The sequence below is a fragment of the Caballeronia telluris genome, from assembly GCF_001544495.1.
Taxonomy (GTDB): Bacteria; Pseudomonadota; Gammaproteobacteria; order Burkholderiales; family Burkholderiaceae; genus Caballeronia; species Caballeronia telluris.
In genome coordinates this window covers 1-57046 of record NZ_FCNZ02000017.1, presented here as the reverse complement: position 1 = coordinate 57046, position 57046 = coordinate 1, and the positions used below count along the sequence as shown (strand labels likewise).

Annotated in this window: 52 protein-coding genes and 2 tRNA genes (1 of these 54 cut by a window edge); 17 read left to right on the top strand and 37 right to left on the bottom strand. The window is 63.8% G+C overall.

Annotation, left to right across the window (positions count from 1 at the left end):
• A protein-coding gene (gene typA / locus AWB66_RS21365; protein WP_087632177.1) for a translational GTPase TypA crosses the window boundary here: on the bottom strand, positions 1 to 1460 show its 5' portion. The gene continues 367 nt to the left of window position 1, outside the view; only the first 1460 of its 1827 coding nucleotides appear in the window; it begins with the start codon at positions 1458 to 1460; the stop codon falls past the left edge of the window.
• A 371-nt stretch (positions 1461 to 1831) separates the two neighbouring features.
• Between typA and AWB66_RS21360 the strand changes: the two genes are divergently transcribed.
• From AWB66_RS21360 to AWB66_RS21345, 4 genes are all read left to right on the top strand, one after another.
• Positions 1832 to 2356 (top strand): MarR family winged helix-turn-helix transcriptional regulator, encoded by a 525-nt coding sequence (locus AWB66_RS21360; protein WP_087632176.1) that lies wholly within the window; start codon positions 1832 to 1834, stop codon positions 2354 to 2356.
• Positions 2357 to 2431: 75 nt separating this feature from the next.
• The gene (locus AWB66_RS21355; protein ID WP_087632175.1) at positions 2432 to 3928 is read left to right on the top strand and encodes an efflux transporter outer membrane subunit; all 1497 of its coding nucleotides are present in this window, start codon (positions 2432 to 2434) and stop codon (positions 3926 to 3928) included.
• Positions 3929 to 3985: 57 nt separating this feature from the next.
• The gene (locus tag AWB66_RS21350; protein ID WP_087632174.1) at positions 3986 to 5227 is read left to right on the top strand and encodes an HlyD/EmrA/EmrK family protein; all 1242 of its coding nucleotides are present in this window, start codon (positions 3986 to 3988) and stop codon (positions 5225 to 5227) included.
• A gap of 24 nt (positions 5228 to 5251) precedes the next feature.
• A complete protein-coding gene (locus tag AWB66_RS21345) occupies positions 5252 to 6814 on the top strand; it encodes a DHA2 family efflux MFS transporter permease subunit (protein WP_087632173.1) in 1563 nt (520 codons plus the stop codon).
• Positions 6815 to 6875: 61 nt separating this feature from the next.
• On the opposite strand, the gene truB is transcribed toward AWB66_RS21345, so the two are convergent.
• The 8 genes from truB to AWB66_RS21305 form a co-directional block, all read right to left on the bottom strand.
• The gene (gene truB / locus AWB66_RS21340; protein ID WP_087632172.1) at positions 6876 to 7820 is read right to left on the bottom strand and encodes a tRNA pseudouridine(55) synthase TruB; all 945 of its coding nucleotides are present in this window, start codon (positions 7818 to 7820) and stop codon (positions 6876 to 6878) included.
• A 3-nt stretch (positions 7821 to 7823) separates the two neighbouring features.
• Positions 7824 to 8201, bottom strand: a complete 378-nt coding sequence (rbfA, locus tag AWB66_RS21335) for a 30S ribosome-binding factor RbfA (protein ID WP_087632171.1) — start codon at positions 8199 to 8201, stop codon at positions 7824 to 7826.
• Positions 8202 to 8302: 101 nt separating this feature from the next.
• Complete coding sequence (gene infB / locus AWB66_RS21330) at positions 8303 to 11299, bottom strand: translation initiation factor IF-2 (protein WP_087632170.1); 2997 nt, start codon at positions 11297 to 11299, stop codon at positions 8303 to 8305.
• 94 nt (positions 11300 to 11393) lie between these two features.
• Entirely contained in the window at positions 11394 to 12869 is a 1476-nt protein-coding gene (gene nusA / locus AWB66_RS21325; protein ID WP_087632169.1) for a transcription termination factor NusA, read from the bottom strand.
• Positions 12866 to 13324, bottom strand: coding sequence for a ribosome maturation factor RimP (gene rimP, locus AWB66_RS21320; protein WP_087632168.1), 459 nt, complete (start codon positions 13322 to 13324; stop codon positions 12866 to 12868). The genes nusA and rimP overlap by 4 nt, the downstream gene beginning before the upstream one ends.
• A 455-nt stretch (positions 13325 to 13779) precedes the next feature.
• Positions 13780 to 15648, bottom strand: a complete 1869-nt coding sequence (gene rluB, locus AWB66_RS21315) for a 23S rRNA pseudouridine(2605) synthase RluB (protein WP_087632167.1) — start codon at positions 15646 to 15648, stop codon at positions 13780 to 13782.
• Between the two features lie 123 nt (positions 15649 to 15771).
• A complete protein-coding gene (gene scpB / locus AWB66_RS21310; protein ID WP_087632166.1) occupies positions 15772 to 16797 on the bottom strand; it encodes an SMC-Scp complex subunit ScpB in 1026 nt (341 codons plus the stop codon).
• A 396-nt stretch (positions 16798 to 17193) separates the two neighbouring features.
• Positions 17194 to 18441 (bottom strand): pyridoxal phosphate-dependent aminotransferase, encoded by a 1248-nt coding sequence (locus AWB66_RS21305; RefSeq protein ID WP_087632165.1) that lies wholly within the window; start codon positions 18439 to 18441, stop codon positions 17194 to 17196.
• Between the two features lie 526 nt (positions 18442 to 18967).
• Here AWB66_RS21305 and AWB66_RS21300 point away from each other — a divergent pair.
• Positions 18968 to 19369 (top strand): transposase, encoded by a 402-nt coding sequence (locus tag AWB66_RS21300; protein WP_062637477.1) that lies wholly within the window; start codon positions 18968 to 18970, stop codon positions 19367 to 19369.
• A gap of 298 nt (positions 19370 to 19667) precedes the next feature.
• Here the strand turns inward: AWB66_RS21300 and AWB66_RS34975 are convergent, their stop codons facing one another.
• On the bottom strand, positions 19668 to 19883 hold the full coding sequence (locus AWB66_RS34975; RefSeq protein ID WP_159462927.1) for a hypothetical protein: 216 nt from the start codon (positions 19881 to 19883) through the stop codon (positions 19668 to 19670).
• A gap of 309 nt (positions 19884 to 20192) precedes the next feature.
• Positions 20193 to 20504 (bottom strand): hypothetical protein, encoded by a 312-nt coding sequence (locus AWB66_RS21290; protein ID WP_087632163.1) that lies wholly within the window; start codon positions 20502 to 20504, stop codon positions 20193 to 20195.
• A 280-nt stretch (positions 20505 to 20784) separates the two neighbouring features.
• Between AWB66_RS21290 and AWB66_RS21285 the strand changes: the two genes are divergently transcribed.
• From AWB66_RS21285 to AWB66_RS21275, 3 genes are all read left to right on the top strand, one after another.
• Positions 20785 to 21504, top strand: a complete 720-nt coding sequence (locus AWB66_RS21285) for a YdcF family protein (RefSeq protein ID WP_200819036.1) — start codon at positions 20785 to 20787, stop codon at positions 21502 to 21504.
• 321 nt (positions 21505 to 21825) lie between these two features.
• Positions 21826 to 22071, top strand: coding sequence for a hypothetical protein (locus AWB66_RS21280; protein ID WP_087632161.1), 246 nt, complete (start codon positions 21826 to 21828; stop codon positions 22069 to 22071).
• 209 nt (positions 22072 to 22280) lie between these two features.
• On the top strand, positions 22281 to 22541 hold the full coding sequence (locus tag AWB66_RS21275; RefSeq protein WP_087632160.1) for a DNA-binding protein: 261 nt from the start codon (positions 22281 to 22283) through the stop codon (positions 22539 to 22541).
• Between the two features lie 30 nt (positions 22542 to 22571).
• On the opposite strand, the gene AWB66_RS21270 is transcribed toward AWB66_RS21275, so the two are convergent.
• Both AWB66_RS21270 and bamC read right to left on the bottom strand, forming a co-directional pair.
• The gene (locus AWB66_RS21270; RefSeq protein WP_087632159.1) at positions 22572 to 22859 is read right to left on the bottom strand and encodes a putative quinol monooxygenase; all 288 of its coding nucleotides are present in this window, start codon (positions 22857 to 22859) and stop codon (positions 22572 to 22574) included.
• A gap of 476 nt (positions 22860 to 23335) precedes the next feature.
• Positions 23336 to 24541 (bottom strand): outer membrane protein assembly factor BamC, encoded by a 1206-nt coding sequence (bamC, locus tag AWB66_RS21265; protein ID WP_087632158.1) that lies wholly within the window; start codon positions 24539 to 24541, stop codon positions 23336 to 23338.
• Between the two features lie 505 nt (positions 24542 to 25046).
• Between bamC and AWB66_RS21255 the strand changes: the two genes are divergently transcribed.
• Both AWB66_RS21255 and AWB66_RS21250 read left to right on the top strand, forming a co-directional pair.
• The gene (locus AWB66_RS21255) at positions 25047 to 25457 is read left to right on the top strand and encodes a DUF2844 domain-containing protein (protein ID WP_087632237.1); all 411 of its coding nucleotides are present in this window, start codon (positions 25047 to 25049) and stop codon (positions 25455 to 25457) included.
• An 11-nt stretch (positions 25458 to 25468) separates the two neighbouring features.
• A complete protein-coding gene (locus AWB66_RS21250) occupies positions 25469 to 26758 on the top strand; it encodes a DUF3443 family protein (RefSeq protein WP_087632156.1) in 1290 nt (429 codons plus the stop codon).
• Positions 26759 to 26855: 97 nt separating this feature from the next.
• Here the strand turns inward: AWB66_RS21250 and AWB66_RS21245 are convergent, their stop codons facing one another.
• The 8 genes from AWB66_RS21245 to AWB66_RS21210 form a co-directional block, all read right to left on the bottom strand.
• On the bottom strand, positions 26856 to 27923 hold the full coding sequence (locus AWB66_RS21245; protein ID WP_159462926.1) for an OmpA family protein: 1068 nt from the start codon (positions 27921 to 27923) through the stop codon (positions 26856 to 26858).
• Positions 27924 to 28005: 82 nt separating this feature from the next.
• Positions 28006 to 31101: a YadA-like family protein gene (locus AWB66_RS21240; RefSeq protein ID WP_159462925.1), complete on the bottom strand. Its 3096-nt coding sequence runs from the start codon at positions 31099 to 31101 to the stop codon at positions 28006 to 28008.
• A gap of 541 nt (positions 31102 to 31642) precedes the next feature.
• A complete protein-coding gene (gene pcaC, locus AWB66_RS21235) occupies positions 31643 to 32038 on the bottom strand; it encodes a 4-carboxymuconolactone decarboxylase (RefSeq protein WP_087632153.1) in 396 nt (131 codons plus the stop codon).
• Positions 32035 to 32829, bottom strand: a complete 795-nt coding sequence (gene pcaD / locus AWB66_RS21230) for a 3-oxoadipate enol-lactonase (protein WP_087632152.1) — start codon at positions 32827 to 32829, stop codon at positions 32035 to 32037. The genes pcaC and pcaD overlap by 4 nt, the downstream gene beginning before the upstream one ends.
• 22 nt (positions 32830 to 32851) lie before the next feature.
• A complete protein-coding gene (locus tag AWB66_RS21225; RefSeq protein ID WP_087632151.1) occupies positions 32852 to 34210 on the bottom strand; it encodes a 3-carboxy-cis,cis-muconate cycloisomerase in 1359 nt (452 codons plus the stop codon).
• A gap of 4 nt (positions 34211 to 34214) precedes the next feature.
• Positions 34215 to 35417, bottom strand: coding sequence for a 3-oxoadipyl-CoA thiolase (gene pcaF / locus AWB66_RS21220; RefSeq protein WP_087632150.1), 1203 nt, complete (start codon positions 35415 to 35417; stop codon positions 34215 to 34217).
• 23 nt (positions 35418 to 35440) lie between these two features.
• Positions 35441 to 36097, bottom strand: coding sequence for a 3-oxoacid CoA-transferase subunit B (locus AWB66_RS21215; RefSeq protein WP_087632149.1), 657 nt, complete (start codon positions 36095 to 36097; stop codon positions 35441 to 35443).
• A 16-nt stretch (positions 36098 to 36113) separates the two neighbouring features.
• Positions 36114 to 36806: a 3-oxoacid CoA-transferase subunit A gene (locus tag AWB66_RS21210; protein ID WP_087632148.1), complete on the bottom strand. Its 693-nt coding sequence runs from the start codon at positions 36804 to 36806 to the stop codon at positions 36114 to 36116.
• A 217-nt stretch (positions 36807 to 37023) separates the two neighbouring features.
• On the opposite strand from AWB66_RS21210, the gene AWB66_RS21205 reads away from it, so the two are divergent.
• The 6 genes from AWB66_RS21205 (at position 37024) to AWB66_RS21180 (ending at position 41103) form a co-directional block, all read left to right on the top strand.
• Positions 37024 to 37839, top strand: a complete 816-nt coding sequence (locus AWB66_RS21205; protein ID WP_087632147.1) for an IclR family transcriptional regulator — start codon at positions 37024 to 37026, stop codon at positions 37837 to 37839.
• An 84-nt stretch (positions 37840 to 37923) separates the two neighbouring features.
• The gene (locus tag AWB66_RS21200) at positions 37924 to 38847 is read left to right on the top strand and encodes a LysR family transcriptional regulator (RefSeq protein ID WP_087632146.1); all 924 of its coding nucleotides are present in this window, start codon (positions 37924 to 37926) and stop codon (positions 38845 to 38847) included.
• Between the two features lie 59 nt (positions 38848 to 38906).
• A complete protein-coding gene (locus AWB66_RS21195; RefSeq protein ID WP_087632145.1) occupies positions 38907 to 39785 on the top strand; it encodes a LysR family transcriptional regulator in 879 nt (292 codons plus the stop codon).
• A 170-nt stretch (positions 39786 to 39955) separates the two neighbouring features.
• Entirely contained in the window at positions 39956 to 40333 is a 378-nt protein-coding gene (locus tag AWB66_RS21190; protein ID WP_087632144.1) for a hypothetical protein, read from the top strand.
• Positions 40334 to 40444: 111 nt separating this feature from the next.
• A tRNA-Pro gene (locus AWB66_RS21185) sits at positions 40445 to 40521 on the top strand.
• A gap of 192 nt (positions 40522 to 40713) precedes the next feature.
• On the top strand, positions 40714 to 41103 hold the full coding sequence (locus AWB66_RS21180) for a hypothetical protein (protein WP_087632143.1): 390 nt from the start codon (positions 40714 to 40716) through the stop codon (positions 41101 to 41103).
• A 101-nt stretch (positions 41104 to 41204) separates the two neighbouring features.
• Here the strand turns inward: AWB66_RS21180 and AWB66_RS21175 are convergent, their stop codons facing one another.
• The 14 genes from AWB66_RS21175 to AWB66_RS21110 all read right to left on the bottom strand — a co-directional run bounded on the left by AWB66_RS21175 (position 41205) and on the right by AWB66_RS21110 (position 54703).
• Positions 41205 to 41585: a MerR family transcriptional regulator gene (locus tag AWB66_RS21175; protein ID WP_087632142.1), complete on the bottom strand. Its 381-nt coding sequence runs from the start codon at positions 41583 to 41585 to the stop codon at positions 41205 to 41207.
• Between the two features lie 70 nt (positions 41586 to 41655).
• A complete protein-coding gene (locus tag AWB66_RS21170) occupies positions 41656 to 42066 on the bottom strand; it encodes an integration host factor subunit alpha (RefSeq protein WP_087632141.1) in 411 nt (136 codons plus the stop codon).
• 46 nt (positions 42067 to 42112) lie between these two features.
• Complete coding sequence (gene pheT / locus AWB66_RS21165; RefSeq protein ID WP_087632140.1) at positions 42113 to 44545, bottom strand: phenylalanine--tRNA ligase subunit beta; 2433 nt, start codon at positions 44543 to 44545, stop codon at positions 42113 to 42115.
• A gap of 82 nt (positions 44546 to 44627) precedes the next feature.
• Positions 44628 to 45641, bottom strand: a complete 1014-nt coding sequence (gene pheS, locus AWB66_RS21160; RefSeq protein WP_200819035.1) for a phenylalanine--tRNA ligase subunit alpha — start codon at positions 45639 to 45641, stop codon at positions 44628 to 44630.
• Between the two features lie 169 nt (positions 45642 to 45810).
• Positions 45811 to 46170, bottom strand: coding sequence for a 50S ribosomal protein L20 (gene rplT, locus AWB66_RS21155; protein WP_062637433.1), 360 nt, complete (start codon positions 46168 to 46170; stop codon positions 45811 to 45813).
• A 29-nt stretch (positions 46171 to 46199) separates the two neighbouring features.
• Positions 46200 to 46397, bottom strand: a complete 198-nt coding sequence (rpmI, locus tag AWB66_RS21150; RefSeq protein WP_087632139.1) for a 50S ribosomal protein L35 — start codon at positions 46395 to 46397, stop codon at positions 46200 to 46202.
• Positions 46398 to 46590: 193 nt separating this feature from the next.
• Positions 46591 to 47115 (bottom strand): translation initiation factor IF-3, encoded by a 525-nt coding sequence (gene infC, locus AWB66_RS21145; RefSeq protein ID WP_087632138.1) that lies wholly within the window; start codon positions 47113 to 47115, stop codon positions 46591 to 46593.
• A 47-nt stretch (positions 47116 to 47162) separates the two neighbouring features.
• Positions 47163 to 49070, bottom strand: coding sequence for a threonine--tRNA ligase (thrS, locus tag AWB66_RS21140; RefSeq protein ID WP_087632137.1), 1908 nt, complete (start codon positions 49068 to 49070; stop codon positions 47163 to 47165).
• Positions 49071 to 49357: 287 nt separating this feature from the next.
• A tRNA-Val gene (locus AWB66_RS21135) sits at positions 49358 to 49434 on the bottom strand.
• 130 nt (positions 49435 to 49564) lie between these two features.
• Positions 49565 to 51808 carry a RelA/SpoT family protein gene (locus AWB66_RS21130; RefSeq protein ID WP_087632136.1) on the bottom strand — a complete coding sequence of 748 codons (2244 nt, stop codon included), beginning with the start codon at positions 51806 to 51808 and terminating at the stop codon, positions 49565 to 49567.
• A 24-nt stretch (positions 51809 to 51832) separates the two neighbouring features.
• Positions 51833 to 52186 (bottom strand): RidA family protein, encoded by a 354-nt coding sequence (locus AWB66_RS21125; protein ID WP_062637424.1) that lies wholly within the window; start codon positions 52184 to 52186, stop codon positions 51833 to 51835.
• Between the two features lie 54 nt (positions 52187 to 52240).
• The gene (locus tag AWB66_RS21120; protein WP_407642304.1) at positions 52241 to 53158 is read right to left on the bottom strand and encodes an alpha/beta fold hydrolase; all 918 of its coding nucleotides are present in this window, start codon (positions 53156 to 53158) and stop codon (positions 52241 to 52243) included.
• A 196-nt stretch (positions 53159 to 53354) separates the two neighbouring features.
• A complete protein-coding gene (locus AWB66_RS21115; RefSeq protein ID WP_087632134.1) occupies positions 53355 to 53996 on the bottom strand; it encodes a CoA transferase subunit B in 642 nt (213 codons plus the stop codon).
• A 2-nt stretch (positions 53997 to 53998) separates the two neighbouring features.
• A complete protein-coding gene (locus AWB66_RS21110; RefSeq protein WP_087632133.1) occupies positions 53999 to 54703 on the bottom strand; it encodes a CoA transferase subunit A in 705 nt (234 codons plus the stop codon).
• A 206-nt stretch (positions 54704 to 54909) separates the two neighbouring features.
• Here AWB66_RS21110 and AWB66_RS21105 point away from each other — a divergent pair, with 206 nt between their 5' ends.
• Positions 54910 to 55455: a PAS and helix-turn-helix domain-containing protein gene (locus AWB66_RS21105; protein WP_087632132.1), complete on the top strand. Its 546-nt coding sequence runs from the start codon at positions 54910 to 54912 to the stop codon at positions 55453 to 55455.
• Between the two features lie 7 nt (positions 55456 to 55462).
• Here AWB66_RS21105 and AWB66_RS21100 read toward each other — a convergent pair whose 3' ends face one another.
• Positions 55463 to 55903: an acyl-CoA thioesterase gene (locus tag AWB66_RS21100; RefSeq protein WP_087632131.1), complete on the bottom strand. Its 441-nt coding sequence runs from the start codon at positions 55901 to 55903 to the stop codon at positions 55463 to 55465.
• 28 nt (positions 55904 to 55931) lie between these two features.
• A complete protein-coding gene (locus tag AWB66_RS21095) occupies positions 55932 to 56705 on the bottom strand; it encodes an SDR family oxidoreductase (protein WP_087632130.1) in 774 nt (257 codons plus the stop codon).
• Positions 56706 to 57046 lie beyond the last annotated feature (341 nt).

The window sequence follows — 57046 nt, the reverse complement described above, 5'->3', positions numbered from 1 at the left end:
CCGTTGCGGCGCTCGCCGACCGCGCCGTCCTTGACGGGCGCGTACGAATCGAACGTGTGGCTCATCAGGCCCGTGCCGCGCGTGAGCGTCAGGAATTCGCTCTGGAAACCGATCAGCCCGCGCGCCGAAATCTTGTACTCGAGACGCGTGCGGCCACGGCCGTCCGACGCCATGTCGAGCATTTCGCCCTTGCGGCGGCCGAGTTCTTCCATCACGCCGCCCTGGTGGCCGTCTTCCATGTCGACGGTCAGGTTTTCGTACGGCTCGTGCTTCACGCCGTCGATTTCCTGCATCACCACGCGCGGACGCGACACCGCGAGTTCATAGCCTTCGCGGCGCATGTTCTCGACGAGAATCGTCAGGTGCAACTCGCCCCGGCCCGCCACTTCAAACGTGGTTTCGTCGCCGGTTTCCTTCACGCGCAGCGCGACGTTGTGATTCAGTTCCTTCATCAGACGGTCGCGGATCTGGCGGCTCGTCACGAACTTGCCTTCGCGGCCCGCGAGCGGCGATGAGTTCACGAGGAAGTTCATCGTGAGCGTCGGTTCGTCGACGGTGATCATCGGCAGCGCTTCGGGCGCTTCCGGTGCGCAAATGGTGACGCCGATGCCAATCTCATCGATACCGTTGATCAGCACGATGTCGCCCGCCTGCGCTTCTTCCACCTGCACGCGCTCCAGGCCGCGGAACGACAGCACCTGGTTGATCTTGCGGTTGATGATCGCGCCATCCGGACCCGAGCGCACGGCGACCGCCATGCCGGGCTTGATGCGCCCGCGCGCGACGCGGCCCACGCCGATCCGGCCGACGTAGGTCGAATAGTCAAGCGAGGTGATTTGAAGCTGCAGCGGCGCGTCCGGGTCGGCGGGACGGACCGGCACGTGTTCCAGGATGGCTTCGAAGAGCGGGCGCATGTTGCCGTCGCGCACTTCGGGATCGAGGCCGGCATAGCCGTTCAGGCCCGACGCGTACACGATCGGGAAATCGAGCTGTTCTTCGGTGGCGCCGAGCTTGTCGAAGAGATCGAAGGTCTGGTTGATCACCCAGTCGATACGCGCGCCCGGACGGTCCACCTTGTTGATCACGACGATCGGCTTGAGGCCGAGCGCGAGCGCCTTCTTCGTGACGAAGCGCGTTTGCGGCATCGGGCCTTCGACGGCGTCGACAAGCAGGAGCACCGAGTCGACCATCGACAGCACGCGCTCCACTTCACCGCCGAAGTCGGCGTGTCCGGGCGTGTCGACGATGTTGATGTGCGTGCCTTCGTATTCGACCGCGCAGTTCTTCGCAAGAATCGTGATGCCACGTTCCTTTTCGATGTCGTTCGAGTCCATGACGCGCTCGGCGATTTTCTCGTTGTCTCGGAACGTGCCCGACTGGCGAAGCAGTTGGTCGACGAGCGTAGTCTTGCCGTGGTCGACGTGGGCAATGATGGCGATGTTGCGAAGGGCGCGAGTCATAGGATATCTGCAGTTGGGCGCCGTGGTGCGAGCCTGCTCAGCCCGGGCAATCCCTTTGACAGGGATCGGCTGAATGGCCCGGATCGGCAGCTCGAGGTCTGAATCGCTCGTCGTCTGAATCGATCATTGGCGCAATGGGAACCCAAAATTATAGCACGCAGATATGTCTGCCTCCGAACGCTTTTGACAATAGGACTTAACCCCGAATCTTAGCCGCAGCAGGCGGGCCGCTGCTGATGACGAAAAAGCTTACGAAAAGCTTGTCGCGCGGGCCGCTGCGCACTTTTAAGCGTTCTCATAAACTGCTTGCCGCGTCAAAGGACCACACCTATAATCCTGCCTAGTCAACTATTGCAACCGCACGAGAATTCATGAGCGACGCGCCCACTCCCCCGTCACCCATCGGTGAGTACCAGCTTGGCGAAAGCGTCGGCTATCTGGTTAGCCGGGTTCGCTCGACGATGTGGAACATGGTCAACCAGCACACGTCCGCCGAACTCGGCATCACCAGCACGCAGGCAAGCATGGTGTTCATGCTCGCCGCCGGAAAAAGCCTGACGGCGGCCGATCTCGCCCGCGAATACGGCATCGACGCGAGCGCGGTCACGCGGCTCATCGACCGGCTGGAAAAGCGCGGCCTGCTCTCACGCGTGCGCAGCGACGAGGACCGCCGGGTCGTCCGGCTCGCGCTCACGCCCGAAGGCTTCGCGCTCGCCGAGAAGATTCCGGCGATCTTTTCGCGCGTGCTCGACAAACTTCTGATGGGCTTTTCGCCCGAGGAAGTCGGCTTCCTGAAGAGCCTGCTGCGACGCATTCTCGCCAATTCCTGCGATCCGAGCTGCGTGGCGCTCGCAAGCGCCGCGGCCGACAAACCTGCCGCCTCACCATTGCGCTGACAACTAACTTTCGTCATGAATCTGAAAGAAATTGATTGCAATGTCCACCATCCGTCGAACCGTATGAATCGAGCGATGAAACATGTCTCCGCCCCCCGCGCCTCGCGCGGCGCGCTCGCCGTGGCGGTCGCGGCGCTCGCGCTCGCGGGCTGCGCGAACTACGCCGGCATCAGCAGCGACAAGCAGATCACCGCGCCCGAAACGCTCGAAAGCACGCAGAGCCTGCCCGCGCAAGGCGGCCAGTGGCCGTCGCTCGACTGGGCGACGCAGTTCGGCGATCCGCAACTGCCGCAACTGATCGACGAGGCGCTCGCCGGCAGCCCGTCGATCGCCCAGGCGCAGGCGCGGATCGGGAAGGCGTCGTCGTATATCGAGAGTTCGCGCTCGAGCCTCTATCCGAAGGTGACGGGCCAGTATTCGTGGACCCGCGAACTCTATTCGGGCAACGCCCTCTTCCCGCCGCCCTACGGCGGCACGTGGTTCAGCGAGAACAATGCGCTCGTCAGCGCGACGTGGGACCTCGACCTGTGGGGCAAGAACCGCGCGCGCCTGAACATGGCGGTGTCGCAGGAAAAAGCCGCCGAGGCCGACATGCAGCAGGCGCGCGTGACGCTCGCCGCGTCGGTGGCGCGCACCTATAACCAGCTCGCGCTGCTCTACGCGCTGCGCGACGTCGCCCAGCGCGAGATCGCCAACCGCGACAACGTCGGACGGATCACGAACGGGCGCGTCACTGCGGGCCTCGACACGAACGTCGAGCGCCGCACGGCCGAAGGCAATATCGCGACGAGCCAGTCGAACCTGACCGAGCTCGACGGCCAGATCACGACCGTGCGCTATCAACTCGGCGCGCTGCTCGGCAAGGGGCCGGATCGGGGGCTGCAAATTGCGAAACCGGTCGTAAACCCGCAGGCCGCCGTCTCGCTGCCGGACAACGTGCCCGCCGACCTCGTGTCGCGCCGTCCGGACATCGTCGCCGCGCGCTGGCAGGTCGAAGCCGCCACGCAGAACGTGAAGGAAGCGAAGGCCGAGTTCTTCCCGGACATCAATCTCGCGGCCGCGTTCGGCTTCGATGCGTTCGGCTGGAGCAAATTCCTGACCGCTGGCAGCCGCCAGATCCAGGCGGGCCCGGCCATCCACCTGCCGATCTTCGACGCCGGCTATCTGCGCTCGCAACTGAAGGGCCGCTACGCCGATTTCGACCTCGACATCGCGAACTACAATCAGACGCTCATCAACGCGCTGAACGACGTCGCGACGCAAGTGGCATCGATCCGCTCGCTCGATCGCCAGATGGGCGACGCCGAACGCGCACTCGATGCCGCGACGCACGCCTACGACCTCGCCGTGATTCGCTACAAGGCGGGTCTCTCGCCGCAGTTGCAGGTGCTCTCCGCCGACGAAAACCGGCTCGCGAACGAGCAGACCGTCACGAATCTGAAGATGCGGCGCCGCGATCTGCAGATCGGCCTCATCAAGTCGCTCGGCGGCGGGTTCGACGCGACGAGCACGAATCTCGCTATCGACGGCAGCGGCCAGAAGCAGGCGGCGAAAGCCGCGCCGGCCAAGTAAACCAGCGGCAGACCAAAGAACATTGCATCACCGAACAGATAAAGAACGGAGCCATCCATGAGCGACCCTCAACAAACCGCCGCAGCACCGGCGCCGAAGACGAACAACACGAAGCGCCGCACGCTGATGACGCTGATCGTGCTCGTCATCATCATCGCGGCCGTCGCGTACGGGCTGTACTACTTCCTCGTCGCGCGCTTCCATGAAGCGACCGACGACGCCTACGTGAACGGCAATGTCGTGCAGATCACGCCGCAAGTCGTCGGCACGGTCGTCTCGGTCAACGCCGACGACACGCAGACCGTCAAGGTCGGCGATCCGCTCGTCTCGCTCGATCCGGCCGATTCCAAGGTCGCGCTCGATCAGGCCGAAGCGAATCTCGCGCAGACCGTGCGCCAGGTTCGTACGCTCTTCGTCAACGACAACCAGTACGAAGCGCAAGTCGCGCTGCGCAAGTCCGATCTGTCGCGCGCGCAGGACGATCTGCGCCGCCGCATGACCGTCGCGCAGACGGGCGCCGTGTCGCAGGAAGAAATCGCGCACGCTCGCGACGCCGTGCGCGGCGCGCAGGCCGCGCTCGACGCCGCCCAGCAGGAACTCGCGTCGAACCGCTCGCTCACGTCGAACACGACGATCGCGAGCCACCCGAACGTGCTCGCCGCCGCCTCGAAGGTCCGCGATTCGTACATCAACTACGCGCGCAACACGCTGCCGGCGCCCGTCACGGGTTATGTCGCGAAGCGCTCGGTGCAGGTCGGCCAGCGCGTGTCGCCGGGCAATCCGCTGATGGCGATCGTGCCGCTCAACGCCGTCTGGGTCGATGCCAACTTCAAGGAAGTGCAGCTGAAGCACATGCGCATCGGCCAGCCGGTGGAACTGACCGCCGATCTGTACGGTTCGAGCGTCGTCTATCACGGCAAGGTGATCGGCTTCTCGGCCGGCACCGGCTCCGCGTTCTCGCTCTTGCCCGCGCAAAACGCGACCGGCAACTGGATCAAGGTCGTGCAGCGCCTGCCGGTGCGCATCGCGCTCGATCCGAAGGAACTGGAACAGCATCCGCTGCGCATCGGCCTCTCGATGACCGCCGACGTGACCATCAAGAGCGAGGAAGGCGGCCAGCTCGGCACCGCGCCGAACACCGTCTACCAGACGAACGTCTTCGACAAGTACGGCGATCAGGCCGATGCGGAAATCGCCCGCATCATCCAGGAAAACGCGGGTTCGGGACACGGCGCGCAAGGCTCGGCCGCTTCGGCTGTTCGCCCGCCGAAGTCGGCTCAGGCTTCGAAGCTGATGTAAGCAACCCGCACAAGGCTCCGTCACATGTCTCAGCAAAACGTCGTTCATCCGCCGCTCGAAGGCGCGAAACTCGTGATCGGCACGATCGCGGTGTCGCTCGCGGTGTTCATGAACGTCCTCGACACGTCGATCGCGAACGTCTCGATTCCGTCGATTTCGGGCGACCTCGGCGTGGCTTCCGACCAGGGAACGTGGGTCATCACGTCCTTCGCGGTCGCCAACGCCATTTCGGTGCCACTCACCGGCTGGCTCACGCAGCGCTTCGGACAAGTCCGGCTCTTTCTTTCGTCGATCGTGCTGTTCGTGATCGCGTCGTGGCTCTGCGGGCTCGCGCCGACGCTGCCGATCCTGCTCGCCGCGCGCGTGTTCCAGGGCGCCGTCGCGGGTCCGATGATCCCGCTTTCGCAAACGCTCCTGCTCGCGAGCTATCCGCGCTCGAAGGCGCCGATTGCGTTGTCGATGTGGTCGATGACCACGCTGATCGCGCCTGTCGCCGGCCCGATTCTCGGCGGCTGGATCTCGGACAACATCTCGTGGCCGTGGATCTTCTATGTGAACATTCCGGTCGGCATCGCGGCCGCGCTCGCGACGTTCGCGATCTTCCGCGACCGCGATTCGGTGATCCGCAAGGCGCCGATCGACACGGTGGGTCTCGCGCTGCTCGTGATCTGGGTCGGCTCGCTGCAGGTGATGCTCGACAAGGGCAAGGACCTCGACTGGTTCAATTCCACGACGATCGTCGTGCTGACGCTGATCGCGGTGATCGCGCTGGCGTTCTTCATCGTGTGGGAGCTGACGGCGGAGCATCCGGTCGTCGACCTGTCGCTCTTCAAGCTGCGCAATTTCACCGGCGGGACGATCGCGCTGTCGATCGGCTATGGCCTCTACTTCGGCAATCTCGTGCTGTTGCCACTTTGGCTGCAAACCGACATCGGCTATACGGCGACCGACGCCGGGCTTGTCATGGCGCCGGTCGGCGTGTTCGCAATTCTGCTCTCGCCGGTGACGGGCAAATTCCTGCCGCGTACCGATCCGCGCAAGATCGCGACGGCTGCGTTCCTCGTATTCGCGCTGTGTTTCTGGATGCGCTCGCGCTACACGACGGGCGTCGACACCTACTCGCTGATGATGCCGACGCTGATTCAGGGCATCGGCATGGCCGGCTTCTTTATCCCGCTCGTGTCGATTACGCTGTCGGGGCTGCCGGGGCACCGGATTCCGGCGGCGTCGGGTCTGTCGAACTTCGTGCGGATCATGTGCGGCGGCATCGGCACGTCGATTTTTTCGACGGCGTGGGAGCATCGGTCGATCGTGCATCACGCGCAACTGGTCGAGCAAGCGAACGCCTATAACCCGACGTTCGCCAGTTCGGTCGGGCAGATGATGGGCGCGGCCGGGCTGAATCAGTCGCAAGCTTATGGGCTCTACAACAGCATGGCGACGCAGCAGGCCGCGCAACTGGGCGTCAACGATCTGTTCTATCTGTCGGCGGGGATTTTCGTCGCGCTGATCGCGTTGATCTGGATTACCAAACCCGAGCGGGCCGGCGGCGGGGATTCGGCGGCGGCGGCTTCGGCGGCGCATTGAAGCCGCTTCGCGTCGCGCGGATGTGAAAAAGCCCGGACGTGCTCCGGGCTTTTTTATGCGCTCAGCTCGACGCCGAACTGACCACCAGCCGCTCGGGCGCCAGCACGCCCTCGCCCGCCTTCGCGACGCCGAGGAGCGTTGCGCCCTCGTCCGCGTAGACGCGCACGCGGCCGTCTTCGACTAGTCCCGCCGATACTTCCGACAGCTTCAACCGCTGGCCGTGCTGGAAGCGGCGCGCCGCATCGGCATCGAGATGGACCGAAGGAAACGTCGAGAGCAGCGCATCGACCGGCTGCAGCCAGCGATCGCGCTCGGCCTCTTCCGCATCCGACAACGCGTCGAGCGTCACTGCGTGTTCGAGCGTCAGCGCGCCGACGCCGGTGCGCCGCAGCGCCACGAGATGCGCGCCGCAACCGAGCGTCTCGCCGATATCCTCCGCCAGCGTGCGCACGTACGTGCCCTTGCTGCACGTGACGCGAAACGTCACCATCGGCAGCGCACAGGCCAGCAGCTCGAGCGCGTGAATCGTCACCTGACGGCCCGCGCGTTCCACCGTCTGCCCGGCACGCGCGTATTCGTAGAGCGGCTTGCCGTCGCGTTTGAGCGCCGAATACATCGGCGGAATCTGCGTGATCTCGCCGCGAAACTGCGCCATCGAAGCCAAGACCGCCGCTTCGTCGCAGGTCACCTCGCGCGTGTCGAGCGCTTCGCCTTCCGCGTCGCCCGTCGTCGTGCGGATGCCGAGGCGCATCGTCGCCTCGTAAGTCTTGTCGGCTTCGAGCAGATCCTGCGAAAACTTCGTCGCCTCGCCGAAGCAGAGCGGCAGCAAACCCGTCGCGAGCGGATCGAGCGTGCCCGTGTGCCCCGCCTTCTTCGCCAGATAGAGACGCTTCGCGCGGATCAGCGCATCGTTGCTCGACAGCCCGAGCGGCTTGTCGAGCAGCAACACGCCATCGAGCGCGCGGCGCGGGATCTTCGGACGCGCCGGACCATTCGAACCCTTCATCGGTCAGGCACCTTCCTCATCGTCCTTCGCGCGCGTGGCGTTGGCTTCGTCGATCAGCTTCGACATTTCGACAGCCTTCTCGATCGTCTGGTCGTAGTGGAAATGCAGCGTCGGAACCGTGTGGATGTGCAGGCGCTTGAACAAAAGGTTATGCAGGTGCCCGGCCGCGTGATTCAGGCCGTCCTGCGTCTGCTGCGGATCGCCCGTCAGCGTCGTGAAATAGACCTTCGCGTGCGCGTAGTCCGGCGTCAGTTCGACGCTCTGGATCGTCACCATTCCGACGCGCGGGTCCTTCACCTCGCGCATCAGCTCGGACAAATCCCGCTGGATCTGGTCCGCGATCTGCACGTTGCGATTCGGTGAGGTACGTTTCTTGGCCATGATGGTTTCCCTTATTGTCGTGCCGTGTTGCCGTGCCGCGCCCATAAAAAAAGCGGAGCGGACCTAGAGGCCCGCTCCGCCTTGATTTACGGCGGGCTATCTTACAGCGTACGAGCCACTTCGGTGACTTCGAACACTTCGAACTGGTCGCCTTCGACGATGTCGTTGAAGTTCTTGATCGACATGCCGCATTCGAAGCCCTGACGCACTTCCTTCACGTCGTCCTTGAAGCGCTTGAGCGAGTCGAGTTCGCCGGTATGGATCACCACGTTGTTGCGGATCACGCGCACCGACGAGCTGCGCTTGACGACGCCGTCCGTGACCATACAACCCGCGATCAGGCCGATCTTCGGCACGCGGATCACCTGGCGCACTTCGACCGTGCCGGTCACGACTTCGCGCTTCTCCGGCGACAGCATGCCGGACATCGCCGCCTTCACTTCATCCACAGCGTCATAGATGATGTTGTAGTAGCGGATGTCGATGCCGTTGTTCTCGGCCACCTTGCGCGCCTGCGCATCCGCACGCGTGTTGAAGCCGATGATGACCGCCTTCGACGCCGTCGCGAGGTTGACGTCCGATTCGCTGATCGCGCCGACCGCGCTGTGCACGATCTGCACGCGCACTTCGTTGGTCGAGAGCTTTTGCAGCGACTGCACCAGCGCTTCCTGCGAGCCCTGCACGTCGGCCTTGACGATGAGCGGCAGGTTCTGTACTTCGCCTTCGCCCATCTGCTCGAGCATGTTTTCGAGCTTCGCGGCCTGCTGCTTCGCGAGCTTCACGTCGCGGAACTTGCCTTGACGGAACAGCGCGATTTCGCGCGCCTTGCGCTCGTCCGGCAGCACGATGACTTCCTCGCCCGCGCCCGGCACTTCCGACAGACCCTGGATCTCGACCGGAATCGACGGACCCGCCGACTTCGTCGGCTTGCCCGTTTCGTCGAGCATGGCGCGCACGCGACCGTAGGCGCTGCCTGCCAGCACGACGTCGCCGCGGTTCAACGTACCCGACTGAACCAGGATCGTTGCAACCGGACCCTTGCCCTTGTCGAGCTTCGCTTCGATCACGAGACCCTTGGCCGGCGCTTCGATCGGCGCCGTCAGTTCCAGCACTTCGGCCTGGAGCGAGACGTTTTCCAGCAGTTCGTCGATGCCCTGACCCGTCTTCGCCGACACTTCGACGAACGGCGAATCGCCACCGTACTCTTCCGGCACGACGCCTTCCGCGACGAGTTCCTGCTTCACGCGCTCGGAATGCGCATCCGGCTTGTCGATCTTGTTGATCGCGACGACGATCGGCACGCCGCCCGCCTTCGCGTGGGCGATCGCTTCCTTCGTCTGCGGCATCACGCCGTCATCGGCTGCGACCACGAGAATCACGATGTCGGTTGCCTTCGCACCGCGCGCACGCATGGCCGTGAAGGCCTCGTGACCCGGCGTATCGAGGAACGTGATGACACCGCGCGGCGTTTCGACGTGATAGGCGCCGATATGCTGCGTGATCCCGCCCGCTTCGCCCGCCGCCACTTTCGCGCGCCTGATGTAGTCGAGCAGCGACGTCTTGCCGTGGTCGACGTGACCCATGACCGTGACGACCGGCGGACGCGGCAGGCGTTCGCCCGCTTCTTCCGTCGTTTCGCCTTCGGTGAGCAGCGCTTCCGGATCGTCCAGCTTCGCCGCGACCGCACGGTGACCGAGCTCCTCGACGACGATCATCGCCGTTTCCTGGTCGAGCACCTGATTGATCGTGACCATCTGGCCGAGCTTCATCATCACCTTGATGACTTCCGAAGCCTTCACCGCCATCTTGTGCGCCAGATCGGCGACCGAAATGGTTTCCGGCACGTGCACTTCGCGTACGATCGGTTCGGTCGGCGCCTGGAACGTCGTCTGATCCTGATGCTTGCCGCGTCCCTTCGGACCGCCGCGCCAGCCGCGATCGACGCCGCCGCTCGTGTCGCCGCGGGTCTTGATGCCGCGACGCTTGGCTGCGTCGTCCTGCCAGCCGCCCTTGCCGCCGGCCTTCTTCTTGTCCGGCGACGACGGTGCGGTCGTGGCCGGCGCGCCGGCCGCCGGCTTCTTCGCCGCGGCCGGACGTGCGGACACCGCACCTTCCGGCTTCGCCGGCTTGTGCAGCGTGCCCTTCGCCTCGACGGCCTTCGCCGCTTCCGCCGGCTTGACGGCAGGCGCCGGCTCGGCTGGCTTCGCCTGCTGCGCCTTGCGCGGCGTGTTCATCATTTCGCGGATCGCGCGCGCTTCGGCTTCCGCCGCGGCACGGCGCTTCGCAATCTGTTCCTGCTCGGCGCGCGCCTTTTCAGTCGCGGCGCGCGCGGCTTCCTCGGCCTTCTTGGCGGCTTCGCGCTGAGCGGCGCGCTCGGCGGCGGCCTTCTCTTCGTTCTGCTGCGCGGCGGCATCCGGCTTCGGCGCTTCCTCGGCCTGCTTTTCCGCTTGTTTTTCGCCTTGTTTCTCAGCCTGCTTGTCGGCCTTGGCTTCCGTGCGCTGTTCCTGACGCGCGGCGGCCGCCGCCTTCGAGACTTCGGCCGCTTCCTTCATGGAGGCAGCGCGCTTCGCCGCTTCTTCCTCGGCACGGCGACGCTCGGCTTCGGCCGCGTCCTCGCGCGCACGGCGCTCCGCCTCTTCGCGCTCGAGGCGCTCCTGGCGTTCCTTCAGCTCCTGCGCTTCCTTTTCGAGCAGCTCCGCCGCATGCCGCGCTTCTTCCTCGCGACGCTGCAATTCGGCTTCGTCGACTTCGTCCTCGACGTGATTCTGCGCCTCGACCACTTGCTCGGCGCCTTGTTCGTCGCGTTTCACGAAGACACGCTTCTTGCGCACCTCGACCTGAATGGTGCGAGCTTTACCCGTAGAGTCGGATTGCTTGATCTCCGACGTATGCCGGCGGGTCAGAGTGATCTTGCGCTTGTCGGCGTCGGCGGAACCGTGCGACTTGCGCAAATGATCGAGCAGGCGCGCCTTGTCCGTTTCGGACAGGTTGTCGTCAGCGCTCGCTTTCTGGACGCCAGCCGCCTGCAGTTGCTCCAGCAACACGCCTGCAGGCATTTTGAGTTCCGCGGCAAATTGGGCTACGTTGTTACTCGCCATTCATTCCTCTTGATGCAAGGACAGATTCCTTGCTGTTAGATCGGGGTCATGCGGCCGAACTGGCCGCGATATGTCAGTGCGCCATGGTCATTTCTCACTGGAACCAGTGTTCACGTGCTTTCATGATCAACGCCTTAGCGGCATCCTCTTCCATGCCGGTCATGTCGACCAGCTCATCCACAGCCAGTTCAGCGAGTTCGTCGCGCGTCTGGATCTGGTGTTCTGCAAGCTTCGAGAGCAGTTCGTTGTCCATGCCATCGAGGCTCTTCAAATCGAGTGCGGCACCTTCGACTTTCTCTTCGTTGGCGATCGCCATCGTGAGCAGCGCGTCACGCGAGCGGTTGCGCAGTTCGTGCACCGTGTCTTCGTCGAAGGCTTCGATTTCGAGCATTTCGTTGAGCGGCACATACGCGATCTCTTCGAGGCTCGTGAAGCCCTCGTCGATCAGGATATCGGCGACTTCCTCGTCGACGTCGAGACGCGCCATGAACAGGCCGCGCAGCGTGCCGCGTTCCTCGTTCTGCTTCAGGGCGGATTCATCCGGGGTCATGATGTTGATCTGCCAGCCGGTGAGTTCGCTGGCGAGCCGGACGTTCTGGCCACTGCGGCCGATCGCGACCGCGAGTTCGTTCTCGTCGACGACGACGTCCATCGAATGCTTTTCTTCATCGACGACGATCGATTGTACGGCTGCCGGCGCGAGGGCGCCGATCACGAACTGGGCGGGATCTTCCGACCATAGCACGATGTCGACGTTCTCGCCACCGAGCTCGTTTCGCACCGCCTGCACGCGCGAACCGCGAATACCGACACAGGTGCCGATCGGGTCGATTCGCTTGTCGTACGCGATCACACCGATTTTCGCACGCACGCCAGGATCGCGCGCGGCCGCCTTGATTTCGAGCAGACCCTGCTCGATTTCCGGCACTTCCATTTCGAACAGTTTCATCAGGAACTCGGGCGCCGTGCGCGAGAGTTCGATCTGCGGGCCGCGCGCGGTGCGGTCGACCTTCGCGATATAGGCGCGCACGCGGTCGCCGACGCGCAGATTTTCCTTCGGAATCAGCTGGTCGCGGCGCAAAAGTGCTTCGACGCGACCCGATTCGACGATGAAATTACCCTTGTCCAGACGCTTGACCGAGCCGGTCATGATCTTCTCGCCGCGCTCGAGGAAGTCGTTCAGGATCTGCTCGCGCTCAGCGTCGCGAACCTTCTGAAGAATGACCTGCTTCGCCGCCTGCGCACCGATACGGCCGAATTCGATCGACGGGATCGGCTGCTCGATGAAGTCATCGACTTCGGCGTCCGGCTTCTCTTCCTTCGCTTCGAACAGCAGGATTTCCTGGTCCGGCTCCTGCAGGCCTGCCTCGTCCGGCACGACGCGCCAGCGGCGGAAGGTTTCATGCTCGCCGCTCTCGCGATCGATCGCGACGCGGATGTCGACATCTTCCTCGAACAGCTTTTTCGTTGCCGAAGCCAGCGCGGCTTCCAGCGCTGCGTACACCACGTCCTTGTTGACGTTTTTCTCGCGCGCCAGCGCATCCGCCAGCATCAAAACTTCGCGACTCATTGTTTGCGGCTCCTAAAGTCAACCTTGGGGACGAGACGTGCTTTATCGAGGTCCGCGAGCGTGAAATCGAGCATCGCGGCGCCGTCCTTCCCTTCAAATTCCAAACCAATCGTTTCGCCGTCCGGCGCATGCACGATGCCCCGGTACGACTTGCGCCCGTCCAGCGGCTTTTTCAATGTGATGACCACTTCGCTGCCCGCGAAGCGTTCGAAGTCCGCCAGTTTCTTGAGAGGCCGATCGAGACCCGGCGAAGAGACTTCGAGCCGGTCGTAATCGATGTTTTCGACTTCGAGCAGATACTGAAGCTGACGCGTGACTTTCTCGCAGTCTTCGATGGCGATTCCGGCGGGCTGGTCGATGTACACGCGCAACATGCCGCCTCCCGAACGCTCGAGATCGACAAGCTCGTAGCCCAGGCCCGAGACCGTGGTTTCAATCAATTCCGTCAGTTGCACAATGACTCCAGGGTGTTCACGCGCGCTCCACGCTGAGAACACCTGCGGGCCGCGCCTTTAAGCCGGCGCGCACCTTCGTTGCCCCAAGATGCCGAACCGAATAGCCAAAAAAAAATGGGCGCAACGCCCAATTTCTTTTAAACCGAGGTCGCATCCGGGCGGCTATGACTAGCTCCACGAAACTGCATGCCCAGCGACTTTGTGATTTTAGCCATTTTTCGTGATAAAGGCAACCGAACCCGACGCGTTTGCCGCACATTCGCGGCCGATCCAGCGTCGATTCCCCGCGATTTCGCTGGGAAACACGCGCAACGTTTGCCGATGTCTTGCGAAGCGGGTGGCCAATGCGAAGGGGCACGCTGGCGTGCCCCTTCGTGATCGAACCCATCGCGCCCGGCCGGTGCGTTCGAGATGCGGCCGGACCGTTGCGTTTCAAGCTCGACCGCGCACCTCGTTCAGCGACCGCGCGTGCGGTTGCGCGGCGTGGCCGGGCGCGGACCGCGTCCCGCGCCGCCCGCATTGCCAGGCTTGCCCTGACCGCCGCCTTGCGGACCCTGACGCCCGCCAGCACGCGGACCCGCCGCGCCGGTGCGCTTCCCGCCGCCGGCTGCCGGCCCTTGGGGACCGCCCTGCGCACGAGTGCCACGCGGACCGGCGCCGCCACGGCCGCCCGGCGCGCGATTGCCGTTCGGCTCGCCGCCAGCGCGATTGCCGTCCGCTTCGCGCCCGCCCCGGCCACCACCGACGCCGCTGGCTCCGCCGAAACCGCCGGTGCCGCCGAAGCCGCCCGTCGAATTGCCGAAACCGCCCGCCGCGCCGCGCCGACCGCCGCCCGCGCCGCCGCCGCCGCGCGTGGGCGTCTGCGCCATACGCGAGTGCGAGCTGAGTACGGGCTCACGCGTGATGAACCCCATCGACGTCTGCATCGGGTCCGGCTGCACGCGCGGTGCCGAATTGCGTCCGCCCTTTTCCTCCACCGGCGCCTTGAGTCCGACCGATTCCATCAGGCTGCGCACCTGGTTGTCCTCGAGTTCTTCCCAACGGCCGCGCTTCAGTCCCTTCGGCAACGCGATCGGACCGTGACGCGTGCGAATCAGCCGGCTCACCATCAGGCCGGCCGCTTCGAACATCCGGCGCACTTCGCGGTTGCGGCCTTCGGCCAGCGCCACGTGATACCAGTGGTTCGTGCCTTCGCCGCCGCCGTCGCGGATACGCAGGAAGTTGGCAGGACCGTCGTCGAGCTCGACGCCCTTCAGGAGCTTCTGGCGCATCCCTTCCGACAGCTCGCCGACCACCCGCACTGCGTACTCGCGCTCGACGCTGTAACGCGGATGCATGAAGCGGTTCGCCAGATCGCCCGAGGTCGTGAGGAGCAGCAGGCCTTCGGTATTGAAGTCGAGCCGGCCGACGGCGAGCCACTTGGCCGTTTTCATCGGCGGCAGCTTGTCGAACACCGACGGGCGGCCTTCCGGATCGGCATGACTCACGATTTCACCGGTCGGCTTGTGATACAGCAGGATGCGCGGCGGCTTGCTCGTGAGCTTGCGCTTCACCGGCTTGCCGTTGATCCGGACCTGGTCGGTCGGCATGATGCGCTGGCCGATGTGCGCCGGCTCGCCGTTCACCGACACGCGGCCCGCGATGATCAGCTCTTCCATGTCCCGACGCGATCCCATGCCCGCTTCGGCGAGCACCTTGTGGAGCTTCGGCGCGTCATCATCGGGTTCCAGCACGCGCTTTTGCAGTGCATCACGGCCGCGGCGCAGCATCGGCGCGCGCACGCTGCCCGCGCTGTTGTCTGCGTCGAACGCAGGTGACGTGACGTAGGCGAACACATCGTCGACGGCTGCCGCAGCCGGGCTCTGCACCGGTGCGTCCGCGTCGTCGCGCTTGCCGCGCTTCTTTTGCGCGCCCGGCTGACGGCGGCCGCCTTCGCGCGATCCGTCCTTCGGCTCCTTGCCCGCCGCGTCCCGACTGGCGCCGCCCTCGCGCTTGGCCGCGTCCTTGCGGGGCGCGCGCGCGCCCGCATCCTTGCGCGGCATGCGAACCTGCGCGACGACGACGCCATCCGGCGGCGCTTCCGCCACCGCGCCGGTCGCCGGGACGCCTTCCTCGGCACCCTTCGTCTTCGCGACGGCACGGCGCCGGGCGATCAGGCTGCGCGGTCCGCGACGCAAGCCGCGACGCGGGCGATCATCGCTCTCGGCGGAATCGTCGGCGCGCGCGCGGTCGTCGCGGTCGTCGTTCGAGGACGGGCCTTGTGCGTCCGTGGCACGAACGGGGCGCTCGGATTCGGGCGAATCGCTGTCGTGGGAGTGTGTCAAAACAACCTCAAATGTGTCGAGTCGCGCGCCCGTCGCGGGCGCGTCAAAAAAATCCGCTGATCGTTCGGCTGATCGTGTGAACTGATCGTTATGGACAGCCGGATCAGGGTCCGTGCAATTGCATCAGGCGCGGCGTGCTTCCCGTTCGTCGGTATCGTCGTCGGTGAGCGGGTTGTCGTCCGGCGTGGCGGCGTCGCGTTCTTCGGGTTCGCTATGGCTCGCCTGCACCGGTTCCGGTCCGGTCGCGCTCACGTGAGTGTCGTGCTGCGCCCGGTCGGTCGGGGGTACTGCGTGTTGCTGTTCGTCTGCTTGCGCAGGTGCGTCGGGCACTATGGCGGCGGAGCCGGCCGGCGCTGACGCCTCGTGGTTCGTCGTCGACGCCGATTCGCGCGGCGCTTCGACATCGAAGGCCGTGGCAGCAGCCGGCGTGCCCGCTTCGGCGTGCGTTTCGTCGGCGGGCAAGCCTTCCTGCGCTGCCCCTTCCTCGTGGACTGCCGGCTGCACGCCGTGTTCCCCGGCCGCGTCGAAATCGGCCGCATCCTGCGGCAAAGGTGGCTCGCCGGCACCGGAAGCGGGCGCATCGCCCTCGACAAACTCGATCGAATGCTGCGCCATCAGTGCCGCTTCGAACTGCGCGGACGGATTATCCAGCGCGGGCAATTCGTCGAGCGCGGTGAGGCCGAGATCGTCGAGAAACTGCTTGGTCGTCGCGTAAAGCGCCGGGCGCCCCGGCACGTCGCGATGACCGATCACCTCGATCCAGCTGCGGTCCTCGAGCTGCTTCACGACCTGCGTGTTCACGGTGACGCCGCGAATTTCCTCGATGTCGCCCCGCGTCACCGGCTGCCGATAGGCGATGATCGCGAGCGTTTCGAGAACGGCGCGCGAGTACTTGGGCGGCTTTTCCGGGTGCAGCCGATCGAGATAACCCCGCATTGCGGGCTTGCTTTGAAAGCGCCATCCGGACGCGAGCGCCACCAGTTCCACGCCGCGGCCGGACCAGTCTTCCTTCAGGCCTTCGAGCAGCGTGCGGACGGTGTCAGCCGAAATATCGTCGGCGAAGAGCTTGCGCAACTCTCCGAGTTTCAGCGGTTCCTGCGCGCAAATCAAAGCAGTCTCGAGGACGATCTTCGCCTCTTGGGTATTCATGCAGCTAGGTCAGACCCTGTATGGTCAATGAACCGGATCAATCGGATTCGAGCGGGCCAGTGCGTCCGGGCAATGCTGCGGACGATGAAACTGGAACACGGAATTTCTAGACGCGCTCGCCCGATTTTGGTCGGTCATATTGATTGGGAGCACGCACCGGGGGGAGCCGAACCGGGCGACCGGCCAGTGCGAATCAGACTATTCGCGGTACTTCTGGCGGGTCACCGAGCCATCCCAGTCGGACGGAGTAGCGCATTGACTGGCGCCAAGCGCGTGACTGAGCGCCATATTACGCAAAAAGAACCGGTGCGTAAAGGTGAAACATTTCGCCTCGCGAACGCTCACGTCGCAACGCCAAAGGGCGCACAAAAAGCGTGTTTCGCACCGTGGCATGGGTCAGGAACGCGCGTTCGACGCAAGAAATTCGCGCAGCCGCTCGACACCCCGATCGAGCCTCGCAGGGTCGCACGCGTAGCACCAGCGCACGAAGCCCTCGCCCTCCGCGCCGAACGCGCTGCCGGGCGCGAGCCCGAGATGCGCCTCGCGCACGAGCGCCTTGCATAGGTCGAGACTGCGTCCGGCGCCGGGCAGCGAGAAAAAGAGATACATCGCGCCGAGCGGCGCGCGCACGTCCACGCCCGGGATCGCCCGCAGCGCGGCGACGAGATGATCGCGGCTCGCACGCAAGTCGTCGACGAGCGACGCCGTGAACCGCTCGCCTTCCTGCACCGCGACGACGCCCGCCTGCTGAACGAACGACGGCGCGCACGACGTGTTGTATTCGACGAGCTTGCCGAGGTCGTCCATGAGCGCCGCCGGGGCGACGAGCCAGCCGAGGCGCCAGCCCGTCATCAGCCATGCCTTCGAAAACGAGTTCACCGCGATCACGCGTTCGTCGCGCGTCGCGAGATCGAGGAACGACGGCGCCACGCGCCCCTCTGCACCGTAATAGAGCCGCTCGTAGACTTCGTCCGCGACGATCCAGATACCGTGACGCCGGCAATGCTCGAGCACCGCGCGCTGCTCGTCGCGGGTCATCGTCCAGCCGGTCGGATTGTTCGGCGAGTTGATCATGAGCATCCGCGTGCCGGGCGTCAGCGCGGCGAGGAGGCGTTCGAGATCGAGCGTCCAGCCGTCGGCGCCGTAGGTGAGCGAGACGGTCTCGACATGCGCGCCCAGGATCTTCGGGATCTCGACGAGGTTCGGCCACAGCGGCGTGACCGCGACGACCCGGTCGCCCGCGCCCGCCACGAGCTGCGCGGCGAGCATCAGCGCATTGACGCCCGCGCTCGTGACCGCGATGTGCCCGGGCTCCGTCGTGCCGTGCAGCGCGCTCACGTAGCCGGCGAGCGCCTCGCGCAGCGGCGCGATGCCGAGATTGTGCGTGTAGAAGGTGGCGCCGTCGGCGAGCGCGCGGCTCGCGGCGTCGCGGATGAACTGCGGCGTCACGCGATCCGATTCGCCGAACCAGAACGGCAGCACGTCCGGCACGCCGAAACCGGCGTTCGCGACCTCGCGGATCTGCGACGGACGCAAATCACGCACGGCATCGCGTGCGTTCGGCGCGTGGCCGCCGTGCTCGCCGCCACTTGTGCCACTCAACACGCCCAACTCCGCCGATACCGCTCCCGCCGATTCGCTCATCGCTCCGCCCCGTCGATAGAAAATGGAAGTCTACCGCGCTGGCGCCGGGCGGCTGAAGCTGCGCAAGCGCGCCACGCGATGAATACGCGCAACTGCCGGCAGCGTCACATTGCGCGTCGCGTTCGTTCCCGTCCGTCATCAATCACACCGATCAGTGCGCGTTTTGGCGGGAACGATCGTTCGAAACGAGGTTCGCTGCGGTGCAACAAAATGCCCGCAACGCACGCAGTGAGGGCTTGCTGCACTGGATTGGTGATTGTCCCGATTTCGCAAATACCCTGTTTCGGGTCTGATAGCGGCCATGCTGGCATCGCGCCAGCCTACTGCCATGTGGGTTTCCCGGCATTTGCTGCTCACATGGCACGGTTCTCGCATTTCATTGCGCACAGGGTCGGCGCCGTCAGCGGTCATAAGCAAATCGTCCGCCGCAGACGGTATCCGATCTGCCTGGTATTCGTTCTTCGAATTCCGACCAGAGTGCGCGGCGCGGGGCGGCGCACCGGGGTTAGCTTCGCTGAGGTGAAACATGACGCTGTTCGACGATTTGAGAGATAACGAGTGGGCGCTGGTCGAGGCGCTGTTCTGTTCGGAACCTGCACGCAGTGAGCGGCGCGGCCGTCCGCGCGTCGAAGCGCGCGCAGTGGTCAACGCGGTGCTGTGGGTGCTTTCGACCGGTGAAGGCTGGTCGAAGCTGCCCGGCCGCTATCCGTCGCCGCCGACCTGCCGTCGCCGGTTCGACGAATGGCAGGCCGATGGCACCCTCGCCGAAATCGTGAAGCGACTCGGCAACAACGGCCGGGAAGTGTCGCTGCGCGGCCGCATCGGTTCGACTGCTGCCAAACCGCCTGCACCGCCGAGCCGCGATCGTCTGCGCGGCGCGTTCTGGACCAATCCGGAATCGTGGCGCGCGCCAGCCAAAATGGCCTGAGCGATCGACTGACTGCATCTTGGCATGAACAAAAAGCGTCAAAATCTTTTTGCGCTTTTCCTTCGCGAGGTTTCGCCTGCTGCCAGGCGAAACCTCGATCGATTCCCTTCCGCATGAAAGTGCGTTCTGACGCGCTTGTCGTTCGGCTTTTCCAGCATCGAAACAACTCTTTACCATTATTTACAGCGCCGACAGGCGTGCTGGCATAAGTTGGTGACCTATCGAACGGGCTTTCGTATTGGCCTGAAGGGAGCTCACCATGAGACCAATGTCACGGCTTGCGTGCGGCATTGTCGTTTCAATTTTGTGTGGAGCGGCGAACGCGCAGGCGCAGTTGCAACCCGAAGATCTCAGCGTCCAGGCAAGCGCTCAAGCGACTGCGCCCGCTCAACAGGATGTCGCTCGTGCCAGGGACTTCAGTCCGCCCGCGCCGCGAGGCGATCTGCGCGGCGATATTGCGAGCAACGTGCGGGTGCGCCCGGACGACGAGCAAGAAGAACGTCCACGTCGACATTGACGCAACGCGTGGGCAGAACCACATACCAGGGTGATTCCAAGAGCGATCTGAATTCGCCCGATGCTCAGCGGGAACCACTGACGGCTCCACGAGTCCCATCCAATGCCATGAGCACAGCGTGGCAGCAGTAAGATCCGGTATGCCCGTATCCTTGTGATACGGGCTTTTTTTCGGCCGGCCGTTCTGACCGGCGTCGGGCCAAGGCGGTCACTGCCGCGCCGACACCGCACCCCGGCGCTTTTCCGCCCTTATCTCATTCCCTTGGAACGTGGCGAGTGTCGCGTCCCGGGTTCGAGCCGTGCTGTCCTAGACCCGGGCCTCGAGAACCGGTTCGTGCGTGGCGAGGGTGTAGCGCTCGGCGCGATGCAGATCCCAGTCCATCGAACGTTCGTCGCGTGCGAGGCGGTTGAATTCGAGCCGGCCCCGCTCGGTGACGACAGCGATATCGACCGGCGCGTGAAACCCGGGCGCCGGCGCCACCGTGCGCTGACGGACGAGTTCGAGCAAACCGAGCGCACGCAATTGATCGAACACGGGAGGGCGTTTCGCCCACGGGACCTGACGATACTGGGCTCGCCGGAGCGCTTCGAGTACGGCTTCGTTAGAATACGTGGTCATTTCGTTCTTTCTTCCTGTGCAGCCATGACGGCACCGCGTGCGAGCAGTCAGACGACCCCCGCGGCACCGACTAAAGGCGGCATGCCCTATCCGCTCCGTACGCCGCTTCGCGGCCCAGGACCGGAATCGCAGCCGCCGCTTGCGCTAGGTGCTGCTTGTTATTTCAAGCCCCCGTTCCAGGCGTGCTGATCGCACGCTTCACCCGCCATTCGTCGGCGTATTCCAGAGAATGCGACGGCGCAGCGGATTGTCTCGAAAACCATACGTTACCCCAATCAAATTGGTTCTATTCACTTTATTGCTGCTTTTTTTTGCGCTATTTGCGCTTTGGCGACGAAAGCGCGCCGTAATTGCAATCCTCTGCTGCATCGTCTTCTGGGCCTTCGGGGCGGGCTGGCTCTCGCGCCCCGCGCTCGACTTCGTTCAGCGCGGTTATGAACAGGTGCTCGCGCCCGAATTCGCGCCGCGCACGACAATTGTTCTGCTAGGCGGCGGAACTGACCGGCACGGCGATTCCCGGCTCGTCCCCAAGCGCGATTCGATCCTGCGTATCCGCGTGACGGCCGAGTTGTATCGCGCATGCAGGGACAGCGGCGCGGTGTGCCGGGTCATCGTGAGCGGCGGCGATCCGCAACATCACGGCGAGGCCGAAGCCGACAACTACGCGCCCTACCTGCTCGCTCGCGGCGTGAACGGCGCGGACCTCGCGCGCGAGAACCAGAGCCTCAACACTTATCAGAACGCGCGCAACGTCGCCGCCATTTTGCGGCCCGAACATGACGATACGCTGATCGTCGTCACTTCTTCATATCACATGCAGCGCGCCATGCTCGCTTTCGAGGCTTTTGGCCTGACGCCGCAGCCCGTCGTGTCGAACGTGCGGTTCGCGCGCGCGACCTTTTTCCCGACCATCGAAGGCTTCGTCACGGCGGAGATCGCGTGGCACGAACTCGTGGGAATCGCGCGCTTTCATGTATATCGCCGGCTGCATCTCTACTGATCTCATCGATCCGTTTCGTCGCAACGCCATTGTCTTATTCGACGTGCGCGATCGTCTCGAATTAATAAGGACTAGAAAACGACCGAGGCCGGCGGTATCATCGCCGCTCAGTCTTCGACTGGCTGGAGCCGGGCATCCGATACCGATACCGCGGGCCGTTCCTTGTGGCCCGTGAGCTTTCAATCCTGGCGGGCAATTGAACGCAACATTGGCGTGCATTGTTGCGCGAGCGGCCGCAGGAGCGGTTTTTGCTCAGACATATGGCGATGTCCAAGCATCGGACAGGCGATTCCCGGGTTCAACTACTACTAGGAGGTAACAATGAAGAAAGTGTCCCTGGCTGTTCTGTTGTCCCTGAGCGCAGTCGCATCGGTTGCGTATGCGCAGGGCGATCAAGGCGTGACGATGAGCACCGATCCCGCCAAGATTTCCGATATCGAAATGCGCGCGCAGAACTTGCAATCGCGTCAGGATAGTATGCAAAACATGCCCGCGCAGGCGCCGGCCCACAAGGGTCACCACAAGAAATCCGGTTCGAAGAAAATGGCGCCCGAAGCCGGCCAGTAGACCGCCAGCTTCCTCGTAAAACATAAAGCCGGAGACCGCGCGCGAAGCGCGGTTTCCGGCTTTATTCATTGGGCGTGCGTCAGCGCGCGAGATCGATTTCTGGCGGGACGCACGGCTCAGTCGCGCGGGCGGTATGCTACATTGCGCATCGACATTTTTCGCCCCTTTTCCCGTTGAACCCGCTAACGCACGCAGGTGCGGAGGACAGCATGAGCAATATCCAGCTCGACATCGAATGGACCGAAGCCGCGTCTCGCAAGATCGAAAAACTGATGCCGCGCAGCGCCAACAAGGACGCCTATCTCGCCCTTCCGCCCGTGGAATGCCTGCCGATGGAAGGCGATGTCCTGTTTCTGGGCCCGGAAGGCAAGCAGCAGCCGTTCATCGTCGCCGAGCGTCAATATCATCACGAAGGCGACGCCGACTGGACCATCATCCTCATCCTCGACGTCCCGCACGAAACGCATTGAACGCGCGACCTGGCGCGCTCGCGGCAAGCGTCAGAGTTTCGCCACGACGTGAATCTCGCCTTGCTCGACGAGCGCCGGCGCATTGAGCCGATGCGCCTGGATATGCGGCGAGCGGCCGTGTTCCTCGAGCGCCGCTTCACTTGTCCAGCGCTCGAAGAAGACGAAGCGCCGCGGCTCCTTCAGATCGCGATGCAAGTCGTATTGCAAGGCGCCGCGCTCCTTGAGCGTCGGCTCGACGAGCCCCTGCAACGCTTCCTTCAACTTCTCTTCCTGCCCGGGTTTCGCAACGAACGTGGCAACAACGGCAATTTCCGACATGGGCGTTTTCCTCGAATGAAAGAAGGACAAGGATAACTGCGCCGCGGATTGTTCGCCCGCCCGGCGGTGCCGGCAATCGACATCCGGATGAAAAAAGAAAAACCCGCGTCTCATCGAAACGCGGGTAAAAACCGTCGCCCTACGAGGATAGGCGACGGGGCCACCGGCGGCCGCGCGCACGCGCGAGGCCTGTATTCGGACGACGGAAGCAACGCGGAGCCCATGCTCGCGCGCTTTGTCGGGCCCGCGCCGCAGACGCGCAACATCCGCGCTTGGATCGCATGCCGTGTGAGCACTCTACCCGGCATGCGATTGATTCTTATAAGCTTTCCCGCACATAACCTTACCGAAACACTGCGCGCTGCCCTCAACGCGAAACGTCGCTGATGCAACGCGCGTCCGGCCCGCGCACGCATAAAAAAACCGCCTCGAAATCGAGGCGGTTTTGCGTTCGGCGAAACGCACTGGATACCGGATCAGCTGATCTGATCGGCGAGCAATGCCATGATCTGACGAGCCTGCGGCGAGGAATCCACCTGGCCCTTGTCGTCGACGATCGACACGCGGGTTTGCTGCTCCGTGATCGCCCGCACATTGACTTCGTATTGCTTCGCGACCTTCTCCTTCCGGCCGTGGAACACCTGGCTCCAGAAGCCCTGCTCCGCCGACGTCATGTCCTTCGGATCGACATAGCGAACGAAATAGACGCCCTTCGCGCGGTCGCGGTCGTCGACCGTGAAGTTGCTGCGGTCGAGCGCGATGCCGACGCGCAACCACGCGCGGTCATAAGGCTCGGGCAGCGTCAGTTCCGCGGACGACGCCTCGGGTACCGTGTCGTTGCTCACCGCCGTCTGGCTGGAAAGCTGGACGTTCTGCACGGCGGTTGCCTTCGCCGCCGCATTGCCGCCCTTTGCGGCGGTTCCGGCCGTCGCCGAGGTGCCGAGCGTCGACGCGTCCGAACCGCCGCCGGCCGTGCGCGAGTCCGACATCGCGAGCGTCGCCATCAAGCGCTTCAGATACTCGTTTTCGAGCGCCGGATCGTTCGGACGAGCCTGCCACTGGCTCGAATCGTTGTTGACGCCCGTCAGTGCCTCGCGCATGCCCTTCTGGCTCACGAACACGTAGGTGCCGCCGTTCGGCGCCACTTCGAGACGCGTGCGGTATTTGTTGCGTTCGGCGGTGACATACGAATTGCCGGTCGCCTTCGACAGCGTATTGCGAATCAGACCGTCGGAAATTTGCGGATGGGTTTCGTTCCAGTCGGTTTCCATCACGCCCTTGTCGCGGGCGTCGACGACGAGCAAAAAGCCCTGTTCCTGCCAGAAACGTCGAACTTGCGGCCAGACCTGGTCCGGCGACTTGCTGTCGATGACGAGCCAGCGCTCCGTGCCATCACGCTGGATATGCATGCCCGATACGGGCGGAACCACGGTCGGAGCAGTCGGGGCGGCCTTCTGAACCTGCTGCAGGTCGGACAGCGTCGCCTGCCCGCCCTGAGGCGGCAACGAGCGCTGGTCGGACGCTTCATCGAGCAAATTCGGCGGAACTGCGAGCGACGCCTGCTTCGAGCGTTGATCGCTCTTGTAGTTGATCGCGGTGGGGGACGACGTGCCGCATCCGGCCACGAACCCTGCCGCCATCAAGAGTGCTGCCAACCGCTTGGTCACACGAAAATCTGTCATGTTTGGGAAGTCCTTCCGCTACGCCACGGGGTTTTCCGTGGATCAACCTAGTATTTTACCGGTGCCGCGCGTCGCCGTGCAAAAACAGCATGGCGCGGCGCGGTTTTCGTCGTGCGCTGACCCATACGTCGGCCACCGAATCCCGAACGCGGTCACTGTGATTTTGATGCGCAGTGGCGTAGCGCATGTCCCGCTGCATCGCCAGTTGCACGCACTCTTTTGGCGGGGATTCATCCGCGGCATGTCGGCTTGACAAACTTTGACAATTCTCCTTTCAAACCGACCGCCATCGTGCGTCGCAACGGCTTGATAAATAAGCCTTATTCAGACATTTCGCTCTTATCTCAATAACCCTTCATAGGACTGCGCCATCGCGTCATTTGGGTATCGCGCCATCTTAAAATTTCATCTCAAAAATAAGAACCTCACTGGATCGATACCCCAAATGGCGACCTCACGCATAAGACCTCCTTACTATTTCATGGCGGCCACGATCGCGTGTCTGATGATGACGGGCGAACCCGCTGTTGCACGACTCGGATCGACGATCGTCACCACGCTCGATTCATCACCCGTCCCGGTCATTCGGCACGCGAAGAACGGCGAACTGTCCTTCGACGAAACCACTGATTCCAACGGCATCACGCTGCGCCAGTACATCGACTCCGCAGGCGTCGTCTATGCCGTCAGTTGGCACGGCGCCGCAATGCCCGACCTCGAGGCGCTCCTGGGCGCCCACTTCGCGCGCTACAAAAGCGCAGCAGCGGGCTCGCAAGCCAGCCACGGACTGCACGGATCCCGCGTGGCCGAGGACGACCTCGTCGTCGAGTCCGGCGTGCGGCTGAGGCAGTTCGTCGGCCGCGCGTGGCTCACCGACGCGCTCCCGGCGGGCGTTACCGCCGCCGACATCGAATAGGAGCCCAGGTCATGCGATCCAGTCGATGTCTCCTGCTCACAGCGTCGCTCATCGCGATCCTCGCGACCGGCGCGCTTTCCGCGTGCGGCGGCGGCGGCGACAGTTCGTCGACGCCGACCAGCCCGGCCCCCGCTCCGGCGTCCGTCGTCGCGCCCGCATCCGTTACCGCGCCGACGCCCGCATCGTCGGCGTCCGTCAACGTCGTACCGCAATCGACTACGCCGAATGTCCAGCCGATCAGCGTGTCGCGCGTCGAAACGGGCACGCGCAATATGTTGCAGACGAGCGTCACGATCTGCGTGCCCGGTACCGACAACTGCCAGACGATCGACAACGTCCAGGTCGACACCGGCTCGCAGGGGCTGCGCATTCTGGCGTCGGCGCTCTCGCCCGCGCTCGCGTTGCCGGCCGTCGCCACCAGCACCGGCGCGAACGCCGCGCAATGCACCGTGTTCGGCTCCGGCTACACATGGGGCGCGGTACGTACCGCCGACATCCGCCTCGCGGGCCATGTCGCCGCAGCGACGTCGATCCAGGTGATCGCCGACCCGGCCGTGCCCGCCGCCGCCGACGATTGCACCAAGTCCGGCCTGCCAATGCTCACCGCCGCGCGCTTGCGCAGCAACGGCATCCTGGGTGTCGGACCGTTCAGCGCGGATTGCGGCAGCGCCTGCGTCAACGCGCCGCTGCCGCGCTGGTACTACGCGTGCACGCCGGGCGCGACCGGCACATGCGTCGCGAGCACGCTCGCGGTTACGCAGCAAGTGACCAACCCGATCGCGCGCTTCTCCGCCGACAACAACGGCGTGCTGATCGAGCTTCCGGCCGTGCCCGACGCCGGCGCGTCGGCCGTTGCGGGCACGATGACGTTCGGCATCGGCTCGCAGGCCAACAACCTGCTCGGCGATGCCACCGTCCTGCGCGGCAGCACGCTGTCCGGCTTCGTTCTCACCGACTTCGGCGGCAGCACGTTCTCGACGAGCTTCATCGACAGCGGTTCGAACGGGCTCTTTTTCCCGTCGGATTCGCTCACCCAGTGCGGCCTCTGGTATTGCCCGCCGACGCCTCAGAGCCTCACCGCGACCATTCGCTCGACGAGCGGCGCCTCACGCGGCGTGAACTTCTCCGTGGCGCCAGCGACGGCGCTCTTCACCAGCAGCAACAACGCGTTCTCGAACCTGGCCGGTCCGGTTGGCAATTACTTCGATTGGGGCTTACCGTTCTTCTTCGGGCGACGCGTATTCACTGCGCTCGAAGGGCGCGTAACGCCCGCGGGCAGCGGGCCGTATTACGCGTTCTAGCTTGATGCGCCGGGCCGGCGGAAGACGCGCCTGCACGAACAACAGCCGAGCCGCCCGATCGATCGAGGCGGCTCGACCGCTGTGCTCTTTACGCGGATTACTCGCCCGACGATGGCGTCTCGCCGCGGCGCGTGAACTGCAGTTCGACGCGACGGTCGCCGGCAAGACAATCGACGAGCGCCCGGTGATTGCTCATCGTGCATTGCGCGCCCGGCGAAGCGGGCCCGTAGCCGCGCGCCTGAATGGGCAGCGTGACGCCGTGATCCTGCAAGTACCGCTGGACGCTGGTCGCGCGCCGTTGCGACAGCGCGCGGTTGTAGGCCAGGCTGCCGAGCCGGTCGGTAAAGCCGGAAATCGCGATTCCGGACACGTCGCCGGCGCGCTTCACATCGGCGATCACCGCATCGAGCTTCGCCCTGCCGTTTTCCGTGATCGACTCGATGTCCCCGCGATCGAACGGGAAAAGCGCATCGGCCGACAGCGCGATCTTCGGCGGAAGCGACACAGCAGCGACCGGCGGCCTCGGCACCGCACAGCCGTCGAGATGGGCTCTCGCGTCGCTCATGACGCGCTCGACCGCGTCGACTTTTTCCTGCGCGGCGTCGAAATTGCGCGCCCACGCATCGTGCCCGGCGTGCATGAGCTTGACCTCCATGCACGCGACTTCCCGTTGTGCCTGCGGGCAATACGCAAAACGGGCGTCGCGGCGTATGACCCCGAGCGACGCGGCGATGTCGGGTCGCAGTGCGGCAACGGTGCGCAGCGACGGATTGTCGAGCTTCGCAGGCCGGCCGGATTCCAGTTCCGCCGTCAGGCGCGCGGATTCGCCCAGCGCCTCTTCGACAAATCCCCAACCGTTGCTCAAGGCGATCTCTTCATTGGCTGCGTCCAGCCAGCATTGATCCTTGTATCCGAAGTAGTTTTCCTTCCTTGTACCGAGTCCGTCGAGTCTCGACTGCAGCGACGCGCTCACTTCCCGCGGCGCCTTGATTTGTCCATAGACGTCGGTCCATTGGCGGACCGCGGCGCCCGCTGGTTCGCTCTGCTCGGTGTCGAAGCCTCTTTGCAAGACTGTCGGATCCTGGATCGCGAGCTTGTCGCGAACGGCCGTCGAGCAGCCCGCAAGCCACAGCACGCAAGCTGCGGCAACGATGGTGTGTTTCATGTGTGTAGCCTGTGTCGGAGCCACGTCGCGCCTGGCACCGTGGCTGTGATGTCGCACCATCGAACGATGGAAATGTGGGTGATCAGCCGCCGAATACGTAGCCGATGCCCGCGCGAACGATGGTGCTGTTGCCGCCCGACGACGACACGCCCGCGTTGAAGTTGAGGTTGCCCTTCTCGTTCCAGCGCGAGACGCCGATGCCGAGCGCCGCCTGTCCGCGATAAGCCGCGACGCCTGCGTTGAGCGCGGTGCGTCCCGGCAGATACGGCGTCACCACGTTGAGCGCCGATGCCGCAGCGATGCCCTTGCGCGTATTGCGGTCGAGATCGCGAATCTGCTGGTCGGCGTTGTTGAAGCGCTGATCCGTGTAGCTGTTCGCCTGACCGAGCGTGCTCCCCGACGCGCGATTCAACTGGTCGAGGTTGACCGCATCCGTGCCCGACGTGCCCGCTGCGACATTCGTGATCTGCCGCTCCGCGCCCGTTGCGCCGACCGACACGCTGTTCGCCCGATCCGCGACCGAGTTCGCACCGAGCGCGACCGAATTGTCGGCACTCGCGATTGCACCGGCGCCCGTGGACACGGCGTTCACGCCGCTCGCGAGCGCATTCGCGCCGAGCGCGAGCGAGTGCGTGCCGCTCGATACCGCCGCTTCTGTCGCCCCGTTGCCATCCGCGCTGAAAAGCGCCATGGTCGCGGCCGTGAAGTTATTGACCTTCCCGACCGCATCGTTCAATTGGCCGACGTTGACCGCGTCGGTAATGAGCGAGCCGGCCGCGACGTTGTGGAGCGTCGTGCCGCCCGAGGTGCCGTTGCCGAGCGTCACGTTGGCGTAGTCCGTCGCGCCGCTCGCCGTCTTGTCATAGGTGAGCGCGGCGACGGTGTTGCCCTTGCTGTCGATCAGGCCCGAGCTTTTCAGTTGCGAGACGTTCACGGCGTCGGTGTCGGCGGTGCCGGCCTTCACGTTCGTGATCTGCCGCTCTTGCCCGACTGCCCCGACCGACACCGAGTCGGCGCGGTCGGCGACCGAATTCGCACCCAGCGCGACGGCGTTCTTCCCGCTTGCCTGCGCATTACCGCCGATCGCGAGCGAGTCCGCGCCGGACGCTTGTGCGGCCGTGAGGCTCGAGTTGGTCGTGAAGTATTTGAGAGAGCCGCCGTTCTGGAGGCCATCCACCAACTGTTTCGTCTGGAACAACTGGTCGCCGTTGACGGCGTCCGTGCTGCCGGCCGCGATGCGGCCAGCCGCGACGTTGCGCAGCGCGACCGGCGCCGACGCCGATGCGCCGCCGAGCGTCACTTGCGCGCGATTGACGGTGCCGTCCGGATTGGTGTCGTAGACGACCGCCGCAAGGGTGTTGCCGGTCGGATCGACGAGGCCCGACTGCTTCAACTGTGCGACGTTGACGGCGTCGTGGTCGTCGACCCCCGCCTTTACGTTCGCGATGGTCGTGCCATCGCTGCCGCCGAGTGTGATTCTGCCCTTGCCGATATCGTCATAAGCGACGAATGCGTTCGTCGCGATGCCGCTCGGGTCGATCGTGAGGCCGGCGTCCTTCAACTGCTTGACGTTGACGGCGTCCGAATCGTCGGTGCCTATCGCGAGGTTCGAAAGAATCGTTCCCGCCGTGCCGCCGCCGAGCGTGATTTTGCCCTTGCCGATATTGTCGTAGGCGACGAATGCATTCGTCGCGATGCCGCTCGGGTCGATCGTGAGGCCAGCGTCCTTCAGTTGCTTGACGTTGACGGCGTCCGAGTCGTCGGTGCCTTTCGCGAGGTTCGAAAGAATCGTTCCCGCCGTGCCGCCGCCGAGCGTGATTTTGCTCTTACCGATATTGTCGTAGGCGACGAATGCGTTCGTCGCGATGCCGCTCGGGTCGATCGTGAGACCGGCGTCCTTCAGTTGCTTGACGTTGACGGCGTCCGAGTCGTCGGTGCCTTTCGCGAGGTTCGAAAGAATCGTTCCCGCCGTGCCGCCGCCGAGCGTGATTTTGCCCTTACCGATATTGTCGTAGGCGACGAATGCGTTCGTCGCGATGCCGCTCGGGTCGATCGTGAGACCGGCGTCCTTCAGTTGCTTGACGTTGACGGCGTCCATGTCCGCCTTGCCGGCCTGCAGGTTATGGATCTGTGCACCGGCCGTGCCTCCGAGCGTGACAGACGTTCGCTCGTCGCCGTCGAATCGGACAGTATCCGCCGATGCATCGACCCCGGCCTTCGCCGCTGCCTGGATCGCGCTGCCGACATCGGTGTATTTCCCGCCGTTCACGGTAAATGAGGGCGCGCTGAGTGCCCCGTCGGCTCCAAGCGCCGCACCACCGCCGATTGCGGCTGCCGTGCTCGACGCCACACTGTGCAACTGTGATGCGTTCACGGCATCCGTGCTGGTTGCGCTCAGCGTACCGGGGGCAAGGTTGACGATCCGCCGCTCCGCGCCTTTCGCACCGATCGATACGACATTGCTCTGTGACCCGTCGCTGCCACTGCCGAGCACCACGCTGTTGGCACCTGACACCGACACGTCGTTACCAAGCACCATCGAGTTGATGCCGGATATCGTCGCCTGATTGCCGAGCGCGACGGACCCCGCGCCCGAAACGACGTTGTTCGTCCCAAGCGATATCCCCTTGTCCGTGCCCGTGTTCGCCGTGTCGCCAACGATCGAATTGTTGCCGATGACGATGCTGTCCGTCGAACCCGCTCGCGCCAGGTTGCCGATGGCGAGCGAGCGGTCACCATTGGTCGCCTCCGCGTTGACGCCGATCGCCGTGGACCCTACTCCGCTCGATATGACGGATTTGCCGATGGCAACCGATTCCACGTTGCCCGTGTTTGCGTTCGAACCGATCGCGACAGACTGATTCCCATTGGCATGCGTATTCAGGCCGATCGAAATTGAATCGGAACCGAGCGCTTCGATCCGATCCCCTATGTCGGTGGGCCCGGCTTTGATCAGTTGCTCGGGTGACAGACTCGGCCCGATGGGCAACACCTGAGCACGTGACGACATGACGGCGCTGCGCTCACTCTTCGTCAAAACGCCCAGCGCACGCACCACCTCCGCCGCATAGGAGAAGCCTGTTTGCGCGGACGCCTGGACGAGTTGACCGCGCTCCTCGGCGTGAATCATGCTCGGCAGGGCAAATACCGTCAGGGTCGCGAGCGCAACGCTGCGCATGGACCCACACTTCGCAAGTGCTCGCACGCGGACTAGCGCATGCGAAAGCGAGTCGGAATGCTGACTCGAACGCTTATTCGTCGACACGACATCTTGATTCTTCTTCATTTTTATCTGCTCACTCTCAGGTTCAAAGGCACGTGAATCACGCGCCTATTTTTTTGACTTCATGCAGCTATCCTGCCTATTCCCTTCAATCCGAATCCGACGCACTTAGCATCCCTAACCGGCCTCATGGCGCCGCAATGAATATCGATTCGATTGCCTAATCAATCACGCTCCAACGCATCCGCAACGGTTATCTCTGGCTCGCGAAAAAAATCGCTCACACACGATCAATTTTCACAATCAAGTTAAATTTGAACTATACGAAAAGTCTTAAAGCCGCACCACGCCGTCCATTCGGACGATGCATGCCTCGAATTCTTATCCTGATCGGGATAGTTCGTTTGGCGACCCGGGCCGTACAAACGAAAAAAAGCCGTTCCGGTTTAACCCGGAACGGCTTTCGTCCAACCCGCGCAACAGCGCTACACCTGACTCACCCCGGCGGCAACGCCTTGTCATCCTCGTCGAAAATCTTCTGCGCCAGATGAAACGCCGAGTTCGCCGCAGGAACGCCGCAATAAATCGCGGTCTGCATCAGGATTTCCTTGATCTCGTCGCGCGAGACGCCGTTGTTCTTCGCCGCCCGCAAATGCAGCGCGAGTTCCTCGCTACGATTGAGCGCCACCATCATCGCGATGGTCACGAGGCTGCGCGTGTGGCGCGGCAAGCCGGGACGCGTCCAGATCTCGCCCCACGCATAGCGCGTGATGAGGTTTTGGAACTCGGTCGTGAGATCGGTGCGATTGGCGAGCGACCGGTCCACGTGCGCGTCGCCGAGCACCGCGCGGCGCACGCTCAAGCCCGCGTCGTAACGTTCGTCTTCGGTCATCGTTGTTCTCCCAGGAACTCCAGCACGTGGCGGGTGTATTCCGCCGATTTTTCGATGTTCGACAGATGCGCCGCGTCGAGTTCGACGTAGCGCGCCCCTTCTATATAGCCGGCAAGTTCGCGGCCCTGCGCGGCCGGCGTCGACATGTCGTGCGTGCCGGCGATCACCAGTACCGGCGCCTTGATCGTCTTCGCCTCGTCGCGCAGGTCGGCATCGCGGATCGCTTCGCAATTCGACGCGTAGCCGTCCCCCGAGGTATGGCGGAACACGTCGCGGATCGGCGCGAGCACGAGCGGCTCGCGCTCGATGAAACCCGCCGTGAACCAGCGCGGAATGACCGCGTCCGTCAGCCCGATCATGCCGCCGACTTCGCGCGCCTTCGCCGCCCGCGGCGTCCAGACGGCATCCGAGCCGATCAGCGCGGCGGTGTTCGACAGCACCACGCGCTCGAAACGCTCCGGATGGCGCGCGGCGAGCCCGACGCCGGTCAGCCCGCCCATCGACAGGCCGCAGTAGTGCGCGCGCTTGATGTGCAGCGCGTCCATGAGGCCGATCACGTCGCCGACGAGCTGGTCGATCGTGTAAGGGCCCTGCGGCGAATCGGAGTGGCCGTGGCCGCGCGTGTCGTAACGCAGCACGCGATAGTGCTTCGCGAACGCCTCGGCTTGCGGCGCCCACATCGACATGTCGCTGCCGAGCGAGTTGGACAGCACGAGCCACGGGGCGGTCTCGCCCGCGTCGGCGTCGACGCGATAGTAAAGCTGGATACCGTTGACGGCGGCGTGAGGCATTTTGCGTTTCGCTCCTGGGTTTTCACGCGTTGGCGTGATGCAGCTCGAGCGCGGCGTCGATGAACGCCTGCGCACAGCCGGCGTAATTCGCCGGGTCGAGCAACTGTTTCAACTGATCGGTCGAGAGATGCTGCATGACGGTGGCGTCCGCGCCCAGCACGTCGAAGAGCGTGCGGCCGCTCGCGACCGCCTCCTTCGACGCGCGCTCGACCAGCTTATGCGCATCGAGCCGGCCGATCCGGTCGCCGAGCGCAAGCATCACCGCTTCGCCGAGCACGAGGCCGCGCGTCGCGTCGAGATTCGCCGCGAGCCGCCCGGTGTTCACTTCGATGTCCGCGACGATGGTCTTCATGTGCGCGAGCGCCCCGCCCGCCAAGCGCGCGAGTTCTGGCAGCGCTTCCCACTCGGCCTGCCAGCCGCCGAGCGCGCGCTCGTGCTCCTGCAGCATGCCCGCGAAAACCGTCGCGACGAGCCCCGGCGCGCGCGTCGCGGCGGTCAGAACCGCCGCGCAGCCGACCGGATTGCGTTTGTGCGGCATCGTCGACGAACCGCCCTTGCCCGCGGCCGCCGGTTCAGCGAGTTCGCCGACTTCAGTCTGCATGGACAGCGAAATATCGCGCGCCATCTTGCCGAGCGTGCCGATCAGCATGCCGAAGCACGAAGCGGTTTCCGCGATGCGGTCGCGCTCGGTATGCCACGGCAGCGCGGGCAACGCGAGCGAGAGTTCGTCGGCGAGCGTCTGGGCGACGCCTTGCGCCTTGTCGCGCAGGCTCGCGAGCGTGCCCGCCGCGCCGCCGAACTGCAGCGCGAGCGCGCGCGAGCGCAGCATCGCAAGGCGCTCGCGGTGACGCGTCAGCGCGTCGAGCCATTGCGCGAACTTGAGGCCGAGCGTGATCGGCAGCGCCTGCTGAAGCCAGGTCCGGCCCATCATCGGCGTCGTGCGGTATTTCCTCGCCTGATCGGCGAGCGCCGCGCACAGGTCGCGCAGGTCGGCATCGACGAGATCGAGCGCCGCGCGCAACTGGAGCACCGTGCCGGTGTCGATGATGTCCTGGCTCGTCGCGCCCCAGTGGACGTATTTGGCCGCTTCGGCGTCCGCGTTCTTCACGACCGCCGTCAAGAGCTTGACGAGCGGAATCGCCAGATTGCCGCCCGCCGCCGCGCCCGTCATGAGCGCGCGCGCGTCGATCGCGTCCGCGCGGCACGCGGCTTCGATCGCCCCGACCGCGCTCGACGGAATCACGCCATGCGCCGCCGACGCGCGCGCGAGCGCGGCTTCGACGTCGAGCATCGCCTGGACGGTCGCGTGCGGCGACCAGACCGCGTTCATCGCGTCGGTGCCGCAGATGAGGTCGGTCAGCCGCCCGGTCGCTGCCAACATGGGCTCAGACACGTTCGATCGCAATCGCGATGCCCTGCCCCACGCCGATGCACATCGTGCAAAGCGCGAAGCGGCCGCCGGTGCGCTGAAGCTGGTAGCTCGCGGTCGTGACGAGGCGCGCGCCGCTCATGCCGAGCGGATGACCCAAGGCGATGGCGCCACCGTTCGGATTGACACGGGGATCGTCGTCCGCGACGCCGAGCATGCGCAGCACCGCGAGGCCCTGCGACGCGAACGCTTCGTTCAGCTCGATCACGTCGAACTGGTCGATGGTCATGTTCAGGCGCTTGAGCAGCTTTTGCGTCGCCGGCGCCGGGCCGACGCCCATCACGCGCGGCGCGACGCCCGCCGTCGCGAGGCCGAGAATGCGTGCGCGCGGCACGAGGCCGAAGCGCTTCGCGCTGTCTTCGTCGGCGATGATGAGCGCGGCCGCGCCGTCGTTCACGCCCGACGCGTTGCCCGCCGTCACGCTGCCGTCCGGGCGCACGACGCCCTTTAACTTTCCGAGCGCTTCGAGACTCGTCTCACGCGGATGCTCGTCCTTTGAGACGACAATCGGATCGCCCTTCTTCTGCGCGATCGTCACCGCGACGATTTCCTGCGCGAGCGTGCCGTCCTTCTGCGCGCGCGCCGCCTTCTGCTGGCTGCGCACGGCGAACGCGTCCTGATCGGCGCGGCTCACCTTATAGTCATCCGCGACGTTTTCCGCCGTTTCCGGCATCGAATCGACGCCGTATTGTTTCTTCATCAACGGATTGACGAAGCGCCAGCCGATGGTCGTATCGTAGATGTCGGCCTGACGCGAGAAGGCGCTCGTCGCCTTGCCCTGCACGAACGGCGCGCGGCTCATGCTCTCCACACCACCCGCGATCAGGAAACTCGCTTCGCCCGACTTGATCGCGCGCGCCGCGATGCCGATCGCGTCCATGCCCGAGCCGCACAGGCGGTTCACCGTCGTGCCCGCGATGCCTTCGGGCAAACCAGCGAGCAGCGTCGACATGCGCGCGACGTTGCGATTGTCCTCGCCCGCCTGGTTCGCGCAGCCGTAGATCACTTCCTCGACCGCGTTCCAGTCGACGTCCTTGTTGCGCTCCATCAGCGCGCGCAGGGGCACGGCGCCGAGGTCGTCGGCACGCACCGACGAGAGCGCGCCCGCATAGCGGCCGATCGGGGTACGAATCGCGTCACACAAAAATGCTTCTTTCATCAATGTCTCCGGGAATATTCGGCTTATGCGGTTTCGGTCAGCGGCGCGTATTGCAGCGGCACCTTGGCGAGTTCCTGAAGCTCCTCGAACGAGAGCCCATCGACGATCTCGCGCACGACGAAGCCTTCCGGCGTCACGTCGAACACGGCGAGATCCGTGTACACGCGATCGACGCAGTCCACCCCCGTCACCGGATACGAGCACTCGGCAACGAGCTTGCTCTCGCCCTGCTTGGTCAGCAATTCCATCATCACGTAGACCTGCTTGGCGCCGATCGCGAGATCCATCGCGCCGCCGACCGCCGGAATCGCGTCGGGCGCGCCGGTGTGCCAGTTCGCGAGATCGCCCTTCGCCGACACCTGGAACGCGCCGAGCACGCAGAAATCGAGATGGCCGCCGCGCATCATCGCGAACGAATCGGCGTGGTGGAAAAAGGCGCCGCCTGTCAGCAGCGTGACGTGCTGCTTGCCCGCGTTGATGAGCTCGTCGTCTTCCTCGCCCTTGGCCGGCGCCGGGCCCATGCCGAGCAGGCCGTTTTCGCTGTGCAGGAAGATTTCGCGGTCCGCCGCGAGGTGATTGGCGACGAGCGTCGGCACGCCGATGCCGAGGTTCACGTAGGCGCCTTCGGGAATATCGGCGGCGACGCGTTTCGCCATTTCGTCACGAGTCAGTTTTTTCATGGCTGTTCCTTTTTGCTTAGGCCGCGAGTTCGGCTTGATGGACGGCTTGCGGCACTTCCACGACGCGCTGCACGAAAATGCCCGGCGTGACGATGTTTTCCGGATCGAGTGCACCGAGTTCGACGACCTGCGACACCTGCACGATCGCCGTTTTCGCCGCGCTCGCCATGATCGGCCCGAAGTTGCGCGCAGTTTTACGATAGACCAGATTGCCCCAGCGGTCGCCCTTATATGCCTTCACGAGCGCGAAATCGGCGTGCAGCGGCGCTTCGAGCACATACTGCCTGCCGTCGATCAGACGTGTTTCCTTCCCCTCCGCGAGCTTCGTGCCGAAGCCGGTCGGCGTGAAGAAGCCGCCGATGCCCGCGCCCGCCGCGCGGATGCGTTCCGCGAGATTACCCTGCGGCACGAGTTCGAGTTCGATTTCGCCCGCGCGGTAGAGCGCGTCGAAGACCTGCGAGTCGGTCTGGCGCGGAAACGAACAGATGATCTTGCGCACGCGCTTCGCCTTGAGCAGCGCGGCGAGGCCCGTTTCGCCATTGCCGGCGTTGTTGTTGACGATCGTCAGTTCGCGCGCGCCCTGCTCGATCAGCGCGTCGATCAGTTCCGACGGCATGCCCGCCGTACCGAAACCGCCAATCATGATGGTCGCTCCGTCGTGCACATCCGCCACCGCCGACGCGAGCGAATCGAAAATCTTGTTGATCATGCCGTTCTTCTCCTGCGAGTGGCCCGGCGGCCTTCTTACGCGTTCGACGCGCTCACGATGTGCCGGACCGGACTCGGGGTTAACCTGCTGGTTCAAAACGCTTGCTTCGAATTGTTCGGCATGCGAACATGGATTCGATTAGCGAACAACGCGATGTTATTCCTGCGTTCGTTGTCGTGTCAACGAACTACGGGTTTTTACCGACGGACCTTTCCCCATGAACGACGATCCAGCGCAAGTTCTCTCCAGTGACGAGCCGGACACAGCGAAGCCCGGCGATTCGTATGTCCAGTCGTTCGCGCGCGGACTCGCTGTGATCCGCTCGTTCGACGCGAGCCGCCCCGCGCAGACGCTGACCGAAGTGGCCGCCGCCGCGGGCCTCACGCGTGCGGGCGCGCGCCGCATCCTGCTGACGCTGCAGGCGCTAGGCTACGTCGAGGCTGACGGGCGGCGCTTTCAGCTTACGCCGAAGATCCTGGACCTGGGTTTCGCCTATCTCACGTCGATGCCGTTCTGGAATCTCGCCGAGCCGGTGATGGAGGAACTCGTCGAACGGGTGCACGAGAGCTGCTCGGCCGCCGTGCTGAACGGCACGGACATCGTCTACGTGCTGCGCGTGCCGACTCACAAGATCATCACGCAGAACCTTTCGATCGGCAGCCGCCTGCCGGCGTTCTGCACGTCGATGGGCCGCGTGCTGCTCGCCGCGCTCGACGACACGCAACTCGACGCCGTGCTCGACGCGAGCGAGCTCGTCGCCCGCACGCCGCGCACACTCACCGACCACGCCGCGCTCGCCGAAGCGATCCGCGCCGTGCGCCGTCAGGGCTGGGCGATCGTCGATCAGGAACTAGAGGAAGGGCTGATCTCGATGTCGGCGCCGATCCGCGACCGGCAGGGGCGCGTGATCGCGGCGCTCAATATCAGCGGGAATGCGCAGCGAAAGAGCGCGAAGCAGATGGTGAAGGCGTTTCTCGAACCGCTGCAGGACGCGGCGCAACGCGTCTCGGAGATGGTCGCGCGGCGCGGATAGGCACAAGCGCCACTATTCGAAAAGACGAAAGAGGCACTACCCTTTATCTCGCCCGCCGATAACCGTGCCGAAAATGCCCGCCGCATGAACGACCTCGATCTGAACCTCATCCCGTATCTCGTCGCGATCGAGGAGACGCGCAACGTCAGCCGCGCCGCCGAACGGCTCGGCGTGAGCCAGCCGCGCGTGAGCACGGCGCTCGGCCGGTTGCGCGACTATTTCAACGACCCGCTGTTCGTGCGGACTTCGCGCGGCATGGAACCCACGCCCCGCGCGCTCTCGCTCGTGCCCGCCGCGCGCGAGGCGCTCGACCGCATCGAACGCGGCCTGCTCGACACCCAGCATTTCGACCCGGCCGCAACGACCGACACGTTTTCGATCGCCCTGTCCGACGTCGGCGAAATCGTGTTCCTGCCGCGTCTTCTGCAAGCGCTCGCCGTCGAGGCGCCGCATGCGAACCTGCGCTCGGTATCGCTCGCGCACGGCGAAGTCGAACGCGGGCTGGAAGCCGGCGACATCGATCTCGCGGTCGGCTATTTTCCGGATCTCGGCGGCAACAACTTCTTTCAGCAACGGCTTTTCTCGCACCGCTTCATCTGCCTGATGCGGCGCGATCATCCGTTTGCGCGCGGGCCGCTCACGCTCGAACAGTTCATCGCATGCGGACACGCCGTCGTGCGCGCCGAAGGACGCAGCCAGGAAATCCTTGAGAATTTTCTCGACAAACAACGCATTCGACGACGCGCAGTGCTCGAAACGCCGCACTTCATGAGTTTGCCCTTCATTCTTTCGCGCACGGATCTGATCGCGACCGTGCCGCACGCGATCGGCTTCGCCTATGTCGCCGAGCATGCGTCGATCACGCTCGCCGAGCCGCCGCTCTCCCTGCCGCACTTCGATCTCCGGCAGCACTGGCATCGCAAGTTCCACAACGACGCGCGCACGATGTGGCTGCGTGGCGTCGTCGCGTCCCTTTTCAACGATGCGCTGGATGAATGGCCGAAGTGACGGCGCGCCGCGCCGGCCCGGCTAGAATGATGTTTTGTTTCCTGCCGGGAAATGATCGGATGGATGCGCTGACCAGCTTGCGGGTGTTCCGGGAAGTCGTCGAAGCGGGAAGTTTCGTGAAGGCCGCCGAACGCCTCGACATCTCGACCGCGATGACGAGCAAGCATGTGGCGAATCTCGAACGTCAGCTCGGCGTGCGCCTGCTCAACCGCACGACGCGCCATCTGAGCCTGACCGAAGCCGGCGCCGTCTACTTCGAGCAGTGCAGCGAGGCGCTCGACATCCTAGAGGCGGCCGAAGCGGCTGTCGGCGCGCAGACGGCGCATCCGCAGGGCGTGCTGAAGGTGACGGCGCCCGGCTGGTTCGCGACGCGCAAGTTCGCCGATCTTCTCGTTGCCTACCGGGAACGTTATCCCGAGGTGCTGATCGACCTTCGCCTGGAAAACCGTTTCGTCGATCTCGTCGAGGAAGGCTACGACCTGGCGCTCCGTGCGACGTCCGAGCCGTCGCCTTCGCTGATCGTGCGGCCGCTGTGCAGGGTGCCGTTCATCCTCACGGGCGAGCCGGCGTATCTCGAACGGCACGGCACGCCGCGCCGCCCTGACGATCTGGACCGGCATCGCATGATCCTGCCGACCTACACCAATATCGAGACGGTCGAACTGAGCGGGCCCGACGGCACGTTCACCGTGAAAAATCAGGCGGTGTTCAAGACCAACGATACGTCGATGTCGCTTCAACTCGTGCGCGCCGGGCTCGGACTCGCGTATTTCCCGGAGTGGATCGTGGCGCCGGAACTCGCGGCGGGCAATCTCGTGCGCGTGCTGCCGGACTATGCCGCGTTCGCGCCTTCGGTGTACGCGGTCTATACGAGCCGCAAGTACATGACGACGAAAGTGCGCACGTTCATCGATTTTCTGTCTGAGTCTCTGACCTGACTGGAAGGCGCTGCCGGCGAAACACTTGGTCAATTAGGATAACTCGTATTCAAGCGCATCGGCCGCCGTGTGATGATCCCGCCCGATTTTGGTCCCATTGCCCAGCGTTTTCGAACGCCGGGCTGAGCGACGAACGAGCCTTCTCACTTCCTTTTTCGATCGGATCCGCGATGAACTTCCCGTGGTTTCAACTGTTCCTCAACTTCATGCTGCTCGGGGCGGCCGTGTTCATCTGCAACACGATCAATGCGAGCCTGCGCGAGGCGCGGTGGAACGGCGCGCTGATCTTCGTCGGCTTTTGCCTGCTCGCCATGGTGCTCGACTTCGTCCTCATGCACGTGTTCGCCTCGGCGACTTCGGCGGAGCGGACAAGCTATGCGAACCTCGCGTCGATGTCGGCCTGGGCGGAACGTGTCGTCGCGTATGTGATTCCTTGTGCCGTGGGTATCGTGCTCGCGGTTCGCTTCCGGCAGCGCTGGCGTAGCCGCGGCCGGCAGCCGGTGATCATCAAGACGTCGGAGTACTCGCAGTCGGAGCTGTCGGTTTGAGGATGCCGCGGTTGCACGGCCGGGCGGTGTGAGTGGAATTGTGAAGCATCGTCGGCGAAGCCTTTCCAAGGGTTCTCAATACGAAACCCGTCTGATATACTTTCGCTCTTTCGGGGCGTAGCGCAGCCTGGTAGCGTACCTGCATGGGGTGCAGGTGGTCGGAGGTTCAAATCCTCTCGCCCCGACCAAGGAAATCAAGGACTTAGCCTTCACGGGCTAGGTCCTTTTTCTTTTCTGCTGCAATGTCGTTCATCGGCACGCAACACCCGAGATTCATGCCGAGCCGTCGTGAAGCGCATCGCCGCATCGTGATGCTTGCGCCATCCTCCATCTGCCGCGCAGAGTGCGGTAGACTTCCGGCGACATTTTTCAGGATCAATATGAGAACCATTGCTTCGCGCGTGATGCTCGCCGGCCTCGCGTGTGTTCTTGCCGCATGCACGACGGGCTACCGGAACGGCCAGCAGTGCAAGCAGAAGATGATCGCCACCTACCCGACCGCCGACGTCCCGTTGTCCGTCGAAGCGACGAAGATCGCGCATCGCGGATCGCGTGTCGTGGTCGAGGGCAGCTACAAGAGCGTGTCGCGCACGCTCGTGACGACGCAGATCAAGGGCGGCCAGACGGACACCGTCAAAGTGGCGACGATCAACGTTCCCGCGGCGGTCGAATGCACGTTCCAGGAAGAGACGATGACGAGTTTCAGATGGCTCACGCCGCTGAAATTTGCATGGGTCTACGAACCCGTCGCCGAGACCGAGCACGAGTAGTATCGCAAGGCTTGGGGCGCGTCCCTGCCGATCGTCGAGGCTTCAAAAACAAAAACGCCGCGACTCTCGTCGCGGCGCCTCCATTCGATCCGACTGCAGTCTCAACCGCCCAGCAGATCGATCACTTGCAGAATTTCCTTCCTCAACTGCTCCACATCCACCGCAACCTGCGCAGGCGCATTTGCGCTGACCTCGGCTTCATCGTCCTCATCGCCGTTCACGCGGCCATGCGAATCGAGGCGGTTACGCGCCCCGTTGATCGTGAAGCCCTGTTCGTAAAGCAGTTCGCGGATACGCCGGATCAGCAGCACCTCATGATGCTGATAATACCGACGATTCCCGCGCCGTTTGACCGGCCGCAACTGCGTGAACTCCTGCTCCCAATAGCGCAGCACATGCGGTTTCACGCCGCATAGTTCGCTGACTTCACCGATCGTGAAGTAGCGCTTGGCCGGGATCGGAGGCAAGACGACTTTTTCCATCGTCGATCAACCTTCGTAGGTGGATATCGCAGAGGCGCTGGCGAACAGGCATGCAGCGCGGTTTCGTCCGTCAGCGGCCGAAGCTGGTTTCCGCGCCGGTCTCGACCAGCGCCTTCAACTTCTGGCTCGCGTGAAACGTAACGACGCGACGGGCGGCGATCGGAATGGCTTCGCCTGTCTTCGGATTGCGTCCCGGCCGCTGCGGTTTGTCGCGCAACTGGAAGTTGCCGAAGCCGGACAGCTTGACGCTGTCGCCGCTTTCGAGCGCGTCGCGAATGACTTCGAAGAAGGCTTCGACCATGTCTTTCGCTTCGCGCTTGTTGAGTCCGACGTGGTCGAACAGCATCTCGGCCAGTTCGGCTTTCGTGAGCGTCGGCGTCTCACTGGACGCCGCGCCGTTCGAAGTCGGGATATCTCGGATCATGGCGCTGCGTTGCGCCGAAAGAAGGGCTTCGAAATCACTCGAGTTCATTTGGTTCATATCATAAAAATGGCGTGACGATGAAGACGGAGGGGCCAACCAAAGGCTATCCGCGCAACCGCGCGCCATGTACTCGAGCCAAGCGATCCACCAGCGTTTTGATGGCCGTTTCGACCGTTTCGTCCTGAAGCGTCCCGCCAGTATCTTGCAACGTCACACGGAAGGCAAGGCTTTTCTCGTGCGCCCCCAACCCACCGGAAGTGCTTGATTTTGGACGAAATTCATCGAACAGCACAACCCTCGTGACGTGCTTGCACGCGGGTTCGGAACGGGCGTTTTCGAGCTCGTCCAGGAGCGTCTGAGCCTCCACTTTCTCGTCGACGACGATCGCAATATCGCGCTTCACCGGCGGGAATTTCGACACCTCCGACGGCACCGGCAGCGAGCGTTCCATCAGCGCTTCTGCTTCGATTTCGAAAAGAATCGGCGCTTGCGGAAGGTCATACTTTTGCAGCCAGCGCGGATGAAGCTCGCCGATCCAGCCGACCGCGCGGCCATCGATTTCGATGCGTGCGCTGCGTCCCGGATGCAGCGCCGGATGCTCGGCCTTCACGAAGCGCGGCATCACGGGCGCAAAGAGCGCCTCGACGTCGCCCTTCGCGTCGAAGAAATCGACAGTGCGCGACGGCGCGCCCCACTGCTCGTCCAGCGCCGGCCCATAGGCCAGCGCGCCGATCATCTTCGGCTGCGCGAAGCCTTCGACAGCGAGTTCGCCCGCCTTGATCGACGGATCGCGCAGGAACACGCGACCCGCCTCGAACACGCGGATACGCTCCGCGCGACGGTTCAGGTTGTAGCGCAACACGTTGATCAGGCTGCCGAAGAGCGTCGTGCGCATGACCGACAACTGGCTCGCAATCGGATTGAGCAGCTTGACCGGGTTGTCGTTGCCCGCGAAATCCCGCTCCCACTCGGCATCGACGAAACTGAAGTTCACCGTCTCCGCGTAGTCGCGCGCGGCAATCGCGTGGCGGATCACGTGGATCGAGCGCTTCGTCTCGTTGGTCGGACGCATTTCGCTCTTCGCGACCGGCGGCCGTGCCGGAATTTTTTCGAAGCCGTAAATGCGCGCAACTTCCTCGATCAGATCCTCTTCGATCTCGATGTCGAAGCGATACGGCGGCGGCGTCACCAAGAAGGTGTCACCATCGCGCTCGAATGCGAGACCGAGGCGCGTAAAAATCTGCGCGATCTCTTCGGCGCCAATCTCGATGCCGATGATCCGATGCGCGCGCGAGACGCGCATCGCGACCGGCGCGCGCGTCGGCAGATTGACGATCTGATCGTCGACCGGGCCGGCCGCGCCGCCGCAGATCTCGAGAATCAGTTGCGTGATGCGCTCGATGTGTTCGACGGTCGTCGAATAATCGACGCCGCGCTCGAAGCGATGCGCCGCGTCGGTCGAGAAGTTGTACTTGCGCGCGCGCCCGCGGATGGCGTCGGGCCACCAGAACGCGGCTTCCAGGTAGATGTTCGTCGTATCGAGCGAGACGGCTGTGCTGTCGCCGCCCATGATGCCCGCGAGGCTTTCGACCTGATGGTCATCCGCGATCACGCCGACGGTTTCGTCGAGTTCGACGGTGTTGCCGTTCAGCAACTTGAGCGACTCGCCCTTCTTCGCCCAGCGCACTTCGATGCCGCCGTGAATCTTGTCGAGATCGAACACATGGGTCGGGCGGCCGAGTTCGAGCATCACGTAATTCGAGATGTCGACGAGCGCCGAAATGCTGCGCTGACCAGACCGCTCCAGCCGTTCGACCATCCATTGCGGCGTCTTCGCGTGCGCGTCCACGCCGCGAATCACGCGGCCGGAGAAGCGGCCGCACAGGTCGGGCGCGAGAATCTTGACCGGCAGCTTTTCGTCCAGCGTCGCGTTGACCGGCGGCATGTCGAGCGTCGTGAGCGGCGCGCCCGTGATCGCGGCCGTCTCGCGCGCGACTCCGAACACCGAGAGGCAGTCCGCCTTGTTCGGCGTCAGCTTGATTTCGAAGACGGTATCGTCGAGATTGAGCGTCTCGCGAATGTCCTGGCCGATCGGCGCATCGGCGGAAAGGATCAGCAAGCCACTGTGATCTTCCGACAGCTTGAGTTCGCGCGCCGAGCACAGCATGCCCTGGCTCTCGACGCCGCGCAGCTTCGACAGCTTGATCGCGAACGGCGCACCGCCCGCCTCTGCCGGCGGCAACTCGGCGCCGACCAGCGCGACCGGCACCTTGATGCCGGGCGACACATTCGGCGCGCCGCACACGATGTTGAGCGTCTCGCCCGTGCCGGCGTCGACCTGGCAGACGTTCAGCTTGTCCGCGTCCGGATGCTTGGCGACTTCCAGCACCTGCCCGACGACGATCTTCGTGGTCGGCGGCGCGACCGGCTGCAAGCTTTCGACTTCGAGACCCGCCATCGTCAGCGCGTGCGACAGTTCGTCGGTCGTCAGTGCCGGATCGACGAAGCTTCTAAGCCAGGATTCTGGGAATTGCATGTGTGTCTACGTTCGAAATAAGTGGTGTCTGCGCCCGGTCTTAGGATTTCTTATGCACCGGGCATCGTGGGCGAGAAGCGCGTTACGCGAACTGCCGCAGGAAACGCAGATCGTTTTCGAAGAAAAGGCGCAGGTCCTGCACGCCGTAGCGCAGCATCGTCAGGCGTTCGAGGCCGCTGCCGAACGCGAAGCCGATATAGCGCTCCGGGTCGAGACCCATGTTACGGATGACGGTCGGATGAACCTGACCGGAGCCCGAAATCTCGAGCCATTTACCGGCGTTCTTGCCGTGCTCGAACATCATGTCGATCTCGGCGGACGGTTCGGTGAACGGAAAGTACGACGGGCGAAAGCGCACGAGAATGTCGTCGCGCTCGAAGAATTTTTTCAGGAAGTCGGTGTAGACGCCCTTCAGGTCTGCAAAGCTGATGTTCTCTTCGATCCACAGGCCTTCGACCTGGTTGAACATCGGCGAGTGCGTGGCGTCGCTGTCCACGCGATACGTGCGGCCCGGCACGATCACCTTGATCGGCGGCTTGTTCATGCGCGCGTAGCGCACCTGCATCGGGCTCGTGTGCGTGCGAAGCAGGAGCGGCCGGCCGTCGGCGTCGTTGCCGTCGACGTAGAACGTGTCCTGCATCGAACGCGCCGGATGATTCTCCGGGCTGTTCAGCGCGGTGAAGTTGTACCAGTCGGTTTCGATCTCGGGGCCGTCGGCCACATCGAAACCGATCGTCGCGAAGATCTGTTCGACCCGCTCCCACGTGCGCATCACGGGATGCAGCGTGCCCGCGCCAAGACCGCGCCCGGGTAGCGTCACGTCGATCGCTTCGGCCGCGAGCCGCTGGTTCAAAAGCGCGTCGGCGAGCGCTTGGCGTCGCGCGGTAAGCAGCGTTTCGACCTTCGCCTTGACGACGTTGATGCGCGCGCCTTCGGTCTTGCGCGTTTCCGGATCGAGCTTGCCGAGGCCCTTCAGCAACTCGGTGAGCGCGCCCGATTTGCCGAGAAAGCGCGCCTTCTCGTTTTCGAGGGTGGCGGCATCGGAGGCGTTTTCAAAGGCGCTTTGCGCGTCGGCGACAATCTGGTCCAGGTCCATTGATCCCATCTTTTCAACGTCGAAGTTCAACTGCTCAACCGAACGGGCGGCCACATGTGCAATCCGCCCGACCAACGAAAACGGGGCTCGAAAGCCCCGTTTTCTGTCGCTGCGGCACCGAAACTACCGGATCTTCGCGGCGACGAACCACGCAGTACTAATTTCGCAATTAGGCTGCAACGGCGGCTTTCACCTGCTTGACGATCGCAGCAAAAGCAGCCTTGTCGAACACAGCCATGTCAGCCAGAACCTTGCGGTCGAGTTCGATCTGAGCCTTCTTCAGGCCATTGATGAACACGCTGTAGGTCATGTCGTGCTGACGCACCGCTGCATTGATACGCGTGATCCACAGTGCGCGGAACACACGCTTCTTGTTGCGGCGATCGCGATAGGCGTATTGCCCGGCGCGCATGACCGCCTGCTTGGCGATGCGATAGACGTTATTGCGACGGCCGCGGTAACCCTTGGCCAGCTTGATGACTTTCTTGTGACGGGCCCGTGCGGTAACCCCACGTTTTACTCGAGGCATGTTGCGCTCCTATGAGTTTCGGTTAAGGGTTAAGCGAACGGCAGCATTGCGCGCACGGAGTTCATATCTGCTTGATGAACAGCCGTGGAACCGCGCAAATGGCGTTTGACCTTGGTGGTCTTCTTCGTCAGGATGTGGCGCTTGAAGGCCTGACCGCGCTTGACGGTACCGCCCGGACGCACCACGAAGCGCTTTGCAGCACTCTTCTTGGTCTTCATCTTCGGCATGAAACTACTCCAGTTTATTAGATGGACATGGGTGTGCGGTTGATCCATCGATCCTTTCCCGCCCTTCGAAACCCACGTACCACTTGTGTGCAAGCGATTGAGACAACCGCCGCATTTCCATGAGCGTCGCCGGTTGCCCGGCGGCGCCCTGAAACTTCCGTCGATGCCGCGCCAAACCGGCGCGATCCATCGATTACTTCTTTTTCTTCGGCGCCAGCACCATGATCATCTGGCGGCCTTCCATCTTCGGCATCTGCTCGACTTGCGCGTGTTCATCGAGATCCGCCTTCAGGCGTTCCAGCATGCGCATGCCGATTTCCTGGTGGGCCATTTCGCGCCCACGGAAACGCAACGTGATTTTCGTCTTGTCGCCGTCTTCGAGGAAACGCGTGAGGTTGCGCAGTTTCACGTTGTAGTCACCGTCGTCGGTGCCCGGCCGGAACTTGACTTCCTTGACCTGAACGATCTTCTGCTTGAGCTTCGCCTCGTGCTGCTTCTTCGCTTCCGAGTACTTGAACTTGCCGTAATCCATCAAACGGCAGACAGGCGGCACGGCCTGCGGCGCGATTTCGACGAGATCCACGTCCAGCTGTTCCGACTGGCGGAAAGCATCGGCGAGTTTCACGATTCCGAGCGGCTCGTTGTCCACTCCGACCAAGCGCACCTCGGGTGCGGTAATTTCACCGTTGATGCGATGTGACGACTTATCAGTAGCGATGTTACGTTTCCTCTAAAAATTAAAAAACAAGCCGCGCTGCGGGTGACTTACTTGAACGTCTGCACGTCCTGCTGCAGGCGTTCGAGGAATGCGTCGACCGGCATGGAACCTAGATCGACACCGCCACGAGCACGCACGGCTACGGTTTTCGCCTCACGCTCCTTGTCGCCGACGACCAGCAAATACGGGACCTTTTGCAGCGTGTGCTCGCGTATTTTATAGCTAATCTTCTCGTTGCGCAAATCCGCCTCTACTCTAAGCCCTTGTTTTTGCAACGATTGGGCCAGATCGCGAGCGTAATCCACCTGATTTTCCGCGATATTCAGCACAACCGCCTGCACTGGCGCGAGCCAAGCGGGCATCGCACCAGCGTGGTGCTCGATCAGAATGCCGAGGAACCGCTCCATCGACCCGACGATCGCACGGTGCAACATGACCGGGCGCTTGCGGCTGTTGTCTTCCGACACGTATTCCGCGCCGAGGCGCTCGGGCAGGACCATGTCGAGCTGCAGCGTGCCGCACTGCCAGGAACGGCCGAGCGCGTCCTTGATGTGATATTCGATCTTCGGACCGTAAAAGGCGCCCTCGCCCGGCAATTCTTCCCATTGCAGATCGCACGCGGTCAGCGCGTCGCGCAGGCCCTGTTCGGCGCGATCCCAGATTTCGTCGGTGCCCGCACGCTGGTCGGGACGAAGCGCGAGCTTGATGCCGATGTTCTCGAAGCCGAAGTCCTTGTAGACGCTCATCGCGAGCGTGTTGAACGCGATCGATTCCGAGATGAACTGGTCTTCCGTACAGAAAATATGCGCATCGTCCTGTACGAAGCCGCGCACGCGCATCAGCCCGTGCAGCGAACCCGACGGCTCGTTGCGATGGCACGAACCGAACTCCGCGTAGCGCAGCGGCAGATCGCGATAGGAACGCAGGCCGTGATTGAACACCTGCACGTGGCCCGGGCAGTTCATCGGCTTGATGGCGTAGTCGCGCTTCTCCGACTCGGTCGTGAACATGTTTTCACGATAATTCTGCCAGTGACCCGAGGCTTCCCAGAGCGAACGGTCCATGACCATCGGCGTCTTGATTTCGAGATACCCGGCAGCGTTCACGCGACGGCGCATGTACTGCTCGACCTGCTGCCACAGCGACCAGCCCTTCGGATGCCAGAACACCATGCCGGGCGCTTCGTCCTGCAGATGGAAGAAGTCGAGCTGCTTGCCGAGCTTGCGGTGATCGCGCTTCTCGGCCTCTTCCAGCATGTGCAGATACGCTTCCTGATCTTCCTTCTTGGTCCAGGCCGTGCCGTAGATGCGCTGAAGCATCTCGTTCTTCGAGTCACCGCGCCAGTATGCGCCCGCGACTTTCATCAGCTTGAACACCTTCAGTTTGCCGGTCGACGGCACGTGCGGCCCGCGGCACAGGTCGGTGAACCCGCCGTGCGAATAAAGCTTGATTTCGTCGCTTGCCGGAATCGACTCAATGATCTCCGCCTTGTACTTCTCGCCGATGCTCTTGAAGTAATCGACGGCGTCATCGCGCGAGACGACGCGGCGCGACACCGGCTCGTCCTTCTTCGCAAGTTCCTGCATGCGTTTTTCGATCTTTTCGAGATCTTCGGGCGTGAAGGGACGGCTGTAGGCGAAGTCGTAGTAGAAACCGTTGTCGATGACCGGCCCGATCGTCACCTGCGCTTCCGGATACAGGTCCTTCACGGCGTAGGCGAGCAAGTGCGCGGCCGAGTGACGAACGATGTCGAGGCCGTCCGCGTCTTTCTCGGTGACGATGGCAAGCGACGCGTCATGGTCGATCAGCGCCGATGTATCGACGAGTTCGCCATCCACCCGGCCGCCGAGCGCGGCCTTGGCGAGACCCGTGCCGATCGAGGCCGCGACTTCGGCGACCGTCACGGGGTGGTCGTACTGTCGGACGGAGCCGTCGGGCAAGCGTATCGAAACCATTTCGTTCTCCAAGACGCCGGCACACGGCGATCAAGTTCAAATCAGCCATGCCCTTCGGACTCCAAGGGCAACAGCAGGCAATTCAAATAGGCAAAAAAAAATGCGGCCCCACATTCGAGGGGCCGCATTCACTTTCTTACACACCACAAGGGCGAAAGAGGTCCTCGACTAGCGTCGCTCCGAAGTTGTTTCGGTCAACGTTCGCGGTGCCATCTTTTTGATCGCCTTTAGCGCCGAGGCGCTTCCTGCGGTGTTGAAACCCCGGCGAACCGGGATTTCGTTTTCGTTGGTAGGCTCGATTGGACTCGAACCAACGACCCCCACCATGTCAAGGTGGTGCTCTAACCAGCTGAGCTACGAGCCTGAAGAAGACGAAATTATATGGACCGTTTTGAATCTTGGCAAGTGTTTTTATGCAGTGACTGTGAAAATATTCGTCGATACGTTTAACTTCCCGCCAAATACGCTTCCGATTCAATACCTTAGATCAACACTCAGGCGCGGCGCGAAGCACGAATCACGCCCTGCACCTCGCCGAGCAGCGTGCAGGCGCGCTGAATCTGCGCGGCATTCGACACCTCGACCGTGAAGTGCATGTACGCGATATTGCGCCGGCTCTGGCTCTTTACGCCGACGACGTTGATCTTTTCACGCGCGAACACTTCCGAAATGTCGCGCAGCAGCCCCTGCCGGTCGGCGGATTCGACCGCCAGATCGACCGGATACACCGACTGCCCGCGCCCGCCCATCACGTCCGCCGACCAGGTCGTGTGCAGCACGCGCTCGGGCGAACGGTCGGCCATCCGCTTGAAGGTCGCGCAGTCGCTGCGATGGATCGACATGCCCTTGCCGCGCGTCACGAAACCCGCGATCGGGTCCGGCGGCGCCGGGCGGCAGCAACGCGCGAGCTGCGTGAGGAGCGCATCGACGCCGACGACCAGCACGCCCGTCGATGCCCCCGCCGCCACGCTCTGCCCACTGCTGCGCTTTTCAAACTGCTCGGGCGCTTCGGGTTCGGGCTCGGGCGGCGGCGTGTCGGAGAGCGCCTGCTCGATGTGTCGCAGGCTGAATTCTTCCTTCGCGACGAGCGCGTAGAGTTCCTCGGGCGTCTTGAAGCCGAGCTTGGCGGCAAGCTGGTCCAGATTGACCGACGTCCGGCCTTCGCGCTGCAACGTCTTTTCGACGATCGCCCGGCCCGACGCGATGTTCTCCTCAGCCTCGACCGCGTTGAACCACGCGCGCACCTTCTGCTTCGCGCGCGCGCTGTGCAGGTAGCCGAGTTGCGGGTTGAGCCAGTCGCGCGAGGGGCCGCCCTCCTTCACCGCGACGATCTCGACCGTCTGGCCGTTTTGCAGCGGCGTGTTGAGCGGCACCATCGCGCCGTCGACGCGCGCGCCGCGGCACCGGTGCCCGAGTTCGCTATGCAGGTGATAGGCGAAATCGACGGCCGTCGCGCCCTGTGGCAGCGCGATCACGCGCGCCTGCGGCGTGAGCACGTAGATGTGGTCGTCGTCGAGCGTGGCGTCGCGCAACTGCTGCCACCCAGGCCCAGGCCCGGACCCCGGCCGTTCGGTGTCGGACACGTCGTCCTTCCACGCGAGCAACTGCCGCAGCCACGCGATCTTCTCGTCGTACTTCTCGCTCGCCGTCACCTGGCCCGCATAACCGCGCGTGCCGGCTTCCTTGTAGCGCCAGTGCGCCGCGACACCGTATTCCGCGAAACGATGCATCTCGTGCGTGCGGATCTGCACTTCGAACGCGCGGCCGTCGTCGCCGATCACGACCGTGTGCAGCGACTTGTAGCCGTTGGGCTTCGGCCGCGAGATGTAGTCGTCGAATTCCTTCGGCACCGGCTGCCACAGGTTGTGCACGATGCCGAGCACCGTGTAGCAATCCTTGATGTCATCGACGATCACGCGAAACGCGCGCACGTCGTTCAGTTCGGCGAAGTCGAGCTCCTTGCCGCGCATCTTCTTCCAGATGCTGTAGATGTGCTTCGGCCGGCCGCTCACCTCGGCCTTGATGTGCGCGGTCGCAAGCTCGGTCTGCAGCCGGGCGATCGCGCTCGTCACATACGATTCGCGCTCGACCCGCCGCTCGTCGAGCAGCTTCGCGATGCGCTTGTAGGTGACGGGGTCTTCGAAGCGGAACGCGAGGTCTTCGAGTTCCCACTTCAGTTGCCAGATGCCGAGCCGGTTCGCGAGCGGCGCGTAGATTTCGAGCGTCTCGCGCGGCACGTCCGGCGGCGGCTGGGTCTTCTGCGCCGCGTAGTAGCGCAGCGACTGCACGCGCGACGCGAGCCGGATCAGCACCACGCGGATGTCCTGCGCGAACGCGAGGAACATCTTGCGCAGCGCCTCGACCTGCGCCCGGCGCGCGGCCTGCGCATCGCGCCCGCTTTCGGGCAACACCGCCTGCGTCGCGCGCGAACTGACCGAGCCGAGCCGCGCGAGCTTGCGCACGTCCGACACGAGCGCCTCCACTTCCGGGCCGAAGCGCTCGCCGATCGCATGCGTCGGATCGTCGAGATGCGGCGCCAGGGTGAAGAGCGCAGCCGCCGCGACCGCGTGCGAGTCGATGTTAAGCGACTGCACGATGCGCGCCGTTCCCAGCGCGTGCTCGACGAGCGGCTCGCCGCTCACGAGCCGCGCGTCGCCCGCGTGCTCGCGCACGAACGCGAGCGCGTCGTCGAAGGACGGCTCGGGCAACAGTTCGGGGGAAACGGCGGTATCGGTCATGCGATCAAAGCGACAGCGAAAGGCCTAGCTACGCTGCGCCGCCACCACGACGACTTCGACGAGGCACGCCGGATTCGCGAGCTTGGCTTCGACGGTAGCGCGCGGCGGCGTGTTGCCGGCGGCGACCCACGTGTCCCACACGGCGTTCATCGCGGGGAAATTCGCCATGTCGGAGACATAGATCTGCACCGACAGCAGATGCGACTTGTCGCTGTTGGCTTCTTCGAGCAGACGGTCGATGTGGCCGAGCACTTCGCGGGTCTGGCCGCTGATGTCCTGTTCCGTGTCTTCGGCGATCTGGCCCGCCAGATAGACCGTTCCGTTGTGAATCGCGATTTCGGAAAGACGCGCGCCGACGTGATGACGAGTAACTGCCATGGGTGTCCCTTTGGTGTGCGCGCGCCCGGGATGAGCGCGCCGCCGAGCCCAATATTATGCCCCGTCCGATCTGTTTTCGAGAAAGAAGCGCCGCGCGACCTCGATCTGTTCCGCCGCGAGAAACGCGGGCGCGTGCCCCGCACCCGCCATCTCGCAACTCTCGACCGCCTGGCCCCGCGCGACCATTTGCTCAACCGTCTCGCGCGACAGCAAATCGGACGTTTCGCCGCGCACGACGAGCACCGGCGACTTTATCGAGACAAACGAGTGCCACAGGAACGCCTCGCCGGCGGCATTGGTTTCGTCGGTCGCGGCGGCGAACGGCAACGCGATGCCCGGGTCGTAGCGAAAACCCCAGCGCCCTTCGCGCTCACGCAAAAGCGGCGTGTTGATCTGGGCCCATTCTTCGTCCGTCAAGGTGCCGAACGATGCCGCGAGCGTCGACGCATGGACGATGCCTTCATCGAGCGTCGCGAATTCGGCGGGCTTGCCGAGGTACTGGCCGATGCGCTGCAGCGCCACCGGCTCGATGTGCGGTCCGACGTCGTTCAGCAGCATCTTGCGGATCGGCGTGTTCGGCAGGCCCGCGAGCGCCATGCCGATCAGCCCGCCCATGGAGGTGCCGAACCAGTCCACCGTCTCGACGTTCAGCCGCGCGATAAGCGTCACCATGTCGGCGATGTATTGCGGCACGCCGTAGTACTTCGGCTCGGCGAGCCAGTCCGACAGGCCGCGCCCGGCGACATCCGGACACACCACGCGATACTCCCGGCAAAGCGCGCGGGCGAGCGCGTCGAAGTCGCGGCCCGAGCGCGTGAGCCCATGTACGCAGAGCAGCACGCGCGGATTCGCCGGATCGCCCCATTCCGTGTACGCAACGCGATGCAATCCCGCCGGGCTCGCGCACTGCACGTAGCGCTGGCGCGGCTCGGCTGCCGTGGACTTCAGGGGCGTAGCTTCGACGATGGGCATGGACATGGGCTTTCCTCGATGAGAGTCGAATCGATTGTAAACAGTTTGGCTGCCGAGATTGCGCGCCTCGCGCCACGTTCGCCGAACGGACAAGTGCGAACACGGCCAGTGTGCCCAAGCAAAAAGACGGCCCAAAAAAGGAAAGCGGGCGAAGCCTCACGCTTCGCCCGCCTTTTACCGACGCAACCCGCAGCGCTTATTTCACGCCGCTCACGTCCAGCGGCGCGCCGGTCTTCTGCTGAATCTCTTCAGCCGTGACGCCGTCTGCCAGTTCGGCCAGCTTCAGCCCGTTCTCGGTGACGTCGATCACGCCCAGGTCCGTGATGATCCGGTTCACGACGCCCACGCCCGTCAGCGGCAGCGTGCATTCTTCGAGGATCTTGTGCTGGTCGCCCTTTGCGACGTGCTCCATCAGCACGACGACGCGCTTGACGCCCGCCACGAGGTCCATCGCGCCGCCCATGCCCTTGATCATCTTGCCCGGGATCATCCAGTTGGCGAGATCGCCCGTCTTGCTGATCTGCATCGCGCCGAGGATGGCGAGGTTGATGTGGCCGCCGCGGATCATCGCGAACGAATCCGCCGACGAAAAGATCGACGAGCCCGGCAGCGTCGTCACCGTCTGCTTGCCGGCGTTGATGAGGTCGGCGTCGACTTCTTCTTCCGTCGGCGACGGCCCGATGCCGAGCAGCCCGTTTTCCGACTGCAGCCACACCTCGACGCCCGCCGGCACATGGTTGGCGACGAGCGTCGGCAAGCCGATGCCGAGGTTCACGTAAAAGCCGTCCTGCAGTTCCTGCGCCGCGCGCGCGGCCATTTGATCACGAGTCCATGCCATGGTCATTCTCCTTTCGCGCGGACGATGCGTTGTTCGATGCGTTTCTCGGGATTCGCGTTCAGCACGATGCGCTGCACGAAGATGCCCGGCGTATGGATCGCGTCCGGATCGAGTTCGCCGGTTTCGACGATTTCTTCCACCTCCACGACCGTGATCTTGCCGGCCATCGCGCACATCGGGTTGAAGTTGCGCGCCGTGCGGCGGTAGATCAGGTTGCCGGACTTGTCCGCCTTCCACGCCTTGACGAGCGCGACATCGGCGGTCAGGGAATGTTCGAGCACGTAGTGGTTTTCACCGAACTGGCGCGTTTCCTTGCCGTCCGCGATGATCGTGCCGAAGCCCGTGTTCGTGAAGAACGCCGGAATGCCCGAGCCGCCCGCGCGCAGCTTTTCGGCGAGCGTGCCCTGCGGCGTGAATTCGAGTTCGAGTTCGCCAGCGAGATATTGCCGCTCGAATTCCTTGTTTTCGCCGACGTACGACGAAATCATCTTCTTGATCTGGCGCGTCTCGAGCAACAGGCCGAGACCGAAGCCGTCGACACCCGCGTTGTTGCTGATGCAGGTGATGTCCTTCACGCCCGAATCGCGCAGCGCCGCGATGAGCGCCTCCGGGATGCCGCACAGCCCGAAGCCGCCGACGGCGAATGTCTGACCATCCTTGACGATGCCATCGAGCGCCTCTTTCGCGCCGGGATAGACCTTGTTCATCTGTTTGTCCCTTCCATGTTGTGAACCAACCGAAAATCGGCTTTTGGTGCCGCTGCGAGTCGCATTTTTATTGCGCTTGACGACTCTCGGCGGCGTTTTAGCGTGACGAAAGAGTACGACGGCAAGTCGATCCGGCACAATACGCAAAAATACATAAGCAGTCGCCGCACTGTCCTCGCCGTGCGGCGCGCCCGACACCACTCGACATGCCCGAACTGGATTACCAAACCGCGTTTCATCTTGCGCCCATCGGACTCGTTTTGTCCCGGGAAAGAATCGTCGAGGATTGCAACGAGGCGCTCTGCGCGATCTTCGGCGCGCCGCGCACCGCGCTGATCGGCCAGTCTTTCGAGGTGCTGTACCCGTCGCCGGACGAATTCGCGCGCATCGGCGAGCGGATCGCCGCGCTGATGGCGGCGCAAGGCAGCTACGCCGACGACCGCATCATGAAGCGCGCGAACGGCGAACTCTTCTGGTGCCACGTGACCGGTCGTTCGCTGGATCTGTCGGCACCGCACGCTGCGGGCATCTGGACCTTCGAGGACCTGAGCGCGACGCGGCGCGTCGCGATCGAACTGACGCCGCGCGAGCGGGAGATCGCCGCGCAACTCGTGATGGGCAAAACCAGCAAGCAGATCGGCCGCGTGCTCGACATCAGCCCGCGCACGGTCGACATCTATCGCGCGCGGCTGATGCGAAAGTACGATACCGGCAACGCGACCGAACTGTTGCAGCGGCTTCTCGGGACTTGAGACTCGGTTAAGGCGCGACGACGGGCGCCGCCGTCTCGATGGTATGGCGCAGCAGGTCGGGGATCGGCACCGACTTGCCCGCTGCATAGTCGATCCAGACGCATTTCGCGGCGCCCTTCGCATAGAGCGTCGCGGGATCGTCGGCGCGATAGAGCTCGAAACGCGTGTCGAAACTGCTGCGGCCGGGCTTGCCGACCGACATCCGGCCGATCACGTCGCCGGGATAATGAAGCTGCTTCAGAAACTCCATCGACGCATTGACGATCACGGGCCCCTGCCCCTCGCCGTTGCCGCCCGCGATGCCGAGTTGCTCGAACCAGGAAATGCGCACCTGCTCCATGTAGCGGAAATAGACGGTGTTGTTGACGTGCCCGAAGGCGTCCATGTCGCCCCAGCGGATCGGCATGGACATCTCAAAAACAGGGTGAAAGTCGCTTTCGTTGCTCATTACTGCGTCCGGAAACAGGCGTTAAAGGTTAAAGATTGAAGCCGTCGTCGGCGGAAATGATCGAGCCGTTGATGAACTGCGATTCGTCCGCGGCGAGCAGCAGAAGAAGTCCGTCGAGGTCCTCGGGCTTGCCGACGCGCCGGCGCGGCAGCATCGACATCAGCTTCTGGCCCTGCTCGGTCTTCCAGTGATGGTGATTGATCTCGGTGTCGATATAGCCCGGGCAGATCGCGTTCACGTTGATGCCGTGGCGGCCCCACTCCTGCGCCATCGCGCGGGTCATATGGACGACGGCGGCCTTGCTCATCGCATAAAGGCCGATCTGCGGAAACGTGCGCAATCCCGCGACCGACGCGATGTTGATGATCCGGTAACCCGGCTTCGACGCGCTGTTGCCGCGCATGATCATGCGCTTCGCCACTTCCTGCGCGACAAAAAAGGCGCCGCGCGTGTTGGTGTTGAAGACGAAATCGAAGTCGGCGGGCGTGACGTCGGTGAGCTTTTGCGTCGTGGACACGCCCGAGTTGTTGACGAGGATGTCGATGGTGCCGGCTTCCGTCTCCGCATGCGCGACGGCCGATTTGATGCTCTGCGAATCGGTGACGTCGAGCGCGACGACGTGCGCCGCGCCGCCCGACGCCTCGATCTCGGCGCGCAGTTCCTTCAGACGCTCGGTGCGCCGGCTCGCGAGGACGACCTTGGCGCCCGCCTGCGACAGCACTTGCGCGAAACGCTTGCCGAGCCCGCTGGAAGCGCCCGTGATCAGCGCGACCTTGCCTTCCAGATTGATCGAACGGCCCATTGTGGTTCCTTGTTGTTCGGTTGATCCAGCCGCGCCGGCACGGTCACGGCAACACGGCGATTCGTTGTGCGTCGGTTTCGCGGCCGCCTTGGCCGCGTGCGCTCGCATGCGCATTCGGGTCAAGGCGGCACGCTATCACATAAATAGTACGATCGTGCTAATAGGCGAATGGTCGGTTGCACCCCACCAGACGTTTCGCTGACAATACGCGATCCCCGAAAAAAGCATTCTAACGGTACATAGGAGCATTGGATGACCCCGGAGAGTCTCATCGAGCAGTACGGCCCCCGCGAGTCGATGGAATATGACGTCGTGATCGTCGGCGGCGGCCCCGCCGGACT

Coding starts and splice junctions, on each gene's coding strand:
- AWB66_RS21290 (WP_087632163.1), bottom strand. CDS start 20,504: ATGACCACGTATTCTAACGAAGCCGTACTCGAAGCGCTCCGGCGAGCC.
- pcaF (WP_087632150.1), bottom strand. CDS start 35,417: ATGAAAGAAGCATTTTTGTGTGACGCGATTCGTACCCCGATCGGCCGC.
- AWB66_RS21215 (WP_087632149.1), bottom strand. CDS start 36,097: ATGAAAAAACTGACTCGTGACGAAATGGCGAAACGCGTCGCCGCCGAT.
- AWB66_RS21255 (WP_087632237.1), top strand. CDS start 25,047: ATGATGACGGGCGAACCCGCTGTTGCACGACTCGGATCGACGATCGTC.
- AWB66_RS21100 (WP_087632131.1), bottom strand. CDS start 55,903: ATGAGCAACGAAAGCGACTTTCACCCTGTTTTTGAGATGTCCATGCCG.
- truB (WP_087632172.1), bottom strand. CDS start 7,820: ATGAAGGGTTCGAATGGTCCGGCGCGTCCGAAGATCCCGCGCCGCGCG.
- AWB66_RS21280 (WP_087632161.1), top strand. CDS start 21,826: ATGAAGAAAGTGTCCCTGGCTGTTCTGTTGTCCCTGAGCGCAGTCGCA.
- AWB66_RS21355 (WP_087632175.1), top strand. CDS start 2,432: ATGAAACATGTCTCCGCCCCCCGCGCCTCGCGCGGCGCGCTCGCCGTG.
- AWB66_RS21360 (WP_087632176.1), top strand. CDS start 1,832: ATGAGCGACGCGCCCACTCCCCCGTCACCCATCGGTGAGTACCAGCTT.
- AWB66_RS21175 (WP_087632142.1), bottom strand. CDS start 41,585: ATGGAAAAAGTCGTCTTGCCTCCGATCCCGGCCAAGCGCTACTTCACG.
- AWB66_RS21110 (WP_087632133.1), bottom strand. CDS start 54,703: ATGAACAAGGTCTATCCCGGCGCGAAAGAGGCGCTCGATGGCATCGTC.
- AWB66_RS21130 (WP_087632136.1), bottom strand. CDS start 51,808: ATGACCGATACCGCCGTTTCCCCCGAACTGTTGCCCGAGCCGTCCTTC.
- AWB66_RS21105 (WP_087632132.1), top strand. CDS start 54,910: ATGCCCGAACTGGATTACCAAACCGCGTTTCATCTTGCGCCCATCGGA.
- AWB66_RS21125 (WP_062637424.1), bottom strand. CDS start 52,186: ATGGCAGTTACTCGTCATCACGTCGGCGCGCGTCTTTCCGAAATCGCG.
- AWB66_RS21345 (WP_087632173.1), top strand. CDS start 5,252: ATGTCTCAGCAAAACGTCGTTCATCCGCCGCTCGAAGGCGCGAAACTC.
- rpmI (WP_087632139.1), bottom strand. CDS start 46,397: ATGCCGAAGATGAAGACCAAGAAGAGTGCTGCAAAGCGCTTCGTGGTG.
- rbfA (WP_087632171.1), bottom strand. CDS start 8,201: ATGGCCAAGAAACGTACCTCACCGAATCGCAACGTGCAGATCGCGGAC.
- AWB66_RS21205 (WP_087632147.1), top strand. CDS start 37,024: ATGAACGACGATCCAGCGCAAGTTCTCTCCAGTGACGAGCCGGACACA.
- AWB66_RS21300 (WP_062637477.1), top strand. CDS start 18,968: ATGACGCTGTTCGACGATTTGAGAGATAACGAGTGGGCGCTGGTCGAG.
- AWB66_RS21270 (WP_087632159.1), bottom strand. CDS start 22,859: ATGTCGGAAATTGCCGTTGTTGCCACGTTCGTTGCGAAACCCGGGCAG.
- AWB66_RS21180 (WP_087632143.1), top strand. CDS start 40,714: ATGAGAACCATTGCTTCGCGCGTGATGCTCGCCGGCCTCGCGTGTGTT.
- AWB66_RS21225 (WP_087632151.1), bottom strand. CDS start 34,210: ATGTTGGCAGCGACCGGGCGGCTGACCGACCTCATCTGCGGCACCGAC.
- nusA (WP_087632169.1), bottom strand. CDS start 12,869: ATGAGTCGCGAAGTTTTGATGCTGGCGGATGCGCTGGCGCGCGAGAAA.
- AWB66_RS21095 (WP_087632130.1), bottom strand. CDS start 56,705: ATGGGCCGTTCGATCAATCTGGAAGGCAAGGTCGCGCTGATCACGGGC.
- infB (WP_087632170.1), bottom strand. CDS start 11,299: ATGGCGAGTAACAACGTAGCCCAATTTGCCGCGGAACTCAAAATGCCT.
- AWB66_RS21195 (WP_087632145.1), top strand. CDS start 38,907: ATGGATGCGCTGACCAGCTTGCGGGTGTTCCGGGAAGTCGTCGAAGCG.
- AWB66_RS21240 (WP_159462925.1), bottom strand. CDS start 31,101: ATGCGCAGCGTTGCGCTCGCGACCCTGACGGTATTTGCCCTGCCGAGC.
- AWB66_RS21115 (WP_087632134.1), bottom strand. CDS start 53,996: ATGGCATGGACTCGTGATCAAATGGCCGCGCGCGCGGCGCAGGAACTG.
- pheT (WP_087632140.1), bottom strand. CDS start 44,545: ATGCAATTCCCAGAATCCTGGCTTAGAAGCTTCGTCGATCCGGCACTG.
- pcaC (WP_087632153.1), bottom strand. CDS start 32,038: ATGACCGAAGACGAACGTTACGACGCGGGCTTGAGCGTGCGCCGCGCG.
- AWB66_RS21200 (WP_087632146.1), top strand. CDS start 37,924: ATGAACGACCTCGATCTGAACCTCATCCCGTATCTCGTCGCGATCGAG.
- AWB66_RS21170 (WP_087632141.1), bottom strand. CDS start 42,066: ATGAACCAAATGAACTCGAGTGATTTCGAAGCCCTTCTTTCGGCGCAA.
- AWB66_RS21250 (WP_087632156.1), top strand. CDS start 25,469: ATGCGATCCAGTCGATGTCTCCTGCTCACAGCGTCGCTCATCGCGATC.
- pheS (WP_200819035.1), bottom strand. CDS start 45,641: ATGGACCTGGACCAGATTGTCGCCGACGCGCAAAGCGCCTTTGAAAAC.
- AWB66_RS34975 (WP_159462927.1), bottom strand. CDS start 19,883: ATGTCGACGTGGACGTTCTTCTTGCTCGTCGTCCGGGCGCACCCGCAC.
- AWB66_RS21190 (WP_087632144.1), top strand. CDS start 39,956: ATGAACTTCCCGTGGTTTCAACTGTTCCTCAACTTCATGCTGCTCGGG.
- AWB66_RS21210 (WP_087632148.1), bottom strand. CDS start 36,806: ATGATCAACAAGATTTTCGATTCGCTCGCGTCGGCGGTGGCGGATGTG.
- thrS (WP_087632137.1), bottom strand. CDS start 49,070: ATGGTTTCGATACGCTTGCCCGACGGCTCCGTCCGACAGTACGACCAC.
- AWB66_RS21120 (WP_407642304.1), bottom strand. CDS start 53,158: ATGCCCATCGTCGAAGCTACGCCCCTGAAGTCCACGGCAGCCGAGCCG.
- AWB66_RS21245 (WP_159462926.1), bottom strand. CDS start 27,923: ATGAAACACACCATCGTTGCCGCAGCTTGCGTGCTGTGGCTTGCGGGC.
- pcaD (WP_087632152.1), bottom strand. CDS start 32,829: ATGCCTCACGCCGCCGTCAACGGTATCCAGCTTTACTATCGCGTCGAC.
- AWB66_RS21305 (WP_087632165.1), bottom strand. CDS start 18,441: ATGAGCGAATCGGCGGGAGCGGTATCGGCGGAGTTGGGCGTGTTGAGT.
- rplT (WP_062637433.1), bottom strand. CDS start 46,170: ATGCCTCGAGTAAAACGTGGGGTTACCGCACGGGCCCGTCACAAGAAA.
- AWB66_RS21350 (WP_087632174.1), top strand. CDS start 3,986: ATGAGCGACCCTCAACAAACCGCCGCAGCACCGGCGCCGAAGACGAAC.
- scpB (WP_087632166.1), bottom strand. CDS start 16,797: ATGAATACCCAAGAGGCGAAGATCGTCCTCGAGACTGCTTTGATTTGC.
- bamC (WP_087632158.1), bottom strand. CDS start 24,541: ATGACAGATTTTCGTGTGACCAAGCGGTTGGCAGCACTCTTGATGGCG.
- AWB66_RS21275 (WP_087632160.1), top strand. CDS start 22,281: ATGAGCAATATCCAGCTCGACATCGAATGGACCGAAGCCGCGTCTCGC.